Raw genomic sequence first — 56,148 nt, forward strand, 5'->3', positions numbered from 1 at the left:
TCCAGATGCGAAATCAGACGATCCGCCGCCTGCCAGGCTTCGGCGTTGGTTTCTCGTACGATCACATGCAGGCGGATGCCGAAGCGCACGGTGCGACCCAGCCTGGCGGCCTTGGCGCGAACCTGTTCGATCTTCTCGGCCACAGCCGCTGGCGGCTCGCCCCAGGTCAGCACCATTTCCACTTGTTCCGCTGCCAGATCCTGTGCGGCTTCCGAAGAGCCGCCGAAGTACAGCGGCGGACGCGGCTGCTGAAGTGGCGGATAGAGCAATTTGGCGCCCTTCACGCTGATGTGCTTACCGTCGTAATCCACGGTTTCGCCTTCCAGTACGCGGCGCCAGATCCGGGTGAATTCCACCGAAGCCTGATAACGCTCCTCGTGATCGAGGAACAGACCGTCGCCGGCCAGCTCTTCCGGATCGCCGCCGGTCACCAGGTTGAACAGCGCACGACCGCCGGACAGACGATCCAGTGTTGCCGCCTGACGCGCCGCCACCGTCGGGGAAATGATCCCTGGGCGCAAGGCGACAAGGAACTTCAGACGTTGAGTGACCGGGATCAGCGATGCCGCCACCAGCCACGAGTCCTCGCAGGAGCGGCCGGTGGGAATCAGCACGCCGCCAAAGCCCAGTCGATCCGCCGCTTGCGCGACCTGTTGCAGATAGCCGTGGTCAACGGCGCGGGCGCCTTCGGCGGTGCCAAGGTAATGGCCGTCGCCGTGGGTAGGCAGGAACCAGAAGATGTTGAGGCTCATGGAGTGGTCTCCTAGGGGATTCGATTTACCGGGCTTGGGTAACAGCGTTTTGGGCCACAGCGGCCGGTGGGGTCCAGATCACATCCTTGATGCTCAACGGCTTGGGAATCAGCTTGAGCTGGTAGAAGGTGTCGGCGATTTTCTGTTGTGCAGCGACCACTTCAGGGGTGAGGAACAACGCTCCATAGCCCTGGCGTTTCACCGAAGTCAGGGTGATGTCCGCCGGCAAGCCGAGCAGTGGCGCGACCTGTTGGGTGACGTCTTGCGGATTGGCTTTCGACCACTCACCGACGGCGCGCACTTCTTCCACGAGGGTCTTGATCACCTCGGGATGTTTCTGTGCGTAGGGTTTGGTCGCCAGGTAGAACTGGTGGTTGTCGACGATGCCTTTGCCGTCACGCAGGGTGTGTGCTTGCAGTTGTTGCTCGGCGGCGGCCTGGTACGGGTCCCAGATGACCCAGGCGTCGACGCTGCCGCGCTCGAACGCGGCGCGGGCATCGGCCGGTGGCAGGAATACGGTCTGAATGTCGGTGTACTTGAGGCCGGCGTCTTCCAGCGCACGCACCAGCAGGTAGTGGACGTTGGAGCCTTTGTTCAAGGCGACTTTCTTGCCCTTGAGATCCGCCACCGACTTGATCGGCGAATCTTTCGGCACGAGGATCGCCTCACTGTTGGGCGCGGGCGGCTCGTAGGCCACGTAGAGCAGGTCGGCGCCCGCCGCCTGAGCGAAGACCGGCGGGGTTTCGCCGGTGACGCCGAAGTCGATGGAACCGACGTTCAGGCCTTCCAGCAGTTGCGGGCCACCGGGGAATTCAGTCCACTGCACGTCGACGCCTTGGGCGGCGAGGCGTTTTTCCAGTGTGCCCTTGGCCTTGAGCAGCACCAGCGTGCCGTATTTCTGATAACCGATCCGCAGCGTCTCGGCCTGTGCTTGAGTGATGGCGCCGAAGGACACAGCCGCAGCAAACAGAGCGACCAGACCACGACGCAAAAATACAGTGCGCATAGCGCTCTCCTTTTTTGCTGTTGGGTTTTGGCTGCACCTGCTTGCCCGTTGGCGGGCGAGTAAGGCCAGTACTTCAAGTTTCGATGTGGCTCAAATGCTCCAGCGAGCACTCAACAAACGTTCGTTCAACAACCCCGGTTCCAGCGGCTTCGGCCGGCGGGCCATGGCACTGACAAACTGGTCCAGTGCCTCGTGCAGCCGCTGCTCCAGAGCTGGCGCCAACTGCGCCGCCGCACTGCCTTCGCCATAGGCGATCTGGCTGTCCTCGGCAAAAATCCCTTGCAGCATTTCCTGCGCCTTCAACGCCGACAGCACAGGCTTGAGGGCGTAATCGACCACCAGCATGTGGGCGATGCTGCCGCCGGTGGCCATCGGCAAAACGATCTTGTGACTCAAGGCACGTTCCGGCAGCAGATCCAGCAGGGTCTTCAGCGCGCCCGAGAACGACGCCTTGTAGACCGGCGTGGCGATCAGCAAGCCGTCGGCGTTTTCAATCTGTTGCAGCAGGTCGAGCACCTTCGGGCTGTTGAAGCGGGCATGGAGCAGGTCCTCGGCCGGGAAATCCCGTACCTGATAACTCACCACTTCCACCCCTTGCTGCTGTAACCAGCGTTGCGAGCGCTCCAGCAACACCCCGGAACGGGAGCGTTGACTGGGACTGCCACCGAGTGAGACGACCAGCATTCAGACAATTCCTTGCGCGTTACCGGCGATTCGCGGGTTGCGATCTCGCTTCAATGTCAGTGACCTTAACAGCTGATTAATATATCTATAAATCATATTTATTCATTTGGTTATTCTTTATGGAGATATACGTTTCACTTTTCTCCGGGCAAAAAAACAGGCCGTGAAAACGGCCTGAAACCCTGCATCGTGGTTTTTGCTGATCGCCCCCACGCAGAACTTGGGAACGATCCGAGGAAGGTTATTTGTTCGGCTGTGGCGTCAGGCGCAGGTACGGCTTGACCGCGCGGTAGCCCTTCGGAAAGCGCTGCTTGATTTCCTCTTCGTCCTTGAGCGACGGCACGATCACCACTTCTTCACCGTCCTGCCAGTTGGCCGGTGTGGCCACCTTGTAGTTGTCGGTGAGCTGCAGCGAGTCGATCACCCGCAGGATTTCGTGGAAGTTGCGCCCGGTGCTCGCCGGGTAGGTGATGGTCAGGCGGATCTTCTTGTTCGGATCGATCACGAACAGCGAGCGCACGGTCAGAGTGTCGCTGGCATTCGGATGGATCAGATCGTAGAGATCGGACACCTTGCGGTCGGCATCGGCCAGGATCGGGAAGTTGACGATCGTGTTCTGGGTTTCGTTGATGTCCTCGATCCACTTGTGGTGCGAATCCACCGGGTCGACCGACAGCGCGATGGCTTTAACGCCGCGTTTGCTGAACTCATCCTTGAGCTTGGCGGTGAAACCCAGCTCGGTGGTGCACACCGGAGTGAAGTCCGCCGGATGGGAAAACAGCACGCCCCAGCTGCTGCCGAGCCACTCGTGAAAACGAATCTTGCCGGCGCTGGAATCCTGTTCGAAATCGGGGGCGATATCGCCGAGTCTGAGGCTCATGGTGCTGCTCCTGATGAGTGGTTGGAGACCTCAACTGTAGCTCGGGATTTGCCATTCATAAAAAGAATAAATAACTAGATATCTAGATCATTTAAGAATATTAAACTTCTGTTCACTGGACGCTCGCCGGCAACGCACCGAACATCGGCCCCAAGGTTCGAGAAGGCCTTGAGTTGCTGTAAAGAGGGAAATGTCGGGAAAGGTCTACGGGGGTGGGCCGGACCCGAAACGCAAAAGCCCCGTCCGGCGCAATGCCGGACGGGGCTTTTCTACATCAACTGATCGAGCGCGCTATTACAGCAGCGGGATCGAGTAGCTGACGATCAGGCGGTTTTCATCCTGGTCGCGCTGACCCGGGATGTCGTTGCGCCAGGTAGCGTTCTTCCACATGAAGCCCAGGTTCTTGGCCGGACCTTCCGGAATCACGTAACCGATGGTCAGGTCGCGTTCCCACTCGGAAGCACCGTTGCCGTTCTCACGACGGTTGGAGCCCACAGTGTCGATGTCGCTACCACGCAGGTAGACCATACCGGCGGTCAGGCCTGGCAGGCCGACTTTGGCGAAGTCGTAGGAGTAGCGGGCTTGCCAGGTTTTCTCGCCGGCACGACCGAACTTCTGGATCTGCATGTCGGTAATGGTGTAGTTCGACGAGCCGTCGCCCTGGTTCAGCCATGGGAAGTCGGAGCTGCCATTGGAAACCTGGTAGCCGCCACCGAAGGTGTGACCTTCAACGGTGTACAGGAAAAGGCCGCTGTACAGATTGTTGTCGACAGGACCCTTGCCGCTGACGTTGCCGACATAGTTACCGTTGCTGAAGTAGGCAGAGTTGTTGCCGTTGGCGCCGTCGTCGGAGCTGTGGAAGTAACGGAGGTCAGACTTCAGCACGCCCGGGCCGATTGCCCAGTTGTGAACCAGACCCAGGAAATGTTGCTTGTAGAAGTCTTCCAGGTTGCCGTAGTAGTACTGGGCAGTCAGGTCCTTGGTGATCTTGTAGTCACCGCCGGCGTAGTAGAACTTGTTGCTGTTGGCGACACGAGCGTTGGCACCGCCAATGGACAGGTTCTCGTTGTTGCTGGAGTTACGACCTTTCACGGCTTCGATCTGACCGGCAACCAGAGACAGGTCCTTGATTTCGCCGGAAGTGATCTGGCCACCCTGCCAGGTCTGTGGCAACAGACGACCGTCGTTGGTCACGATGACCGGGTTCTTCGGCTGCAGGGTACCCAGCTTCAGTTCGGTCTGGGAGATCTTGGCCTTGGCGGTCAGGCCCAGGCTCGAGAAGTTGTCGACAGCTTCACCGTTGGACTTGCTCGGAAACACGGTGCCGCCGTAGGAAGTCGAGGTTGCACCGTTGGTACCGCCGCCCGAATCAAGACGAATCCCCAGCAGACCGATGGCATCCAGGCCGAAACCTACAGTGCCCTGGGTGTAACCGGAGGTGAAACGCAGGTCGAAGCCCTGGCCCCACTCTTCGTTCTTGCTCTGTACACCGGAAGCCGTTCTGGCAGCGCTGTCACGGTTGTCAGTGTTGATGTAGAAGTTACGCAGGCCCAGGGTGGCCTTGCTGTCTTCGATGAAACCGGCTGCGCCTGCCTGCTGCGCAATAACCCCTACCGCCACGGCCAGAGCCAGGGTGGACTTGTTCATGTATCGCTCCTCTCGTTTCTAATTCTTGTGTTCCTGGTCCGGGGTCTGTCGCCCCTGGATCCTAAGATGCGCGATTAGCGCCAGACCGTGACTGACAAGTCAATCGCAACCTTGTGTGTCTACGACCAAGGTCTAATCGCAGTTATTCGGTCCTTGCAGGGTAGAGACTTCCAGATAAATCCAAAAAGAATTTATTTATACTTTTTAATACCCTTCAGGAATATAGCCAACAGCGGCCATCCGTACCGGGATACAGCGTATCGGCGACTAAGCTCATTCCTAAATGGTATTTGTGAGCCTTTTTTTAGATCGATTAGCTTTGGCGAAACCCCGATTCGTCAAACCCTATCGAAAAGGCGACGCCATCATGGCCAAACGCGCACTATCTAGTCAATTTGTTACAGTTTGTGTGTCAGCGCTGATTTCTTTTTCTGTCCATGCTTCCAGTCTCACTGTTGGCTACCAGACCGGCATCGATCCAAGCAAAGTCCCCCAGGCCGACGGCGTTTACGAAAAGACCATAGGCGAAAAAATCGACTGGCGCCGCTTCAACAGCGGTCCGGAAGTAGTGACAGCCATCGCCTCCGGTGACGTCCAGATCGGCAACCTCGGCTCCAGCCCGCTGGCCGCCGCCGCTTCACGCAATCTGCCGATCGTCGCATTTATCGTTTCGGCGCAGATCAATGCCGCCGAAGCGCTGGTGGTGCGCAATGGCAGTGGCATCGACAAACCGGAAGATCTGGTGGGCAAGGCCATCGCCACACCCTTCGTGTCCACTTCCCACTACAGCCTGCTCGGCGCACTCAAGCACTGGGGCCTGGATGCCTCGAAAGTCAAAGTGGTGAACCTGCAACCTGCAGAAATAGCGGCGGCCTGGAAACGTGGCGACATCGATGGCGCCTTCGTCTGGTCGCCGGCGCTGGGTGAAATCCGCAAGACCGGCAAGACCCTGACCGATGCCGCGCAGGTCGGCCAGTGGGGTGCTCCAACCTTCGAAGTCTGGGTCGCGCGCAAGGACTTTGCCGAGAAGCATCCGGAGGTAGTGGCCAGATTTGCCAAGGTGACCCTGGACTCGTTCGCCGACTATGCCGCTCATAAAGACAGCTGGACGGCCGACTCGGAGCCTGTGCAGAAAATCGCCAAACTGACCGGTGCCAATGCCGCCGACGTCCCGGAATTGCTCGCGGGTTCGGCGTTCCCCGATGCCAGGACACAACGGACCGCAGCGCTCCTGGACGGTGGTACCGCGAAGGCGATTGGCGAGACGGCGAAATTTTTGAAGGAACAAGGCAAGGTCGAAAGCGTATTGCCCGATTACTCGCCGTATGTCAGTGCGAAGTTTGTAACCGAATAAACGCTATCGCGAGCAGGCTCGCTCCCACACAGGCTCAGTGAACCTTGTGGGAGCGAGCCTGCTCGCGATGAGGGCACCACGTTACAGAGATTTTTCGAAAATCTTCGAATTGCGCTGATAGTTGTACAGAGAAGCCCGGGCCGCCGGCAGGCGCTCGACGCTGCTCGGTTCGAAGCCGCGCTCGCGGAACCAGTGAGCGGTGCGGGTGGTGAGGACGAACAGCGTCTTCAGGCCCTGCGCCCGGGCACGGGTCTCGATGCGCTCCAGCAGTTCATCGCCGCGTCCGCCATGGCGATACTCGGGATTCACCGCCAGGCACGCCAGCTCGCCGGCATCGGAGTCGGCAATCTGATAGAGCGCTGCGCACGCGATGATCATCCCTTCGCGCTCGACCACGCTGAACTGCTCGATCTCGCGCTCCAGCACTTCACGGGAGCGGCGTACCAGAATCCCCTGCTCTTCCAGCGGACTGATCAGGTCGAGCAGACCGCCGACGTCTTCAATCGCCGCTTCGCGCACCAGTTCGAATTGCTCCTGGGCCACCAGCGTACCGCCACCGTCGCGGGTGAACAGTTCGGTCAGCAGTGCGCCGTCCTCGGCATAACTGACGATATGGCTGCGCGCCACACCGCCACGACAGGCTTCAGCGGCGGCATCCAGCAGTTCTGCCTGATAGTTGCTGCCCAGACGCTGCAAATGCGCCGGCACTTGTTGCGGGCGCAGTTCGCGCACCAGTTTGCCGTTTTCGTCGATCAGGCCGAGGTCAGCGCCAAACAGCAGCAGTTTGTCGGCTCCCAGATCGATGGCGGCGCGAGTGGCGACGTCCTCGCAGGCCAGGTTGAAGATCTCACCGGTCGGCGAGTACCCCAGCGGCGACAGCAGCACAATGGAACGCTCGTCGAGCAGGCGGTTGATACCCTTGCGATCGACCCGGCGCACTTCGCCGGTGTGGTGATAGTCGACACCTTCCAGCACGCCGATCGGCCTTGCCGTCACGAGATTGCCGCTGGCCACCCGCAGGCGCGAGCCCTGCATCGGCGACGAGGCCATGTCCATCGACAGCCGCGCTTCGATGGCGATGCGCAACTGGCCGACCGCATCGATCACGCACTCCAGCGTGGCAGCATCGGTGATGCGCATGCCGTGGTGGTAATGCGGGGTCAGGCCGCGCGCGGCGAGGCGCGTTTCGATCTGCGGACGGGAACCGTGAACCAGCACCAGCCGCACGCCGAGGCTGTGCAGCAGCACGATGTCATGGACGATGTTGCCGAAATTCGGATGCTCCACGCCGTCGCCGGGCAGCATGACGACGAAGGTGCAGTCGCGGTGGGCATTGATATAAGGAGACGCGTGACGAAGCCAATTGACGTATTCGGGCATGAACCTGGGCCTGTAATAAATAGCAGCCGGAAAAGGGGCGAAACGGAAAACGCACAGCGGGCTGATGGTTATCGTCGGAACAGGCTTGGCGACACGCGCGCTCTCCTCATGAATACGGGTTGGCAGGACGGCAATTTATACAGCTTTGAGACAGTAATGTTCGATCAACCGCCGTAATAGATGCACGGTAGGCTGCAAACGTGACATTTCAAGGTACTCGTCCGGCTGGTGAGCACAGGCGATGTCGCCGGGGCCGAGTACGATGGTTTCGCAACCAAGGCGCTGAAGATAAGGCGCTTCGGTGCCGAACGCTACCGCTTCGGCCGAGTGGCCGGTGAGTTTTTCGGCCATTCGCACCAGTTCGGCGTCCTCGGACTGCTCGAACGGCGGCACTTCAGGGAATAACGGCGCGTAATCGATCTTCACCCGATGCCGTTCGGCGACCGGATTGAGCTTGCGCAGGATCTCGGCCCGCAGCACTTTCGGGTCCATGCCCGGCAGCGGTCGCAGATCGAACTCCAGCGAACACTGGCCGCAGATGCGGTTGGGATTGTCGCCACCATGGATGCAGCCGAAGTTCATGGTCGGCTGCGGCACGCTGAACTGCGGGTTGTTGAATTCCCGCTGCCACAGCAGGCGCAGGCCGCGCAGCTCGCCGATGGCATCGTGCATGGCTTCGAGGGCGCTGTGCCCCAGGCGCGGATCCGACGAATGGCCGCTCTGCCCGAGGATATCGATGCGTTCCATCATGATGCCCTTGTGCATGCGAATCGGCTTGAGCCCGGTCGGCTCACCGATCACCGCTGCCCGACCCAGCGGTTGCCCGGCTTCGGCCAGCGCCCGGGCGCCGGACATCGAACTTTCTTCATCGCAGGTGGCGAGAATCAGCAACGGCTGTTTGAACGGCTGGTCGAGCAACGGCTGCACGGCTTCGATGATCAGGGCGAAGAAGCCTTTCATGTCGCAACTGCCGAGGCCGACCCAGCGGCCGTCGACTTCAGTGAGTTTCAGCGGGTCGGTTTTCCACAGCGCATCGTCGTAAGGCACCGTGTCGCTGTGCCCGGCCAGCACCAGCCCGCCGGGGCCGCTGCCAAAGCTGGCGAGCAGGTTGAACTTGCCGGGGCTGACCTGCCGGATATCGCAGCCAAAACCCAGGTCGCCGAGCCATCCGGCGAGCAGATCGATCACCGGCCGGTTGGATTGATCCAGATTCGGTTGGGTGCAACTGACCGACGGCACGGCGATCAGTGCAGCGAACTGGTCCTGCATGGATGGCAAAGGCATCGCTGACTCCAACTCCCGGATTGAAGTCCATCATAGAACCATCCGGCGACAGGAATAAACCGCCACAAGGCGTAGGAAGGTTCAGTCCTGTACACTGCACGGCCTTGGCAGCCACACATTCCCCGGCTGCGCTCCCGATCCTGGATTTTCCGGCCATGCAGAAAGAAACCGAAATCAAACTCCGCGTCAGCCGCGAAACCCTCGCCGCCCTGCGCGAGCACCCTCTCCTGAAAAAACGCAACAAAAGTGGCTGGGAACGCCGTGAGTTGATGAATCAGTACTTCGACACGCCCGAACGCGACCTGGCCCGAGCCAAAGTCGCCCTGCGCCTGCGCAAGGACGGCGAAGAAGTGATCCAGACCCTCAAGACCCGCGGTCAGAGCGTTGCCGGTCTGTCCGAGCGTAACGAGTACGACTGGCACCTGCCCAAAGCCAAACTCGATGTGAAGAAACTCGACGGCGAATGCTGGCCCGCGTCCCTTGCCGACCTGGACAAGAAAACCCTGAAACCCATCTTCACCACCGACTTCGTCCGCGAGCGTGCCGAAATCGCCTGGGGGCGCGGCAAGACCAAAGTGGTCATCGAAGCTGCGCTGGACCTGGGCCACGTGGTGGTCGGCAAACAGAAAGAAGAAATCTGCGAGCTGGAACTGGAACTGCGCGAGGGCGAACCTGCCGCGCTGCTGGAGCTGGCCGCCGAACTGGCCGAAACCCTGGCCCTGATGCCGTGTGATATCAGCAAGGCCGAGCGCGGCTATCGTCTGTACGACGCCAACAGCTATTCGCTGAGCCTGCCGGCGCCGGCCATCACCGCCGAAACCCCGCTGGACGACGCTTTCGCCGCCCTGAGCTGGCACTTGCTCGGCAGCAGCCAGCGTCTGGCCGAACAGTATCGTTTCAACGGCCACTGGCGCCTGCTGCAGGACTGGGTCGAGAACCTCGCTGAAATGCGCGCCCTGCTCAGCAGCCTCGGCCAGGCCGCACCGCGTCAGTCGACCCACGATCTGCGTGTGGCACTGGATGCGTTGCTGGAAGACTGGCGTCCGCTGGTACAGGTGGGTCTTGAAGACGAAGACGTGCGCAAAGCCGCACCGGAGCAATTTCTCGAAGAACTGGAAGACCCGCGCTGGGGCCTGTTCTCGCTGAACGCGTCTCGCTGGTTGCTGGCCCGCACCTGGGCTGCCGACCGCAACACGCGTGGCAATCGCCAGGGTGCCGCGCAGTTGCAAAGCTGGCTGCCGCGCCTGCTGGGCGAAGAAGCCACTTCGCTGCAATTGCAGCGTTATCAGCAGCAACCGGAAGATCTGGCCGAGCAACTGCCGCGCATCGAACGCATCCAGGTCTGGCTGCACCACGCGCGCAACGTGCTGGAGATCCCGGAAATGGACCGGCTGTACGGTGAGCTGAACAAACTGGCGCAACTGGCCAACGAGCCGACCATCACCGATGAACTGCTCGATGCGCGCAAGCATCAGGCGATTGCGGTTTATCAGAATCGTGCCTGGAAAACGCTGCTGCGCCTGTAATCCCCGACAACAGAAACTGTGGCGAGGGCGCTTGCTCCCTCGCCACAAAGGCATTCAGCGCAATACCGGCAAACTCGTCGTCGACTTGATCTCCGACAACGCCACAATCGAGTTCACTTCCTGAATTCCCGGCACCAGTGACAGCTTTTCGAAGAAGAACCGCTCATACGCCTCGATGTCCGCCGCGACGATGCGCAACATGAAATCCACCGCTCCCATCAGCACATAACACTCCAGCACTTCGGGAAAGCCGCGAATCGCCTCGGTGAATTCGGTGAAGTTCGAACGACCGTGGGCGTTGAGTTTGATTTCGGCGAAGATCTGCGTGTTCAGGCCGATTTTCTTGCGATCGAGCAAGGTCACCTGACCCCGAATGATCCCCTCCTCCTTCATCCGTTGAATCCGTCGCCAACACGGCGACTGCGACAGGCCCACCTGCTCGGCGATCTGTGCGCTGGACAGGGAAGCGTCCTCTTGCAGCAAGGCGAGAATGCGTCGGTCGTAGCTGTCCAGCTCGCTTTGCATAAACAATCCTCAAAAAAAGTATTTGGTGAACTGGCTATTCATTACGGCCGCCAGATCAGCTCATCTTAGACAAGAAATGCCCGGTCTCGAATGTAAAAATTTCTGCACTCATTCCGGAGATCTGTCATGCCGCACCTTGAAGCCGTCAACACCCCGGCGCCCCGTACCGATGTGTGGAACGTCAGCAACGCTCATTGCCTTGCGCAGTACCAGATACTGGCCGAGGCCGAACCGGATTTGCTGGTGCGGGTCCTGAATCTGTTCGCCCTGCAGTTCCTCACCCCGGAACAGGTCAATGTCCAGCGTCTGGACGACCTGCTGTCCATCGACATCATCATGGGTGGCCTGAGCTGGCATCGCGCCGGGGTGATCGCGGAAAAACTTCGTAACCTGATCAGCGTGTGTTCGGTGAATCTGCAAAACCCCGATGCGGCGTGGGGTGCGCCGACTCAGGCGGCCGGCTGAAAAAAGCAGAAACGCCTTCGTCGGGTAGTGGCCCAACGGTCGGCGGGGCCGCGACTATCCTTTGCGGACTGTCGTTCAAAAGGAGCCCGCATGTCCGTTCAACTTGCCACTCAGGACCGCTGGCTGGATCTCAATGATGTATTGCGTGAACTGGTCGCTCAGGGCTTCATCAGCCAGGACTCCGCCGAACACGCGCTGAACGCCCGTCGTCGGCAGGCGACCCTCGGTCAGATGCATCCGCTGGAGTTCATCGCCGGCCAGCAGCTCGACGACCTCAGCCGTCCGGGCAAACACCTGGACCTCGAAAGCCTGACCCTGTGGCTGGCCCAGCAGGCCGGCCAGCCATACCTGCGGATCGATCCGCTGAAGATCAACGTCGCCGCCGTCACGCCGCTGATGTCCTACGCCTTCGCCCAGCGCCACAAGATTCTTGCGGTGTCGGTCGACCGCGATGCGGTGACCGTCGCCAGCGCCCAGCCTTATGTCACGGGCTGGGAAGCCGATCTGACCCACGTCCTGAAACTGCCGGTCAAACGGGTGGTGGCCAACCCGGCGGACATCCAGCGCTTCAGCGTCGAGTTCTTTCGCCTCGCCAAGTCGGTCAGCGGCGCCAGCAACGCTGACCAGCCGGGCAGCAACCTCGGTAACTTCGAACAACTGCTCAACCTCGGCGCCAGCGATCAGGAGCCGGACGCCAACGACGCGCACATCGTCAACATCGTCGACTGGCTGTTCCAGTACGCCTTCCAGCAACGGGCCAGCGATATCCACATCGAGCCACGGCGCGAGCAAGGCACGGTGCGCTTTCGCATCGACGGTGTGCTGCACAACGTCTATCAGTTTCCGCCACAGGTGACGATGGCCATCGTCAGCCGCCTGAAAAGCCTCGGTCGGATGAATGTCGCCGAAAAGCGCAAACCCCAGGACGGCCGGGTCAAGACCAAGACGCCGGACGGCGGTGAAGTGGAACTGCGCCTGTCGACCCTGCCCACCGCCTTCGGCGAAAAAATGGTGATGCGGATCTTCGACCCGGAAGTACTGCTCAAGGATTTCGACCAGCTCGGGTTTTCCGCCGACGACCTGCGCCGCTGGCAGGACATGACCCGCCAGCCCAACGGCATCATTCTGGTGACCGGCCCGACCGGTTCGGGCAAGACCACCACGCTGTACACGACCCTGAAAAAACTGGCGACCGCGGAGGTCAACCTTTGCACCATCGAGGACCCGATCGAGATGGTCGAGCCGGCCTTCAACCAGATGCAGGTCCAGCACAACATCGACCTGACCTTCGCCTCCGGCGTACGGGCACTGATGCGGCAAGACCCGGACATCATCATGATCGGCGAGATCCGTGACCTGGAAACCGCCGAAATGGCGATCCAGGCCGCATTGACCGGACACCTGGTACTCTCGACCCTGCACACCAACGACGCGCCGAGCGCCATCAGCCGCCTGCTGGAACTCGGCGTGCCGCATTACCTGATCAAGGCCACGGTGCTTGGCGTCATGGCCCAGCGCCTGGTGCGCACGCTGTGTCCGCACTGCAAGGCGCCGCTGCCGGTCGCCGAAGAGGACTGGCAAACCCTGACCCGGCCATGGCAGGCACCGCTGCCGGGCAACGCACAACGGGCCATCGGTTGCCTGGAGTGCCGCGATACCGGTTATCACGGGCGCGCCGGCGTCTACGAAATCATGCAACTGACCGACAGCCTCAAGGCGATGATCAGCCCGGATACCGATCTGACCGCGCTTCGGCGTCAGGCCTTCAAGGAAGGCATGCGCAGCCTGCGACTGTCCGGTGCGCAAAAAGTCGCGGCGGGGGTGACGACCATCGAGGAGGTGCTGCGGGTGACACCGCAGAGCGAGCAGAAGTAATCCGGCACGGAACCGGATCGACGAAATGGCGATCCAACCCGTTATTCAACACCAGTGGAGTCACCCCTCATGCGTCTCAAACTTGCTGTCGCCACCCTCGCCCTGCTGTCTCTGCCCGTCGGTTCGGCAATGGCCGACAGCTTTTGGCGTAACGTCATTTCATCCGGCGCCACCACCGGCTCGACGTACCTGACCTTCAAGGATCACAAGCTGATCGTCGCCGCCCAGGACGACGCCGGCAGTTTCGTCGCCAGCGATGGCGGTATCCGTGGCCCGTACCTGGAAGCCGCCATGCAGAAAGTCCGCGCCGACAACCCTGGCTTGCAGGCCACGGACATGGAACTGGCGAACGCGATCCTGGCGAAGAACGCCGTAGCTTCGGAATAAACCTGTCGCCCACAAAAATGCCGCTCACACGAGCGGCATTTTTTTGCCCGCCGATCAGCGGTAATCGTCCACCGGCACACAGGCGCAGAACAGGTTGCGGTCGCCATAGACGTTGTCCACCCGATTCACCGCCGGCCAGTACTTGTGCGCCCTGGTGTGCGCATCCGGCGTGATGCCCTGCTCGATGCTGTAAGGCCGCTCCCAGACGCCGGTGACATCGGCCAGCGTATGGGGCGCCCGCTTGAGCGGGTTGTCCTCGGCCGGCCAGTTGCCGTTCTGCACTTCGGTGATTTCCGCACGGATGCTCAGCATCGCGCCGATGAAGCGGTCAAGTTCAGCCTTGGACTCACTCTCGGTCGGCTCGACCATCAGCGTGCCCGGCACCGGGAACGACATGGTCGGCGCGTGGAAGCCGTAATCCATCAGGCGCTTGGCGACGTCTTCCTCACTGATGCCGGTCTGCGCTTTCAGGGGTCGCAGGTCGAGAATGCATTCATGGGCCACCCGATCATTGCGCCCGGTGTAGAGCACGGGAAAGGCACCGGACAAATGCTGCGCCAGGTAATTCGCCGCGAGAATCGCCACTTCGCTGGCGTCCGCCAGTTGCGGCCCCATCATGGCGATGTACATCCAGCTGATCGGCAAAATGCTCGCACTGCCCCAGGGTGCTGCGCTCACCGCGCTGTTCTGCGGTTGCGGCCCGTCGATCGGCACCACCGGATGATTGGCGACGAATGGCGCCAGATGCGCACGCACGCCAATCGGCCCCATGCCCGGACCGCCGCCACCGTGGGGTATGCAAAAGGTCTTGTGCAGGTTCATGTGCGACACATCGGCGCCGATATCTGCCGGCCGCGCCAGCCCGACCTGGGCATTGAGGTTGGCGCCATCCATGTACACCTGACCGCCGTGCCTGTGGATAACGTCGCAGATTTCGCTGATGCCTTCCTCGTAAACACCGTGGGTCGACGGATAGGTCGCCATCAGGCACGACAATTTGTCACCCGCCTCGGCAGCCTTGGCCTTCAAATCCTCCAGATCGACGTTGCCCGCCTCGTCGCACTCGACGATCACCACCCGCATCCCGGCCATCTGCGCCGAGGCCGGGTTGGTGCCATGGGCCGAGGACGGAATCAGGCAGATGTCGCGCCCGCCCTGCTGACGGCTTTCGTGGTATTTGCGGATGGCCAGCAACCCGGCGTACTCGCCCTGAGCCCCGGAATTGGGCTGCATGCAGATCGCGTCGAACCCGGTGATCGCACACAGCCAGCGCTCCAGCTCTTCGATCATCAGCGTGTAACCGACCGCCTGCTCCCGGGGCACGAACGGGTGCAGATTGGCGAACTGCGGCCAGGTGATCGGGATCATTTCGCTGGTGGCGTTGAGTTTCATGGTGCAGGAGCCCAACGGGATCATCGACTGGTTGAGCGCCAGATCCTTGTTCTCCAACTGCTTCAGGTAACGCAGCATCTCGGTTTCGCTGTGATGGGCGTTGAACACCGGGTGGCGCAGATACGGCGAGTTGCGTTGCAGGTTCTCGGGAATTCCGCAAACCAGCGCTTCGGCATCGAGTTCTTCGACGTTGAGCCCATGATCGACACCCAACAGCACATCGAACAGTTTGCCGACGGTGCGCTCGTCACAGGTTTCATCCAGACTCAGACCCAGGTGACCGCGACCGAGAATGCGCAGGTTGATCTGCGCAGCCTGAGCGCTTTCGATGATCGCGGTCTGCGCGCCGCCGACGTCCAGGGTCAGCGTGTCGAAAAACTGCTGGTTGATGCGTTTGATACCGTGACGCTCGAGGCCGGCAGCGAGGATGCAGGTCAGCCGATGGACTCGCTGGGCAATACGTTTCAGCCCTTCCGGACCGTGATACACCGCGTAGAAACCGGCGATGTTGGCCAACAGCACTTGAGCGGTGCAGATGTTCGAATTGGCCTTCTCCCGGCGAATGTGCTGCTCGCGGGTCTGCAGGGCCATGCGCAACGCCACGTTGCCCCGCGCGTCTTTAGAGACACCGATGATGCGCCCGGGAATCGCCCGTTTGTATTCCTCGCGACTGGCGAAAAACGCCGCATGCGGCCCGCCGTACCCCATCGGCACACCAAAGCGCTGGGATGAGCCGAACACCACATCGGCGCCCAGTTCACCCGGCGGCGTCAGCAACAACAGACTCAGCAGATCGGCTGCCACGCAAGCCAGCGCCTGTTGCGCGTGCAGATGATCGATCAACGGACGCAGATCGCGGACCTCGCCGTGGGTGTCTGGGTATTGCAGCAGTGCGCCGAACACCTGATGTTGCTTCAAGTTATCCACAGCGTCGACGATCAGCTCGAAACCGAAGCCTTCGGCGCGAGTCCGGACTACGGAAAGGGTTTGTGGATGACAGTTTTCATCGACGAAAAACAGATTGCTCTTCGACTTCGCCACACGCTTGGCCAGCGCCATGGCTTCGGCAGCTGCGGTGGCCTCATCGAGCAGCGAAGCATTGGCCAGCTCCAGACCGGTGAGGTCGATGGTCAGTTGCTGGAAATTGAGCAACGCTTCGAGCCGGCCCTGGGCGATCTCCGGTTGATACGGCGTGTAGGCGGTGTACCAGCCGGGATTTTCCAGCACATTGCGCAGAATGACCGTCGGCGTGAGAGTGCCGTGATAGCCCATGCCGATCAGGCTGGTCCAGACCTGATTCTGTTCGGCGTACCCGCGCAGTTTTGCCAGCGCAGCCTGTTCGTCCAGCGCGGGCGGCAGGTCAAGCTCACGATTGAGTCGGATCGCGGGCGGAACGGTCTGCTCGATCAGTTCGATCCGGCTGCCCAGGCCCAGGCTGTCGAGCATGGCCTGCTGTTCGGCGGCATCGGGGCCGAGGTGCCGGCGCAGGAAGGCATGGGGGTCGCGTAACTGGCTCAAGGACGGCAACTGGGACATGACGGGCTCTCTCCTGGCTGGCGCTCGGCGTCAATGCAACACGGTCAAACCAGCATAGCAGTCGATGCCGTCGCGGACGGCTTGGCGGCGGGTGATCGAACGGGGCATGCTGTGGCACCAGCAACACGTGCCCAACCCTTGGATGATCGAGTCCTCATGAGCCAACTGCCGTTTCTGCCGTTTTCCAAACCTGTTATCGACGAAGCCACCATCGCCGCCGTCGGCGACGTCCTGCGTTCCGGCTGGATCACCAGCGGGCCGAAGGTCCAGGCCTTCGAAGCGCAACTGTCGGAGTATTTCGGCGGGCGCCCGGTGCGCACCTTCAACTCCGGCACCTGCACCATGGAAATCGCCCTGCGCATCGCCGGCATCGGACCGGGTGACGAAGTGATCACCACGCCGATCTCCTGGGTCGCCACCGCCAACGTGATTCTTGAAGTGGGCGCCACCCCGGTGTTCGCCGACATCGACCCGGTCACGCGCAACATCGACCTGGATAAACTGGAAGCGGCCATCACGCCGCGCACCAAAGCGGTCATCCCGGTCTACCTCGCCGGGCTGCCGGTGGACATGGAGCGCCTGTACGCCATCGCCAAAAATCACAACCTGCGCATCGTCGAAGACGCCGCCCAGGCCCTCGGTTCGAGCTGGAACGGCCAGCGCATCGGTGCCAGCGGCGACTTCGTGTCGTTCAGCTTCCAGGCCAACAAGAACGTGACCTGCTCCGAAGGTGGTTGCCTGGTGCTGAACACGCCCGAGGAAGCACGTCTGGCGGAGAAATATCGCCTGCAAGGCGTCACCCGCACTGGCTTCGACGGTCTGGATGTCGATGTACTCGGCGGAAAATTCAACATGACCGACGTCGCAGCGACCATCGGCCTCGGCCAGTTCGCCCACATCGAAGCCCTCACTGCCCATCGTCAGGAACTGGCGCGTCATTACTTCAAGTGCTTTGGCGACGACTTCGAAGCCACATACGGCGCGCAACTGCCGCCGGCCGATTTCACCAACAGTAACTGGCACCTGTTCCAGCTGGTATTGCCGGAGCGCAAGGACGGCTTGCCGGCGCGGGCCACGTTCATGGAGCAGATGCAGGCGCTGGGTATCGGCATCGGATATCACTATCCGCCGATCCACTTGCTGAGCCTGTACCGTGAGCGCGGTTTCAAGGAGGGCATGTTGCCGGTGGCCGAGCGGGTCGGACGGCTGATCGTGTCGTTGCCGATGTTCACCGCGATGACCAAAGCCGATGTCGAGCGCTCGGTGGCGGCGGTCAAAGCGGTGCTGGGCAACGCCTGAGCCATCCCCGATAAAAAGGCTGTGTTCAGAAAAAAGCCCCGACGGATCGGGGCTTTGCGGTGCTGCGTGAAACTTATTCGCCGATGGATTTCCTGTAGGCATCGGCGTCGAGCAGCTTGTCCAGCTCGGACTTGTCGCTTGGCTTGAGCTTGAAGATCCACGACTCATACGGTTCTTCGTTCAGCAGTTCCGGTGAATCCGCCAGTTCCTCGTTGACCGCGATCACTTCGCCGCCGACCGGGGCGTAGATGTCGGAAGCGGCCTTGACCGATTCCACAACACCCGCCGCATCACCGGCAGCAAACACCTTGCCGACTTCAGTCAGCTCGACGAACACCACGTCGCCCAGCGCTTGCTGTGCGTGATCGCTGATGCCCACGGTGACGGTGCCGTCGGCTTCCAGGCGCGCCCATTCATGACTTTCGGCAAAACGCAGGTCGGCGGGGATATTGCTCATGCTCGGTGTCCTCAAGAAATTGTCAGCGGTCGTACCCGCCGGGAAAGGTTAGATCAAGGTTTTGCCGTGGCGGACGAAGGTCGGTTTGACCACTCGTACCGGATACCACTTGCCACGGATTTCCACTTCGGCGCGGTCGGCTGTCGCCATCGGTACGCGCGCCAGGGCAATCGACTTGCTAAGCGTAGGAGAGAAACTACCACTGGTGATCTCTCCTTCGCCAACATCAGCGATACGAACCACCTGATGCGCACGCAAAACCCCGCGTTCCTCGAGCACCAGGCCCACCAGTTTGTGCTGCACGCCAGCGGTTTTTTCCGCTTCCAGCGCATCACGACCGATGAACCGGCGCGTGGCCGGCTCCCAGGCGATGCTCCAGGCCATGTTCGAGGCCAGCGGCGAAACGTCTTGATGAATATCCTGACCGTAGAGATTCATGCCGGCTTCCACCCGCAACGTGTCGCGGGCACCAAGACCGATGGGAGAAATGCCGGCGCCTACCAGGTCGTTGAAAAATCCGGGGGCCTGATCGGCCGGCAGGGCGATTTCCAGCCCGTCTTCGCCGGTGTAACCGGTACGGGCAATGAACCAGTCGCCGTCGACCTGGCCTTCGAATGGCTTGAGCATCTGGATCAGACTGGCGCGGGACTGGGTCACCAGTTCGGCAATCTTCTGCCGGGCATGAGGGCCTTGAATGGCGAGCATCGCCAGATCGTTGCGTTCGCGCAGCTGCACATCGAAGCCGACAAGTTGCGCCTGCATCCAGGCCAGATCCTGATCGCGAGTCGAAGCGTTAACCACCAGCCGGTAACCGTCATCGAGGCGATAGACGATCATGTCATCGACAATGCCGCCGCGCTCATTGAGCATCGTGCTGTACAACGCCCGGCCCGGGCTGTGCAGGCGTTCGACGTCGTTGGCCAGCAAGTGCCGGAGCCAGGCCCTGGCCTGTTGGCCCGTGACATCGATCACGGTCATGTGGGAAACATCGAACACCCCGCAATCGCGTCGCACCTCGTGGTGCTCCTCGACCTGCGAGCCGTAATGCAGTGGCATGTCCCAACCGCCAAAATCGACCATCTTCGCGCCAAGGGCGAGATGCAGGTCATACAGAGGCGTACGCTGTCCCATGGGTTTCTCCTTCCGGGCGTGGCGAAGGTGCGGAGCGCTGCTGCACGGTTTGAAAACCCCGCAAGGAAGGCCCTCAGCCGACTTCAGCGACAAGGTCTGTCAGACGGACCGCACCGAATGCCGCGCATTGTAGCCGCATGCTTCGGGTCTCACTACTAAGTGTTTCTGTGGGCCGAACGACGGATCAGTCCAATGACCGGCAACAAACCGACCAGCACCAGCGTCAGCGCCGGCAACGATGCCCGCGCCCATTCGCCTTCGCTGGTCATCTCGAAGATGCGCACCGCCAGCGTGTCCCAGCCAAACGGGCGCATCAGCAGGGTCGCCGGCATTTCCTTGAGCACATCGACGAACACCAGCAGCGCAGCGCTGAGCGTGCCGGGCAACAGCAACGGCAGATACACTTTGAAAAACAGTCGCGGCCCACTGACACCCAGGCTACGTGCCGCTTCGGGCAAAGAGGGCCGTATACGCGCCAGACTGCTTTCCAGCGGCCCGTAAGCCACCGCCACGAAGCGCACCAGATACGCCATCAGCAACGCCGCCAGACTGCCCAGCAGCAGCGGTTTGCCCGCACCGCCGAGCCAGCCTGAAAGCGGAATCACCAGCTCCCGATCCAGATAACTGAACGCCAGCATGATCGACACCGCCAGCACCGAGCCCGGCAACGCGTAGCCGAGATTGGCCAGACTGACGCCGGAGCGGATGGCCGGCGCCGGTGCCAGACGCCGGGCGAACGCCAGCAACATCGCCACGCTGACGGTAATCAGCGCCGCCATGCCGCCCAGATACAAGGTGTGCAGAATCAGCCCGGCGTAACGCTCATCCAGATCGAAACGCCCGCGCTGCCAGAACCACACCAGCAGTTGCAGCACCGGAATGACAAACGCACAGGCGAACACCAGACCGCACCACCCGGTCGCTGCCCAGGCCCTGGCCCCGCGCAGGTGATACAGCGCCTTGACCCGCGGTCGCTCGTTGCTCGCCCGATTGGCGCCACGGGCGCGACGTTCGCCGTACAGCACCAGCATCACCACCAGCAACAACAGGCTGGCCAGTTGCGCAGCGCTCGACAGGCTGAAGAAGCCATACCAGGTCTTGTAGATCGCGGTGGTGAAGGTGTCGAAGTTGAACACCGACACCGCGCCGAAATCCGCCAGGGTTTCCATCAATGCCAGCGCCACGCCAGCGCCGATGGCCGGTCGCGCCATCGGCAATGCCACCCGCCGGAACGCCTGCCACGGTGATTGTCCGAGGACCCGCGCCGCTTCCATCAAGCCTTTGCCCTGAGCAAGAAACGCGGTGCGCGCCAACAGGTAAACATAGGGATAGAACACCAGCACCAACACCAGAATCACCCCGCCGGTGGAGCGCACCCGGGGCAGGCGCAGACCGGTTCCGAACCATTCGCGCAGCAGGCTTTGCACGGGACCGGCGAAGTCCAGCAGACCGACGAAGACGAATGCCAATACATAGGCCGGGATCGCAAACGGCAGCATCAACGCCCAGTCGAGCCAGCGCCGACCGGGGAATTCGCAGAGGCTGGTAAGCCAGGCGAGGCTGACGCCCAGCAGGGTCACGCCGATGCCGACGCCGAGGACCAGCGTCAGGGTGTTGCCCAGCAGGCGTGGCATCTGGGTTTCCCACAGGTGCGACCAGATCTGCTGGTCGATGGTCTGCCACGACAGCAAGAGGACGCTGAGGGGCAGCAGCACCAACGCGGCGATGGCGAAGACAATGGGGTACCAGCGGCGTTGGGCGGGGTGGGACAAGGAAACGCTCTCTAGAAAATGACGAAGCCTGCCATGAATCGGCAGGCTTCAATACGTGGCGTCAGTTCCAGCCCGCCCGATCCATCATCCGGATCGCTTCAGCCTGACGCTTGCCCGCCACTTCGACCGGCAGCGTATCGGCCACGAACTGCCCCCATGCCGCTACTTCTTCCGAAGGCTTGACCGCCGGATTCGCCGGGAATTCCTGGTTCACGTCAGCGAAGATCTTCTGCGCCTCAGGCGTGGTCATCCACTCCACCAGCGCCTTGGCCGCTTCCGGGTGCGGTGCATGTCTGGTCAGGCCGATGCCCGACAGATTGACGTGCACACCGCGATCCGCCTGGTTCGGCCAGAACAGTTTCACCGGCAGATCCGGCTTTTGCTTGTGCAGGCGACCGTAGTAGTAGGTGTTGACGATGCCCACATCACACTGGCCGGCATTGATCGCTTCGAGCACCGCGACGTCGTCGGAGAACACATCGGTGGACAGATTGTTGACCCAGCCCTTGAGGATCTTTTCGGTTTTCTCGGCGCCGTGGACTTCGATCAGGGTGGCGGTCAGCGACTGGTTGTAGACCTTCTTCGCCGTGCGCAGGCACAGGCGACCTTCCCAGTTCTTGTCGGCCAGCGCTTCGTAGGTGGTCAGCTCGCCCGGTTTCACGCGCTCGGTGGAATAGGCGATGGTCCGCGCGCGCAGGCTAAGGCCGGTCCAGGCATGGCTGGAGGAGCGATATTGCAGGGGAATGTTGGCGTCGATGGTTTTCGAGGTGAAGGGTTGGAGAATGCCCATCTGCTCGGCCTGCCACAGGTTGCCGGCATCGACGGTCAGCAACAGGTCGGCGGTGGCGTTCTCGCCTTCGGCCTTGATGCGCTGCATCAGCGGCGCTTCCTTGTCGGTGATGAACCTGATCTTCACGCCGGTCCTGGCGGTGTAGGCATCGAACACGGGTTTGATCAGCTCATCGATGCGCGAGGAGTAGACCACTACCTCGTCGGCGGCCTGGGCGGCGGTGCTGCCGATCAGGGTCAGGGCCAGGGCGGTCAGAAGACGCTTGGATGCCAACATGGAAGTGATCTCTCGGTCGGAAAAAGTGGCCCAAATGATAAGGACTCACATTTACCAGCTCAATCGATCACTTTCCCAAGGAGTTACCAGATGTTGCACGACGTTCGTCAGGCCTTGGCGAGCGCCGGCAAGTCCCCGGTCAACCCCAACGCTTCACGCACGAACAGCGCTTTGGCCTCGGGCATCTGCTCGACGATTTTCAACCCGGTATTGCGCAACCAGCGCAGCGGCAGCGGATCGGCCTGGAACAATCGCTCGAAGCCTTCCATCGCCGCCATGAGCGCCAGGTTGTGCGGCATGCGCCGGCGCTCGTAGCGGCTCAGGACTTTCACGTCCGCCAAGCGTTCGCCGCGTTCGTTGGCTTGCAGCAACACCTCGGCCAGCACCGCGGCATCGAGGAAACCGAGATTCACCCCCTGCCCCGCCAACGGGTGGATGGTGTGCGCCGCGTCGCCGATCAGCGCGAGGCCTTCGGCCACATAGCGCTTGGCATGGCGTTGACGCAGCGGCACACACAGCCGCGGGTCGGCGCTGACGACCTCGCCGAGGCAGCCTTCGAAGGCGCGCTCCAGCTCACGGCAGAAATCCGCTTCATCCAACGCCATCAGCCGTTCGGCCTCACTCGGCGTGGTCGACCAGACGATCGAGCACCAGTCCTGCTGCCCGTCCCGCTCCAGCGGCAAAAACGCCAGCGGCCCGTGATCGGTGAAACGCTGCCATGCGGTCATGCGGTGCGGTTTGCTGCTGCGCACGCTGGTGACGATAGCGTGGTGCAGATAATCCCATTCGCGGGTGGCGACACCGGTCAGACGGCGCACGGCGGAGTTGGCGCCGTCCGCCGCGATCACCAGTGGCGCACGCAAGGTGCGGCCATCGGCCAGGGTCAGCAGCCAGTCGTCACCGGAGCGACGCATCTGCTCCAGCCGCGCATTGGCCAGCAGGCCCAGATCGCAATCGTGCAAACGGTCGAGCAAGGCGTCCTGCACCACGCGGTTTTCGACGATGTGGCCGAGCACCTCGGCGTGCACGCTGCTGGCCGAGAAGTGGATCTGCCCGGTGCCGCTGCCGTCCCAGACGTGCATGTCGGTGTACGGACTGCTGCGCCGGTGGACGATGCCGTCCCACACGCCGAGGCGATCGAGAATCCGCTGGCTGGCTGCCGACAGCGCGCTGACTCGTGGCTCGAACGGCGCATCGCCATTGAAGGGTTTGACGCTCAGCGGGCTGCCATCGAGCAGCAGGACTTCCAGCCCGCTGTCCTGCAACGCCAGCGCCAGGGCGCTGCCGACCATTCCGGCTCCGACAATCAGCACATCCGCGCGCATTTCCATGCTTTAAACCTGTCTCGCTGGCGGCTTGAGCCGCACGTAAAGGGTTTTACCGATTTGCACCATCGGATTACCGACATCGAAATACGGCAAGTAGACACTCATGATCCAGCGCATCGGCCGTGCCTTGCCAGACTGTCCGATCAGCCGCTCACGCATCCGGCCGGGTCCCCAATCCCATGGCCTGACGGGCGAACCAGCGTTTGGCCGGCGGCAGCAGATCGAGACCCAGCAAACCGATGTTGCGCCCCAGCGAAACCAGTGGCTGGGTACTGCCGAACAGCCGCGTGACCTGATCGGAGAAGCCTATGGTGAGGTCCTGATCCAGACGCTGACGCTCGCGATAGGCCTGCAACGTGGCGAAGTCCCCCAGCGGTTTGTCGCTGGCCAGCAGTGCGGCGGCCAGTGCATCGGCATCGCGCAGGGACAGGTTGAAACCCTGCCCGGCGATCGGGTGCAGGCTGTGGGCGGCGTTGCCGAGCACGGCCAGATGCGGGCGCACCTGCTCTTCGGCCTCCACCAGCGACAGCGGATACAGATGCCGCGCGCCGACCTGTTTCAGGGTGCCGAGGCGGTAACCGAACACGCCTTGCAACTCACTGAGGAAGTCGCGTTCATTCAGTTGCGCCAGACGTTGCGCGTCCATGCCCAGACGGGTCCAGACCAGCGCGCAGCGGTTTTCCGGCAGCGGCAACAAAGCCATCGGGCCTTCGTCGGTGAAGCGCTCGAAGGCCATGCCGTTGTGCGCTTCGCTCGGGGTGATGTTGGCGATCAGCGCGCTCTGGTTGTAAGGGCGCTTGCGCACGTTGATGCCCAGTTGCTCGCGCAGACCGGAGCGGCCGCCATCGGCGAGTACCGCCAGATCGCACTCAAGAGTGGTCTCATCGTTGAGGGTCAGGCGATAGCCGTCCGGCAGCGGCTCCATGCGAGTGACTTCCGCCGGGCAACGCCAGCTGATCACGTCCTTGTCGACGTGCTGCCACAGGCAATGACCGAGCCAGGCGTTTTCCACAACATAGCCCAGCGCCGGCACGCCCTCTTCCATCGCCGACAATCGAGCGGTGGAGAAACGGCCACGGTCGGACACGTGAATCTGCTTGATCGGCTCGGCGCGACGGGAAATTTCCTGCCACACACCCAGCCGTTGATAAATCTGTCGGGAACCAAAAGACAGCGCCGAGGAGCGGGCATCGTAACTTGGCTGCCAGCTGTCGCCGGGAGCAAACGGTTCGATCAGCACGATCTTCCAGCCACGCGCCCTGGCCCCGGCCTGCAGCGCCAACGCCAGACTGGCGCCGACCAGGCCACCCCCGATGATTGCCAGATTGACCCGACTCATGCTGCACCGGTCCGTGCCTGCGCCATCAGCGCTTCGATCTCGGCGACGGTTTTCGGCACGCCACCCGTCAGGATTTCACAACCGCTTTTGGTCACTACCACGTCGTCCTCGATGCGCACGCCAATGCCGCGCCATTTCTTCGCTACATTCTGGTTGTCCGGAGCGATGTAAATGCCCGGTTCCACGGTCAGCGCCATGCCGACCTCCAGCACGCGCCATTCGCCACCGACCCTGTACTCACCGACATCATGCACATCCATGCCCAGCCAGTGGCCGGCGCGGTGCATGTAAAACGCCTTGTAGGCCTGCGAAGCGATCAACTCATCCACCTCGCCCTGCAACAATCCCAGTTTCACCAATCCGGCGGTAATGACCCGAACCGTCGCTTCGTGCGCCTGGTTCCAGTGCCTGTTCGGGGCGATTTCGGCGAAGGCGGCTTCCTGCGCGGCCAATACCAGTTCGTAGATCGCCTTCTGCTCGGCCGAGAACTTGCCGTTCACAGGCCAGGTGCGAGTGATGTCGCTGGCATAGCAGTCGATCTCGCAACCGGCGTCGATCAATACCAGATCGCCGTCCTTGAGCTGCGCGTCATTCTGCTGGTAATGCAGGATGCAACTGTTACGCCCCGACGCGACGATCGATCCGTAGGCCGGCATCTTCGCCCCGCCCTTGCGGAATTCGTAATCGAGTTCGGCTTCCAGGCTGTACTCGTACAATCCGACACGACTGGCCTGCATCGCACGGATATGAGCCTGGGCGGAAATCCGCGCCGCTTCGCGCATCACCTTCACTTCTGCCGCCGATTTATACAGGCGCATGTCGTGCAGCAGGTGATCCAGGGCAACGAATTCGTTCGGCGGCTGGGCGCCGAGGTGGGCCTTGGAGCGGATCACGTTGATCCAGTCCATCAGGTGGCGGTCGAATTCCGGGTTGCTGCCCATCGCCGAATACACCCGGTCGCGGCCTTCAATCAGGCCCGGCAGGATGTCGTCGATGTCTGTGATGGGGAAAGCGTCGTCGGCGCCGTAATCACGGATCGCGCCTTCCTGGCCGGCGCGCAGGCCGTCCCAGAGTTCCCGCTCGGCGTTGCGTTCACGGCAGAACAGCACGTACTCGCCGTGCTCGCGACCGGGCATCAGGACAATGACCGCCTGTGGCTCGGGGAAACCGCTGAGGTACTGGAAGTCGCTGTCCTGGCGATAGACATGCTCGACGTCGCGGTTGCGGATGGCGACCGCGGCGGCAGGCAGGATCGCGATGCTGTTGGGTTCCATCTGCGCCATCAGCGCCTTGCGGCGCCGGGCGTATTCCGCTTTCGGGATATGGATCATGGGCAGACGGCTTTCCCTGGCACGGCGATCAGTGCAGCGACGGCTTGGCCGCTGGCGGCACGTCGGCTTTCCTGGTTTCGGAGAACAGCAGCAGCGGCGCTACGCGCAGGTACTCCATGACTTCCATGTAGTCGCTTTCGCCGTCTTCGGATTCTTCCAGTGCATCTTGCACCTGGGAGATCGCTGCCAGATCCTGCAACACCTCGGTGGCCTCGGTGCTCAGCATGCTGCTGTCGCGGCAGTTCAGGCCGAAACCGGTGAGGAAGCCCTGGCACCACTGGCCCAGTGCGGCGGCGCGTTCGGCCAGCGGCACGTCATCGGTCGGCAACAGCAGCACGACGGTCACGTCGTCGCCGGTGAGCTCGCCCTTGACCATCTCCTGCAGGCCGACGAGGGCGTTGCGGACGTTGTCCTGGATGTCGCCATCGAGCACTTCGGCGGCGTCGATCAGCCAGCCTTCATTGTCGAAGCCGGCACCGGCGCAGCTGCGGCCGAGCAGCAGGCCATGCAGTTCGGCAGGCGAGACGTTGTGACCGCTGGCAGTCAGCAGGGTGGCAAAGGCTTGGTACGGGGAATTCTGAATGGGCATGGGCAGCTAGGCGCCAGACGGCGCTATGTCTAGAATGAAGGCCTTGTATCCTACATCGACAGACACGCCAAGACCATTAAAGGCTGCCTCCCGGCCAAACCCATCAGACCGAATCAGTGGACACAATGGAAGACACCGACCTGCAAGCGCTGATGGCCAGACTCGAGCTGCTGATTACTCGGGTCGAGCAACTAAAGAGTCAAAACGCACTCTTACTAGCTCAGGAAAAGACCTGGCGCGAGGAACGCGCTCACCTCATTGAAAAAAACGAAATCGCCCGGCGTAAGGTCGAATCGATGATTTCGCGCCTCAAGGCCCTGGAGCAAGACTCATGAGTTCAAGCAATAGCGTTACCGTGCAGATCCTCGACAAAGAATATTCGATCATCTGCCCCCAGGAAGAACGCAGCAACCTGGTCAGTGCCGCACGCTATCTGGACGGCAAGATGCGCGAGATCCGCAGCAGCGGCAAAGTCATCGGTGCCGACCGCATCGCCGTGATGGCCGCCCTGAACATCACCCACGATCTCTTGCACAAGGAAGAGCGCCCGGACATCCAGACCAGCGGCTCGACCCGTGAACAGGTACGCGACTTGCTCGATCGGGTCGATCTGGCGCTGGCCGACGATCCGGACATCAGCAAGGGCTGATTCACCGGACCGCTTGAGGTATACTCGCCGCACTCCCTGGGGTGCTTGCCAGTTGACGATGTCCCTGAGCCGATTTGCACTACCCTGGGGGTTGCACGTTGGGCTGGTGTGCATGTCCGCCAGACGGAAAGCCTTAAAGCCTACTGCATCCTCCACCTTGAACTCTCGGGTTCAAGGGCTAAGTCGACAGCGGCTCATCCGGGGAGCCTGATTCGAATCCGATGCCGGTGCATGCCGGCATCGGATTTTTTATGCGTACGTTTTCGTCCTCATCCTGCCGAAGCCGACCATGACCGAACCCGCGCTGCTGCCCCGCCCCCAACTGCGCCGCCTGCTGCGCAAGGCTCGCCGCTCCCTGACGCCGAGCCAGCAACGAGCGGCCGCCGAAGGCCTGTATAAACAGCTCGCACAGGACCCGCAGTTTCGCCGGGCGAAGCACATTTCCCTGTACCTGCCCACCGACGGCGAAATCGATCCGCGCCTGCTGTTGCGCGCCGCACAGCGTCGAGGCAAGAAGACCTACCTGCCGGTGCTGAGCGCCTGGCCACGCACCAAAATGGTCTTTCAGCAGATCAGCCCCGGCGAGAAACTGCGGCGCAATCGCTTCCGCATCCTGGAACCACGGATCAATCCGGCCCGTCAGCGCAAGATATGGGCACTGGATCTGGTGTTGTTGCCACTGGTGGGATTCGACGACGTCGGCGGGCGCCTGGGAATGGGCGGCGGTTTCTACGACCGCAGCCTGGCGTATCTGGCCCGCCGCCAAAGCTGGCGCAAGCCGACGCTGCTGGGCCTGGCCCATGAATGTCAGAAAGTCGAACGACTGGCGCAGGCCAGCTGGGATGTACCGTTGCAGGGAACGGTGACCGACAGGGCGCGATATTTCGCAGGGTAGACGCCGCGAGGGAGTCAGCGGCGTCGGAAAGACGGTTTCAGCGTTTGAATGCGGTTGACTGCTGTACCTGTTGCGCTACTTCGATCGGAGCATCGGTCTTGTTGGCCCACAGGCTTTGCGCATAACCGGTGGTCACGACGCCCAAGCCGAACAAAATCACCAAAGTCCACAGCAAATCCGGTTTGCGTTTCATCGATTGCCCCCCTCAAGGCACATCATCACGATGACAGCAGCGGTTTCCATTCGTAGGCCGTGCAGCAGCGTCAAGCTTTAAAGGCCGGCATTTTGCGACAACGTGAACCGCTGCGCAAATGCTGGCGTCAACCGACTGTCGGTTTGTCATAAAATTGCCCGACAACCTGCCCAATGACCCTTTCAGGAGCACACGACATGGCCTTTTGGCTGATGAAATCCGAGCCCGACGAACTCTCGATCAAGGGTCTCGAAAAGCTCGGCAAAGCGCGCTGGGACGGGGTGCGCAACTATCAGGCGCGCAATTTCCTGCGGGCCATGGCGGCAGGAGATGAGTTCTTTTTCTATCACTCCAGCTGCCCTGAGCCCGGGATTGCCGGGATCGGCAAAATCATCCAGGCCGCGTACCCGGATCCCACCGCACTGGAACCGGAAAGCCACTACTTCGACCCGAAAGCCACGCCGGAGAAAAACGCCTGGAGCGCCATCGACGTCGCTCATGTCGAGACGTTTTCCCGGGTGTTGAAACTGGATTACCTGAAGCAGCAGGCCGCGCTGGCCGAGATGCCACTGGTGCAGAAAGGCTCGCGACTGTCGGTGATGCCGGTGACGGCCGAGCAGTGGGCGGCGATACTCGGCTTGCGGTAAAAAACCAGGTTTGCCGCTCATTTGATTGATATCAATCGATAACTGCGCTTGAACCGTCAAACTGGACGCTACAGTCGCAGGATGCCCCCATGTCAGCGCACAGCCGTTCCTCCCTTTTATTTGCCGGCTCTCTCATCGTGTTGCTGGTGGCCGCCGGCGGTTTCGGTTACTGGAAGTCCGTGAGCAGCCGTCTGCCCGAGGGTCTGTCCTCCGGCAACGGGCGCCTGGAAGCCACCGAAGTGCAAATCGCCAGTAAAACGCCCGGACGCCTCGCCGAAGTGCTGGTCGATGAAGGTGACAAAGTCAGCAAAGGTCAGTTACTTGCCCGAATGGATACCCGAACCCTGGAGGCCCAGCGCAACCAGGCCGAGGCCGAGGTCATCCGTACCCAGGAAAACCTGGCTGCCGCCCAGGCCAACGTACAGTTGCGCCAGAGTGAACAACTGCTGGCCCAGCAGGAACTCGGTCGCTCCCAGTCGTTGTTCAAGCATGGTTTTGTCAGCGCACAGGTCATCGATCAACTGCAATCGCGCATCGGCACCGGCAACGCAGCCGTAGCGGCAGCCCGGGCGCAGGTTGCCGCCGTCAGCGCGGCCATCGGCGCAGCTCAGGCCCAGGTAGCGCAATTGACCAGTGAAATCGATGACAGCAGTTTGCGCGCGCCGATCGACGGCGTTATCCAGCTGCGCATGGCCGAACCCGGCGAAGTGCTGGGCGCTGGCGGTCGAGTCCTGTTGTTGATCGATCCCAATGATCAGTACATGAATCTTTATCTGTCGGCGTCCGTGGCCGGACACCTGGCAGTGGGCGATGACGCGCGGGTCGTGCTGGATGCACTGCCCGACCGGCCTTTACCGGCGAAAGTCAGTTTCGTGGCGGCCAAATCGCAGTTCACCCCCAAAGAGGTCGAGACTCGCGACGAGCGGCAGAAACTGGTCTTTCGCGTCAAGCTGCGCCTGACTGAGCCTGGCAACGTACCGCAGGCCAAGCCCGGCATGCCCGGCGTCGGCTACGTGCGCACGGCGCCGATCGGTTGGCCGGCCAATCTGCAATGAACGGCATCGCGGTTCGGGCGAGCGCCATCGCGCACCGCTATGGCCAGCAGCGAGCCCTGGACGCGATTGCATTTGATCTGCCGGCGGGGACCCGCTGCGGTCTGATCGGCCCTGACGGTGCCGGCAAGTCCAGCCTGCTGGGGCTGATCGCCGGTGTAAAAGCCCTGCAGCAGGGACAGCTGGAAGTCCTCGGCGGCCCGATTCAGGATCGCACCCATCGCAACACGCTGTACACGCGCATCGCCTTCATGCCGCAAGGGCTGGGTGGCAATTTGTATCCGGAGCTTTCGATCCGCGAGAACGTACAATTTTTCTCCACGCTGTTCGGTCTGCCCGCCGACGAAAGCGAACAACGACTGCACAACCTGCTGCGCGCCACGGACTTGCTAAGGTTCGCTGACCGCCCGGCCGGCAAATTGTCCGGCGGCATGAAACAGAAACTGGGGCTGTGTTGTGCGCTCATCCATGAGCCGGATCTGTTGATCCTCGACGAGCCCACCACGGGTGTGGACCCGCTCTCCCGGCGACGTTTCTGGGAACTGATCGACGACGTGCGGCGCCAGCGGCCGCAACTGACCTTGCTGGTCGCCACGGCCTATATGGAAGAAGCCGAACAATTCGAGCACTGTCTGATGCTCGACGGTGGCCGGATGATTGCCTCGGGTTTGAGCCGAGATCTGGCAGCCGTCACCCCAAGCGGCAAACTCGATGATGCCTTCACCCACTTTCAGGGTGACAGCCATCACGACCCGCAACCTCTGCAGATACCACCTCGCAACGACACCACCGATATCGCCATCGAAGCCCACGATCTGACATTGCGCTTTGGCGACTTCACCGCGGTGGATCACGTCAGCTTCGCCATCGGGCGCGGTGAAATTTTTGGCTTCCTCGGCTCCAATGGCTGCGGCAAGACCACCACCATGAAAGTCCTGACCGGGCTGATGCCAGCCAGTGAGGGCAGCGCGACGCTACTGGGCAACCCGGTGGACGCAAGGGATCTGGCCACACGCAAGCGTGTCGGCTTCATGTCCCAGAGCTTTTCGTTGTATGGCGAACTCAGCGTCCGGCAGAACCTGGACCTGCATGCACGCCTGTTCGACCTGCCCAAGATCGAGAGCGCCCCACGCATCGACGCCTTGATTCAGCGCTTCAATCTTCAAGGCGTCGCCGATCAACCGTCAGGCGCTTTGCCCTTGGGACTGCGCCAACGCCTCTCATTGGCGGTCGCTGTCTTGCATCGCCCGGAAGTACTGATACTGGATGAACCGACTTCTGGTGTCGATCCGGCAGCACGAGACGATTTCTGGCGACTGTTGATCGAGCTGTCCCGTGATCAGGGCGTGACCATTTTCCTCTCCACCCATTTCATGAACGAAGCGCAGCGATGCGACCGCATCTCCCTGATGCATGCGGGCAGGGTCCTGGCCTGTGACACACCGGCCGCCCTGCAGCAGCAATTCAATGGCGAATCCCTGGAGGCTGCATTCGTGAGCTGCCTTGAGCAAGCCCAGGACAACAGCGAAGCGTCGCCGACACCCGAACCAACGTCCGCCCCGATGGCCCCGGCCATGGCCAACACCGAACCTGGTTTCAGCTTCGGCCGTCTGGCGGCGGTGGCCAGCCGTGAAGGCAAAGAATTGCTGCGCGACAAGGTGCGCCTGGCGTTCGCGCTGCTGGGCGCCATTTTCATGATGGTGATTTTTGGTTACGGGATTTCCCTCGATGTGGAAAATCTTGCTTTCGCCGTGTACGACCAGGACCAGACACCACAAAGTCGTGCCTACCTGGAAGCCTTTCGTGGTTCGCGATATTTCGCCGAGCAGCCCGTCATTCAAGACGCGCAATCCCTGCACCGACGCTTGCAACGTTCGGAAATCAAACTGGCGCTGGAGATCCCGCCCGGATTCGGCCGCGACCTGTACGCCGGACGTCGGCCGGCCGTGGCGGCGTGGCTGGATGGCGGCATGCCGTTTCGCGCAGAAACCAGTCGCAACTACGTCGAGGCCGTCCATCAGGCCAATCTCGAGCAACTGGCCGAACAGAGCAGCCGCGCACTCAACCCACTGACTGCCGCCAGCCTGGAAACCCGCTTTCGCTACAACCAGGATGTGGTCAGCGTCAATGCGATCGGCCCCGGTGTGATGGCATTGATCCTGGCGTTCATTCCGGCGATGCTGACGGCGCTCGGCATCGTGCGCGAGAAGGAACTGGGCTCGATCACCAACTTCTACGCCACCCCCTTGACGCGTCTGGAGTTTCTGCTGGGCAAGCAAACGCCTTATCTGCTGGTCAGCCTGATCAATCTCGCGGTACTGGCAGCCATGAATCGCTGGCTGTTCGGCGTACCGTTCAAGGGCAGCGGTCTGACCCTCGCGTTCGGCGGGCTGCTCTATGTACTGGCCACCACCAGCATGGGGCTGCTGATCTCGGCATTCACCCGAACGCAGATCGCAGCGATCCTGGGCACCATGATCATCACCAGCCTGCCGACCATTCAATTTTCCGGCCTGATCGTGCCGCGCTCGTCGCTGGAAGGCGCCGCTGCCGTGATGGGCACGCTGTTCCCGGCCGGCCACTTCCTCGACATCGCAGTTGGAACGTTCACCAAAGCGCTGGATCTGCGACAACTCTGGCCACAGTGCCTGGCGCTGTTCGGCTTCTTTATCGCATTCACCGGCTTGAGCCTGGTCATGTTGAAAAAGCAGGAGGCCTGATGCACAAGTTCACGCATATCCTGCGACTTGGGCTCAAGGAACTGACAAGTCTGCGTCACGACAGCGTGTTGCTGCTGTTCCTGTTCTACGCCTTTACCGTAGCCATCTACATGCCGGCCGCCGGATCAGTAATCGGCGTGCATAACGCCAGCGTGGCGATTGTCGATGAGGATCACAGCGCCCTTTCACGCCAATTGGCCCAGTCGCTGCAACCTCCGGAGTTCCAGCCCCCCGTCCCGTTGCGCTACGAACGACTGGATGAAGTCATGGACAGCGGCCAGTACACATTCGTCATCAACATTCCGGCCCGTTTCCAGACCGACCTGCTCGCGGGCCGTCAACCGGCCGTGCAAGTCAATGTCGACGCTACCGCCATGAGCCAGGCGTTCATGGGTGCCGGCTACATCGGCCGGATATTCCAGCGCGAGCTGTCGGCTTACGCCGGCCAGGCCAATGCGCAGGCCGTTGCCCCGGTGCAGCTGACGACCCGGGCCCTGTTCAATACCAACCTGGAGGGTGGCTGGTTTCTGGCCGTGATCCAGATCGTCAACAACATCACCATTCTGGCGATCATCCTGACCGGCACGGCGCTGCTGCGGGAACGCGAACATGGCACCCTCGACCATTTGCTGGTGCTGCCGCTGACCGCGCTGGAAATCATGCTGGCGAAAATCTGGAGCAATATGCTGGTGGTGGTGCTGTGCACCTGGTTGTCGCTGGAGGTGATCGTCAAAGGCGCGCTGGGCGTACCGTTGTCCGGCTCTTTGGGCCTGTTTTTGCTGGTCACGGCGGTTTATCTGTTCGCCAGCACCGCGTTGGGAATCTTCCTGGCAACGCTGGCGCGCTCGACACCGCAGTTCGGCCTGCTGGCCATCCCGGTGATTATCCCGATGTTGCTGCTGTCGGGCGGCAGTACGCCGCTGGACAGCATGCCGCAGTGGCTGCAATGGGTCATGCAGGGATCGCCTTCCACCCATTTCGTCAGCCTCGGCGCCGCAATTCTGTTCCGCGACGCCGGGCTGAGTGTGGTCTGGCCGGACTTGCTGGCGCTGACCGTCATCGGATTACTGTTCTTCTGCATCGCCCTGGCGCGCTTTCGCAGGAGCCTGGCGTCCTGATCCGCAGCAACGCCGCTTACTGAATGATCAGGTTATTGAACAACAGATCCTCGACCACCGGCTTGCCGGTTTCGTCATTCATCACTTGCTGGGTCTGCTTCAAGGCTTCCTGACGCAGTTTTTCCTTGCCTTCGATACTGCCCATCGCATCGGTAGTCTGCTGGGTGAACAGCGCCACCAGCTGATTGCGGATCAGCGGCTCGTTGGCCTTGACCAGTTTGGTCGCTTCGTCGCCGGTCACCCGCAACGCCACGTCGGCCTTGTAGACCTTGAGCTTCGGTGTGCCGTCGAGCCCGTAGTTGCCCACGAACGGCGGGCTCAAGGTGATGTAGTTGACCTTCGGCGCCTCGCCTTCTTTGGCTTCTTCGGCCAGCGCTGCCACAGGCAGAGACAGGGCCAGCAACAACATGATCCACGCTTTCACAATTCGCTCCTTATCCGGTTTGCGGCCTAGCATAACGACCCGCCGCGCAAGCACAAGCTTATGGCGGACTATCAGGGCCGGGCATGCTCGTTGACCCGTTGACTGCCACACCTACACTTATCGGCCATCACTCCCAAAGGAATAGCCCTGATGAAAGCCGTGCTGTGCAAAGCCTTCGGCCCTGCCGAATCGCTGGTGCTGGAAGACGTCGCCAGTCCTGTCGCGAAGAAGAATGAAATCCTGCTGGACGTGCACGCCGCCGGGGTCAACTTTCCGGACACGCTGATCATCGAGGGCAAATACCAGTTCAAGCCGCCCTTTCCGTTCTCGCCCGGTGGCGAAGCGTCCGGCGTGGTCAGCGCGGTGGGGGAAAAGGTCAGTCACTTGAGGGTCGGTGATCGGGTCATGGCCCTGACCGGCTGGGGCAGCTTCGCCGAACAGGTCGCGGTACCGGGCTATAACGTACTGCCGATTCCACCGACGATGGATTTCAACACCGCCGCCGCGTTCAGCATGACCTACGGCACCTCGATGCATGCACTCAGGCAGCGCGGCAATCTGCAGCCGGGTGAAACCCTGCTGGTGCTCGGCGCCTCCGGTGGCGTTGGTCTGGCCGCCGTGGAGATCGGCAAGGCCATGGGCGCCCGGGTAATCGCCGCTGCCAGCAGTGCCGAGAAACTCGCCGTGGCCAAGGCTGCCGGTGCTGATGAACTGATCAACTACAGCGAAACCAGTCTCAAGGACGAAATCAAACGCCTGACCGACGGCCAGGGCGCCGACGTAATCTACGACCCGGTCGGCGGCGACCTGTTCGACCAGGCCATTCGCGCCATCGCCTGGAATGGCCGACTGCTGGTGGTCGGTTTCGCCAGCGGGCGCATTCCCGAACTGCCGGTCAACCTCGCGCTGCTCAAGGGCGCGGCGGTACTCGGGGTGTTCTGGGGCTCCTTCGCCCAGCGCCAGCCCCAGGATAACGCGGCGAACTTCCAGCAACTTTTTGGCTGGTATGCAGAGGGCAAGCTGAAGCCGCTGGTGTCGCGAGTGTATCCGTTGAGCGAGGCGGCACAGGCCATCAATGATCTGGGGCAGCGCAAGGCTGTGGGCAAGGTGGTGGTGCAGGTGCGCTGACTCAACTGGCGATTCGTATGCTGTCCGGATCGCCATTCACTGCGTCCGTCACTAAAGCAACTTGCGGACATCTTCCGGCAAAAACCTCGTGAACCTGCTCACCGGCCACTGTCGACAACGCCAGACGACGCCCTCCACGCTTCGGTTCAGTCTGGCAATCAGCGCGAGTCTTTCATCTTTCGACAGTGGTGGCTTGAAAAGAGCGCTCGACAAGTGGTCACGGAGATAGTGAAAAGGCGCCGAGTCGACCCATGAATACTCGGGCATTCGATTGAGCAGTTCGTTGAACTCTCGGCATTTCAACTGCTGAACCCATTGATGGGCACCCTCCGGCGCTTCGAGGAGAAAGACCATGGGCGCCACGATTTCCTGTCTGGCAGGCTTGCCGGCGTCAACCGTCCACGGCTTGAACCTCCACTGAGCTATCGCGTCCCTGGCCGCTTGCGCCAGATCCGGATGATCACTTTGCAGAATGCTGATTTCGCTCACCGAACCATCCGAATTGGCCATGAAACGGACCTTAACGTCACCGGTGATCCCCGCTCTCGATAACGCAGGCGGGTAAACCGGCCTGGGGGTGTTGTCCGGAATCACAAATACTTCTCCCGCCTGAGCAGGGAAAATGACCAACAAAACGACAGCCATGATCCATTGCTTCATTCCCGTACCTTCCGCACTGACGCGCCCTCTCGGCAACATCACAAAGGTTACGGAGCAATGATTTTCAACTGAATAGCGCGGCTTCTGAAGTAAATGCAGGAAATTGCCCAAGCCTTGACGGGAAATTGGGTGCAAGCGTGAAGGAATCCCCCCACAAGTAACTTCTCCGACAGACTATTTCCCTTGGTTTGCATCCGCCTCGTCGCCTGGCAACAAATGCTCCAGAACCTTCCGGCTGTCGGTCCTGATGATCCGGCCCTGATCGTCGAAGCGCAGCACGATCAGCCAGTCGTACACCTCGTCCGGCCATTTTTTTTGCCCCATCAGGGCCGTACTGTCGCCGCCGAACGCCTGAATCAGCTTGTTGATATGGCCATGGTGCCAGGCGATCAGGATCGTCGGCGCCTCATTGCTCTGGCGCAGCAGCCTGACCAGCTCATGCACGTCCCCGTTGATGTAAGGCTGCTCGACCGGCAGGTCCAGGCGTTGGGCCAACGGTGTCAGGGTCAGGCGCGAGCGGGAGCTCACCGGGCTGTCAGCTGCGGCAATCAATCGTTCAGGGGTCAGCGTCTGCCCATCCAGCTTCAACGGATTGAAATAGTCGGCGTAGGCGAGAGCCCGCTGTTCGCCCCGGGCATTGAGTACCGCGCCTTCGGTCGGTTTCTCCGCATGACGGATGATCAGCACCGTGGCATTACGCAAACCGGACTGGGCAGGGTGGTCGGCGTATATCAGTGTGAGCGCCGCGACGGCAATAACCGTCACCACCAATAAGCGGCGCATCATCATGCGAACCTTCAAAGCCATCATTCATCTCTGCAGAACAGTCGGTTGACCGATCGCGAGTCTAAGCCGCCCCACGTTCATAAGTGGTGAAAACGCCCTGTTCTTACAGCTGAGCGACAGGTTCGTAAAAGAACGTGCGACTTCCAACATTTTCCGCTGTTTTGCCGACGGGAACCGGTGCTATTTTCGGTAACGAAACTGTAACATTCGCATCCGCAGTCAAAACAAGAAATCTGGAGCTCTTGAATGTTTGCTTTCTTTCGACCTGCCGCACATCAGGCTCCTTTGCCTGAAGAAAAAATAGACAGTACCTACCGACGCCTGCGCTGGCAGATCTTCGCCGGTATCTTCTTTGGTTATGCGGGTTACTACCTGCTGCGCAAGAACTTCTCCCTGGCCATGCCCTACCTGATCGACGAAGGCTACAGTCGGGGCGATCTGGGTCTGGCAATGTCGGCCATCGCCATTGCCTACGGCCTGTCCAAGTTCCTCATGGGACTGGTGTCCGACCGTTCCAACCCACGCTACTTCCTGCCCTTCGGCCTGCTGGTTTCGGCAGGTGTGATGTTCATTTTCGGTTTCGCGCCCTGGGCAACGTCCAGCGTGACCATGATGTTCATCCTGCTGTTCATCAACGGCTGGGCCCAGGGCATGGGCTGGCCGCCGAGCGGACGGACCATGGTGCACTGGTGGTCGCAGAAAGAACGCGGCGGCGTGGTGTCCGTATGGAACGTGGCGCACAACGTCGGCGGCGGCCTGATCGGCCCGCTGTTCCTGATCGGCATGGGCCTGTTCAATGACTGGCACGCAGCGTTCTACGTGCCGGCAGCGGTGGCCCTGGCGGTGGCGGCATTTGCTTTCATCACCATGCGTGACACCCCGCAATCGGTCGGCCTGCCGCCGATCGAGAAGTACAAGAACGACTACCCGGAAGGCTACGACGCCAGCCACGAAGATGAATTCAGCGCCAAGGAAATCTTCGTCAAATACGTGCTGCGTAACAAAATGCTCTGGTACATCGCCATGGCCAACGTCTTCGTCTACCTGCTGCGCTACGGCGTACTGGACTGGGCACCGACCTACCTCAAGGAAGCCAAGCACTTCGACGTCGACAAGACGTCGTGGGCGTACTTCTTCTATGAGTGGGCGGGCATTCCGGGCACGCTGCTGTGCGGCTGGATGTCGGACAAGATCTTCCGTGGCAACCGCGGCCTGACCGGTATGGTGTTCATGGCCCTGGTGACCGTGGCGACCCTGGTTTACTGGCTGAACCCGGCCGGCAACCCGACCATCGACATGATCGCGCTGTTCTCCATCGGCTTCCTGATCTATGGCCCGGTGATGCTGATCGGCCTGCAGGCCCTGGAACTGGCACCGAAGAAAGCCGCCGGTACGGCTGCAGGCTTTACCGGCCTGTTCGGTTACCTGGGTGGTTCGGTCGCGGCCAGTGCCGCGATGGGCTACACCGTGGACCACTTCGGCTGGGACGGCGGTTTCGTGCTGCTGGTGGGCGCCTGCCTGCTGTCGATGGCCTTCCTGGCCCCGACCTTGATGCACAAGCGAGCCGCCAGTCAGAGTCGCGAGGCAGTGGCCTGATCGGCTTTTGACCGACAGCGCTTGAGCCGCGCCTCCAGATTCCGGTCTGGCATGGCGTGGCTGCGCAGGGCGTGAGCGGTCTGCTCGACATAATCGCGAGTCGTGCCGTAACGCCCGCAAGCGCTTTCGAACACCTGACTCAGCACATGATCCGGCAGATTGCCGGCATAGCTGGGCAGGTGTCGTTCCAATACAAACCCCAGCGCCTGTACCCGGTTGCCATCTTCAAGACGGCAGTTGAGCCAGTGCGGGCGATAGGACGGAAACGGCATCTCGCGTTTCCACAATGCATACAGCGCACTGTCGAGGTTGTCTTCCGGCAACCGATAGGCAAAGCCGCTGCACGAACCGCCACGATCCAGACCGAACACCAGCCCCGGCATTTCCGGCGTACCGCGATGCTCGTGCGACCACAGGTAGAGCCCGCGATGATAGCCATGCACCCGTCCACGAACCCGCTCCACCGCCGAACATTCCGGCCGCCAGATCAGCGAACCATACGCGAACAACCACACCGGCCCGCCCTTGTGGCGCGCCATGGTCGACTGCATGGAGGCGAGGAGTTGTTCGTGAGTCAGCTGCGGCCCCAGATCGAGCCGCGGAGGGTAAGCCAGATTCAGAAAAGCAGATTCAATGGCTGTCATGACGAAAGTATTCGGCCCTGCAAGTATTACAAGATGTAAGCACAATTCAGTTGATAGAACATATAGCAGTAACTGTAAAACGAAAAGTGCTAAAGGATGTATGACACCTTGGATAGCGCTAATTCGGGGTTATCCGCGAGGGCTATCTTGTTTGATATAGCCTAATACCATTGCGCAGATATCTTAAATATCCGAATGAAATATCGTTAGCCCTCTCTTCGTTCAGGTTTCGTTCATGAAATCTCGGGATTCTTCCTACTAAAATTTCGGACTTCCAATATTTACCGTCGCTGATCGCCTGCGTAAAACGGCTTTCCTCTGGCGCAAGCCAACCCGTTCAACCGAGGCTGCACGATGCAAAAACCAGGATTTCTGGCCGCACTGTTGATGATTCAGGCCGCTCCATCGCTGGCCGCGGACGACACGCAAGACAAAGGTTTCTGGTACGCACAGACCAGTGTCTATACCAAACATTACTCACCCGACCCCGAACACAATAATCATCAGGACTTGATCGGCATCGAGCGCAATCAGGCATCCGGCTGGGTATTTGGCGGAGCAACTTTCCGTAACTCGTTCAGTCAGCGCTCCAATTACGCCTACGCAGGCAAACGCTTCGAAAGCGCCGGTTACCCGGTGTACGTGAAACTCACGGGCGGCTTGTTGCAGGGCTATCGAGGTGATTACAAGGACAAGATCCCGCTCAATCACTTCGGCGTTGCACCGGTGATCATTCCGTCGGTCGGCGCCCACTATGGCCCGCTGGGCGCCGAGCTGGTGTTTCTCGGCGCCAACGCGGCCATGGTGACAACGGGTGTGCGGTTCTAGAAAGACTCAGGAGCGCGGCGCATACGCGAATACGTCGGCGCGCATTTGGTGGGCATCCATCCCGGCCTCCACCAGCGCATCCAGGGTGCCATAGACCATCGCCGGCGAGCCGCTGGCGTAGACGTGCAGCGATTTCAGGTCCGGGAAGTCCTCGCACACCGCCTCATGCAACATCCCGCAGCGCCCTTCCCAGCCGCATTGGTCACTGACGACCTTGTGCAGGAACAGATTGGGCAGCTTCAGCCATTCGTCCCAATGCTCGATTTCGTAGAAATCTTCCGGACGACGCACGCCCCAGTACAGGTGCACCGGGTGTTTGAAGCCGCTGGCCCGGCAATGTTCGATCAGGCTGTGGATCTGGCCCATGCCGGTACCGGCGGCGATCAGCACCAGCGGCCCGTCCGGCAGTTCCGCCAGATGGGTGTCGCCGAACGGCAATTCGACCCGCACCATGGCATTGCGCTGCAGTTGTTCGATCAGACTCAGGGCACTGGCTTCACGCGCCAGTACGTGGATTTCCAGGTCACGGCCGCTGTGAGGCGCGGAAGCCATGGAAAAGGCCGATTTCTCGCCACTTTCGCGCTCGATCATCAGGTATTGACCGGCGTGATAGCGCGGCGGCTTGCCGGCCGGCGCACGCAGACGCACGCGCCAGGTGTCGCCACCGACGTCCCGGCACTCAATGACCTGACACGACAGGCTGCGCACCGGCAGTTCTCCCAGCGCGAGCACGCCATCCCACAGCAGGATGCAGTCTTCCAGCGGCTGCGCTATGCAAGTGTAGAACTCGCCGTGGTCATGCACCTTGCCGGCCTGTTCGACCCGGCCTTCCACCAGCAGCGCCGCACACACGTGACAATTGCCGTTGCGGCAGCTTTGCGGGCATTCGTAGCCCAGGCGCCGCGCACCATCGAGAATCCGCTCTCCGGGCCGTATCTCGAGCACCGCTCCGGAGGGCTGCAGGGTTACACGCATCAATCTATTCCTAACTGATTCCAGATGGCATCGATCCGTTGGGTGACGGCATCGTCCTTGACGATGACCCGGCCCCATTCGCGAGTGGTTTCGCCCGGCCACTTGTGGGTGGCATCCAGACCCATCTTCGAGCCGAGCCCCGACACCGGCGAAGCGAAGTCGAGGTAGTCGATCGGCGTGTTGTCGATCATCACCGTGTCGCGCTTGGGGTCCATGCGCGTGGTGATGGCCCAGATCACGTCGTTCCAGTCCCGCGCATTGATGTCGTCGTCGGTGACGATAACGAACTTGGTGTACATGAACTGTCGCAAAAACGACCAGACACCCAGCATCACGCGCTTGGCATGCCCCGGATACGACTTCTTCATCGTCACCACGGCCATGCGGTACGAGCAGCCTTCCGGAGGCAGATAGAAGTCGGTGATCTCCGGGAACTGCTTCTGCAGGATCGGCACGAACACCTCGTTCAGCGCCACGCCGAGAATCGCCGGCTCATCCGGCGGACGGCCGGTGTAGGTGCTGTGGTAGATCGGTTTGATCCGGTGGGTGATGCGCTCGACGGTGAACACCGGGAAGCTGTCGACTTCATTGTAATAACCGGTGTGGTCACCGTACGGGCCTTCGTCGGCCATTTCACCCGGATGGATCACACCTTCGAGGATGATTTCGGCGGTAGCCGGCACTTGCAGGTCGTTGCCGCGGCACTTCACCAGTTCCGTGCGACTGTCGCGCAACAGCCCGGCGAAGGCGTATTCGGAGAGGCTGTCCGGCACCGGAGTGACCGCGCCGAGAATGGTCGCCGGATCCGCGCCGAGGGCCACGGACACCGGGAACGGCTGGCCCGGATGCTTCTCGCACCACTCACGGAAATCCAGCGCGCCACCACGGTGGCTGAGCCAGCGCATGATGACCTTGTTGCGGCCGATCACTTGCTGGCGGTAGATGCCGAGGTTTTGCCGATCCTTGTTCGGCCCCTTGGTGACGGTCAGGCCCCAGGTGATCAGCGGCGCCACGTCGCCCGGCCAGCAGGTCTGTACCGGCAGCATTGCCAGATCGACGTCGTCGCCTTCGATGACCACTTCCTGGCAGGGTGCGTCTTTGACGACTTTCGGCGCCATCGCGATGATCTTGCGGAAGATCGGCAGCTTCGACCATGCGTCCTTCAGGCCCTTCGGCGGCTCCGGCTCCTTGAGGAAGGCCAGCAGCTTGCCGATCTCGCGCAGTTCGCTGATGGACTCGGCGCCCATGCCCATGGCGACCCGTTCGGGCGTGCCGAACAGGTTGCCGAGCACCGGAATGTCATGGCCGGTCGGTTTCTCGAACAGCAGTGCCGGGCCCTTGGCCCGCAGTGTGCGGTCGCACACTTCAGTCATTTCCAGCACCGGCGAGACGGGAATCCGGATGCGTTTCAACTCTCCGCGCTGCTCAAGCTGCTGCACGAAATCCCGAAGATCCTTGAATTTCATTGACGATGGCACCCTCAAAATAGGCGTACATCCTACCTGCTATGCCGGTCGCTGGCAGCCCGTCATGGCTTACTTGGCTGCATTCGCCTGGGCTTTTCCCAGATTTTTCTCCCCCTGCAGAACAAGAAACAGCGGCTCGAGGATCGGCGCCACCCTTCGCGCACCGACTTCCGACAGGTGATTGTCATCCTTGTACAGCGAGTAACCATCACGTTCGGCGCGGCACAGACCGTGCTCGTCACACAGTTGTGGCGCCGGATCGACGATCCGCACCATCGGATCCTGCGCCAGTTCTGCGAACAACCGAGTGATAAAGCCCTGACGCCTTTCATGCTCGTCGACAGCCAGACCGACACCCTCCACCGCGTGGCCCAGCATCGCCAGGCGTGTCAGGCGATAGGGCGGACTGAATGCCTGCAACGGCACTTCCTTGACCAGCCAGACCCGCCGTCCGTCCTCGCGCAGCCGCGCCACACCGGCACGCAGACCGTCGGCCAGGCGTCGTTCAGCGACAGCCCGATCATACTGACCGCCCGGCGTTCTTAACGCATGCTCCAGATCGCCGTTGGCTTCGCCGTACAAATAGAGACTCCAGCGAGCGACCAGCACCACATCACTCACTTGTTTCGCATTCAAGGCCTGCTCGATCCGTTGATTGAAGTGCGCACACGCCCGGTCGCTTTCCAGCCCCTCAACCGGAATGCAACCGGCTGAACTGGCAAGAGTGACACTGACACCGTGGGCTTTCGCCCCGTCTTCCAGCACCGGGATCAGCGCCGTCGCGTGACTGTCCCCCCACACCAGAGCCTGGATCGGCAGACCACGGACACCGTAATGACAGAACAATTTGTCGTCCGCAGCCTTGTCGTCCGTCAGGCACGCCAGCTGCTCCGGTGGCCACTCGCGGCCGTCGGCGTATTGCAGTGCCTGCTCGGACAGACGCGACGGCAAGCCATCGGTCCAGCGCAGGGCTTGCCCGGCGAGCCCCAGGATCAGAATGCCGCAGAACCCGGCCAGCAGGACCTGCCGGCGCCCCGCGAGCAGACGCCGCTCGCGAAATGGCGTCTCGACGAACTTCCACGACAGGTAACCCAGCACCAGCGTCAGCAGAATCAATCCCGCGCTATCCACAGGACCGGCCTCTTCGACGCTGGCATAGCTGGAAAATACAAAGACCGGCCAGTGCCAGAGGTACCAGGAATAAGAAATCAGACCGAGCCCGACCATCACCCGACTGCTCAGAAACCGACCCACTGCCGTTTCGCGATGACCGTTGGCCAGAATCAGCAGCACCACCCCCAGCACCGGCAACAGTGCAGTCGCACCCGGGAACGGCGTGGACTTGTCATAGATGAACACCGCCAGCAGGATCAGCCCCATGCCCGACAGGCTCAACAGCTGCGCGGCCAACGGTTTCAAACGCCATGCGTGTTTCGGTGCCACCGCCAACATCGCACCGGCCAGTAGTTCCCAGGCTCGCATCGGCAGCAGAAAGAACGCCTTCTCCGGGTGGTGATTGATTGCCCACACACTCAGCCCGAAGGACAGCAGCAATACGCCGAACAGCGCCAGTCGCCAATGTTTCAGCCGGCTCGACAACAACGTCAGCAGCAACGGGAAAACAATGTAGAACTGCTCCTCCACCGCCAGCGACCAGGTGTGCAGCAGTGGTTTGAGGTCCGAGGCGACGTCGAAATAGCCGTCCTGGCGCATGAACAGGACGTTCGAGACAAAGGTCACCTGGTAGCGCACCGACCGCCCCAGTTCCTCGTAGTCCTTGGGCGCCAGCAGGAACCAGCCCACCACCAGCACCGCGATGATCATCGCAAACAGCGCCGGCAGGATCCGCCGCGCACGCCGGGCCCAGAACTCGACGAAACTGAAGCGCCCGGCCTGGCGCTGGTTCCAGATGATCGAGGTAATCAGGTAGCCGGAAATCACGAAAAACACGTCCACACCGACGAATCCGCCAGTAAATCCCGGGACGCCAAAGTGGAACAGCACCACGGCCATCACTGCGACTGCGCGCAAGCCGTCGATATCCCTTCGATAAGCCAGTGTGCTCATAAATCCTTGATGCCAATCAGATGGTTGTTTTTTGTACAGCCTCAGAGCTGCCTGTTGTTTTTACCGATTCACTGACCTTAACAGATCAGGAACCTCCCATGACCCGGACAAAAAACAGGCAAAAAAAATGGCGTCCCCCGAGGGACGCCATTCTCCGGACTCGACCGACGATGTTACTTGCGCTTCATCGACAGGAAGAACTCGTCGTTGGTCTTGGTCGTTTTCAGCTTGTCGACCAGGAACTCGATGGCTGCCACTTCGTCCATCGGATGCAGCAGCTTGCGCAGGATCCACATGCGCTGCAGTTCGTCGTCGGCAGTCAGCAACTCTTCACGGCGGGTGCCGGACTTGTTGATGTTGATGGCCGGGAACACGCGCTTCTCGGCGATGCGACGGTCCAGAGGCAGCTCCATGTTGCCGGTGCCCTTGAACTCTTCGTAGATCACTTCGTCCATCTTCGAGCCGGTTTCAACCAGCGCGGTGGCGATAATGGTCAGCGAGCCGCCCTCTTCGATGTTACGCGCGGCACCGAAGAAACGTTTCGGCTTCTCCAGGGCGTGGGCATCGACACCACCGGTCAGCACCTTGCCGGAGCTCGGGATCACGGTGTTGTAGGCACGGGCCAGACGGGTGATGGAGTCGAGCAGGATCACCACGTCCTTCTTGTGTTCGACCAGGCGCTTGGCCTTCTCGATCACCATTTCAGCAACCTGCACGTGACGGGTCGGCGGCTCGTCGAAAGTCGAGGCGACCACTTCGCCGCGCACGGTGCGCTGCATTTCGGTCACCTCTTCCGGACGTTCGTCGATCAACAGCACGATCAGGTGAACTTCAGGGTTGTTACGGGCGATGTTCGCTGCGATGTTCTGCAGCATGATCGTTTTACCGGCTTTCGGCGGAGCAACGATCAGACCGCGCTGGCCTTTGCCGATCGGGGCGCACAGGTCGATCACACGACCGGTCAGGTCTTCGGTGGAACCGTTGCCGGCTTCCATCTTCATGCGCACGTTCGGGAACAGCGGGGTCAGGTTCTCGAAGAGAATCTTGTTCTTGGCGTTTTCCGGACGATCGAAGTTGATCGTGTCGACCTTGAGCAGGGCGAAATAACGCTCGCCTTCCTTCGGCGGCCGGATCTTGCCGACGATGGTGTCACCGGTGCGCAGGTTGAAACGGCGGATCTGGCTCGGCGAGACGTAGATGTCGTCAGGGCCGGCGAGGTAGGAAGCGTCAGCGGAGCGCAGGAAGCCGAAGCCGTCCTGGAGAATCTCCAGCACGCCATCACCGGAGATTTCCTCACCGCTTTTCGCGTGCTTTTTCAGCAGGGAGAAAATCACGTCCTGCTTGCGCGAACGGGCCATATTTTCTATGCCCATCTGTTCGGCCAATTCGAGCAGTTCGGTAATCGGCTTTTGCTTGAGTTCAGTCAGATTCATATAGGAATGACGTAATCATTTATGGAGGGGGGAAATTAAGCTTTTGGCTTAATGAGGCCGCGCCGCGGAGAAGGCGACAGGATCGCGTACTTGTTCGAAAAGGAGTGCGTCGGCGACGGCTAGCAGGGGGCAGTGGAGAAACCAGTGCGGGGCCGAATGTATCACCTGAGTTTCGGAGCGTCTAGCCCTGAATACGCAAAAAGCCCCGCAAATTGCGGGGCTTTTTGAGGACAATCCTTACAGCGACGCTTAGATGTTGGCGTCGAGGAAAGCAGCCAGTTGCGACTTCGACAGCGCGCCGACCTTGGTCGCTTCCACGTTGCCGTTCTTGAACAGCATCAGGGTCGGGATGCCACGTACGCCATGCTTGGCCGGGGTTTCCGAGTTTTCGTCGATGTTCAGCTTGGCAACGGTCAGCTTGCCTTTGTAAGTCTCTGCAATCTCGTCCAGAACCGGAGCGATCATTTTGCAAGGGCCGCACCATTCAGCCCAGTAGTCGACCAGGACAGCGCCTTCGGCCTTGAGTACGTCGGCTTCGAAGCTAGCGTCGCTAACGTGTTTGATCAGATCGCTGCTCATGGAATTCTCCAGGTTGTAAGCAAAAAAACGTGGCCCATCATAGCCGCCCTTCCCTTGTTCAGGAAGCCGCAGATGATTGAGTCTTGCTATGGCACTCGATGAGTTTGGGTATAGCTCAAGTCACGCGCCGGCGGGGGCGATAAACGCAATTCCCGTGCGCAGGGCTGCGTTGCGCACGTGCTCCTGCATGGCCTTCTGGGCGGCAGCAGAGGCCCGGCGCGCCAGAGCGCGGAGGATCTTGCGGTGTTCCTGCCAGGTTTCCATGGCCCGCTCGGCCCGGATGAACGGTAGTTTCTGGCTTTCCAGAAAGATCTCGGCGCTGGCCGTGAGGATGTTCAGCATCGCCTGATTGCCGCTGGCCCGCAGGATTCGCTGATGGAATTCGAAGTCCAGTTTCGCTGCGGCTTCGAAGTCACCGGTGCGCAGCTGTTCGCGCATGGCAGCCACGTTGTCTTCGAGTTCGTCCAGATCGAACGTGCTCAGCGTCACCGCCGCCAGCCCGGCGGCAAACCCTTCCAGCGCATAGCGCAACTGAAAGATCTCCAGCGGCGAAGCCTGGGCCGCAAACGGCCAGACCGGCGCCACCGCTCCACGCGGCAACTCTACCGGCGCCTGTACGAACACGCCCTTGCCCGGCTGGATACTGACTGCCCCCAGCGCACTCAATGACGACAACGCTTCGCGCAAGGAGGCCCGGCTGACGCCCAGCTGCACCGCCAGATCCCGTTGCGAAGGCAGCGCATCGCCGGGGCCGAAGCCCTGTTCGGTAATCAGTTTGCGGATCGCTTGCAGCGCCACTTCGGGTACAGCGCGAGAGATCGAGTTCATGGTTTTCCAGACGGTCCAGGCCAAGGTGCGGCCAGTTGTAAAGCTATTCCAGGCATCAGGCAAGTCGTGCCCCAGCGGGGTTCGACGAGCCACGCCGATGCGCTATCGCAGTGCGTAAATCACCCTGACTGTTCAGACCAGTAAGACCGATGAAACCCGGAAAACCCGTGGCTTTGCGGGCTCAAACCGGTACGTTGGCATGCCCCGTGCTCTGTCCGATCGCAGCATTCACTTCCCGCCGATCCGGAGATTGTCCATGACGAAGCGTTACAGCGCCCTCCTTGCCGCCCTGTTTGCCGGCCTGATGCTCAGCCAGGCCCCCGCCCATGCCGACGGTCTGGACGACGTAGTCAAACGCGGCACCTTGAAAGTCGCCGTGCCCCAGGACTTCCCGCCGTTCGGCTCGGTGGGCCCCGACATGAAGCCGCGCGGCCTCGATATCGACACCGCGAAACTGCTGGCCGACCAGCTCAAGGTCAAACTCGAACTGACGCCGGTGAACAGTACCAACCGCATCCCGTTCCTCACCACCGGCAAGGTCGATCTGGTGATATCCAGCCTCGGCAAGAACCCCGAGCGCGAAAAGGTCATCGACTTCTCCCGCGCCTACGCGCCGTTCTATCTCGCGGTATTCGGTCCGTCAGATGCTGCCGTCAGCACCCTGGACGACCTCAAGGGCAAGACCATCAGCGTCACCCGTGGCGCCATCGAAGACATCGAGCTGACCAAGGTCGTCCCCGAAGGCGTGACCATCAAGCGCTTCGAAGACAACAACTCGACCATCGCCGCCTACCTCGCCGGCCAGGTGGATCTGATTGCCAGCGGCAACGTGGTGATGGTCGCGATCAGCGAAAAGAATCCGAAGCGTGTGCCGACGCTTAAAGTGAAGCTCAAGGATTCGCCGGTCTACGTCGGCGTGAACAAGAACGAGCCGGCGCTGCTGGGCAAGGTCAACGAGATTCTGGCCGGCGCCAAGGCTGACGGCGCGCTGGAAAAGAATGCGCAGACCTGGCTCAAAGAGCCACTGCCGGCCGACCTCTGACCGACGACGCGGGAGACCTTGATGGCCTATCAATTCGATTTCCTGCCGGTGGTGGAAAACACCGGGCTGCTGCTGCGCGGGGCGCTGTTCACCCTTGAGCTGACCGCCATCGGTGCTTTGTTCGGTGTCGGCGTGGGCATCGTCGGGGCGCTGGTACGGGCGTGGAACATCCGTCCGTTCGCGGCGGTTTTCGGTGTCTACGTCGAGTTGATCCGCAACACGCCGTTTCTGGTGCAACTGTTCTTCATCTTTTTCGGCCTGCCGTCCCTCGGCGTGCAGATTTCCGAGTGGCAGGCGGCGGTGCTGGCGATGGTGATCAACCTCGGCGCCTACTCGACGGAAATCATCCGCGCCGGCATCCAGGCGATCCCGCGCGGGCAACTGGAAGCAGCGGCTGCGCTGGCGATGAGCCGTTTCGAAGCGTTTCGCCACGTGGTGCTGCGGCCGGCACTGGGCAAGGTCTGGCCGGCCCTGAGCAGCCAGATCATCATCGTCATGCTCGGTTCGGCCGTGTGTTCACAGATCGCCACCGAGGAGTTGAGCTTCGCCGCCAACTTCATTCAATCGCGCAACTTCCGCGCCTTTGAAACCTACGCCCTGACCACCCTCATTTATCTGTGCATGGCGCTGCTGATCCGTCAGTTATTGAACTGGCTCGGCCGGCGCTACCTGTCGACGAGCAACGCAAGGAGCGGTCAATGAGCGATTTCACGTTCTGGGACATCCTGCGCAATCTGCTGACCGGCCTGCAATGGACACTGGCGTTGTCGCTGGTGGCGTTCATCGGCGGCGGGCTCGTCGGGTTGCTGATCCTGATCATGCGCATCTCGAAAAATCCGCTGCCGAGCAGCATTGCCCGTACCTGGATCGAACTGTTCCAGGGCACGCCGTTGCTGATGCAGCTGTTTCTGGTGTTCTTCGGCGTGGCGCTGGCGGGGGTGGAAATCTCCCCGTGGATGGCGGCGGCGATTGCCCTGACGCTGTTCACCAGCGCCTACCTGGCGGAGATCTGGCGTGGATGCGTCGAGGCGATCCCCAATGGTCAGTGGGAAGCCTCCTCGAGCCTGGCGCTCAATCCGCTGGAGCAACTGCGCTACGTGATCCTGCCGCAGGCACTGCGGATTGCCGTGGCGCCGACCGTGGGTTTCTCGGTGCAGGTGGTCAAGGGCACCGCCGTAACCTCGATCATCGGTTTCACCGAACTGACCAAGACCGGCGGCATGCTCGCCAACGCCACCTTCGAACCATTCATGGTCTACGGCCTCGTCGCCGCTGGCTATTTCCTGCTCTGCTACCCCCTGTCCCTCAGTGCGCGCTACCTGGAAAGGAGACTGCATGCCTCTGCTTAGAATTTCCGCCCTGCATAAATACTACGGCGATCACCACGTGCTCAAAGGCATCGACCTGAGCGTCGAGGAAGGCCAGGTGGTGGCGATCATCGGCCGCAGCGGCTCGGGCAAATCCACCCTGCTGCGCACCCTCAACGGCCTGGAATCGATCAACGACGGCGTGATCGAAGTCGACGGCGAATACCTCGACGCCGCCCGCGCCGACCTGCGCAGCCTGCGGCAGAAAGTCGGGATGGTGTTTCAGCAATTCAACCTGTTCCCGCATCTGACGGTGGGCGAAAACGTGATGCTCGCGCCGCAAGTGGTACAGAAAGTGCCCAAGGCCAAGGCTGCGGAACTGGCGCGGCAGATGCTGGAGCGCGTTGGCCTGGGTGAAAAGTTCGATGCGTTCCCGGATCGGCTTTCCGGGGGACAGCAACAGCGCGTGGCGATTGCCCGGGCGCTGGCGATGTCGCCAAAAGTGCTGTTGTGCGACGAAATCACCTCGGCGCTGGACCCGGAACTGGTTAACGAAGTGCTCAGCGTGGTCCGGCAATTGGCCAGGGAAGGCATGACGTTGATCATGGTCACCCACGAAATGCGCTTCGCCCGGGAAGTCGGGGACAAACTGGTGTTCATGCATCAGGGCAAGGTGCACGAAGTGGGCGATCCGAAAGTGCTGTTTGCCGATCCGCAGACGCCGGAGCTGGCGAATTTCATTGGCACGGTCGAAGTCACTCACTGAACCTGCCCATTCTCTGTGGCGAGGGAGCTTGCTCCCGCCGGGCTGCAAAGCAGCCCCGAGGCCCACAAACTTGTGCTGAATCAAGCCTTTCAGTTCTGCGCGTTGGCGGCAGCCTGTGATCGTGGCACGATGTCAGGGTTATCGACCGAGACCCCTGACCATGCCGCAATCTCAAGCCAAGAATCTGTCCCTGATCGCCGCAATCGACCTGGGCTCCAACAGCTTCCACATGGTCGTGGCCAAGGCCCAGAACGGCGAAATCCGTATTCTCGAACGCCTCGGGGAGAAGGTGCAGCTGGCCGCCGGCATCGACGAAGAGCGCCATCTCAACGAAGAATCCATGCAGCGCGGGCTCGATTGCCTCAAGCGTTTTGCCCAACTGATCAACGGCATGCCGCTGGGCGCCGTGCGGATCGTCGGCACCAACGCCCTGCGTGAAGCCCGCAACCGCCTGGAATTCATCCACCGCGCCGAAGAAATCCTCGGTCACCCGGTGGAAGTCATCTCCGGCCGTGAAGAGGCGCGCCTGATCTATCTCGGCGTGTCCCACACCCTCGCCGACACCCCGGGCAAGCGCCTGGTCGCCGACATCGGCGGCGGCAGTACCGAATTCATCATTGGCCAGCGCTTCGAGCCATTGCTGCGCGAAAGCCTGCAAATGGGCTGTGTGAGCTTCACCCAGCGCTATTTCAAGGACGGCAAGATCACCCCGGCCCGCTACGCCCAGGCCTACACGGCGGCGCGTCTGGAAATCATGAGCATCGAACACGCCCTGCATCGCCTGACCTGGGATGAAGCCATCGGCTCCTCGGGCACCATCCGCGCCATCGGCCTGGCGTTGAAGGCTGGCGGACACGGCGCCGGCGAAGTGAATGCCGAAGGCCTGGCGTGGCTCAAGCGTCGCCTGTTCAAGCTCGGCGACGTCGACAAGATCGACTTCGAAGGCATCAAGCCTGACCGTCGGGCGATCTTCCCGGCGGGCCTGGCGATCCTCGAAGCGATCTTCGACGCCCTTGAACTGCAGCGCATGGATCACTGCGAAGGGGCGCTGCGTGAAGGCGTGCTCTACGACCTGCTTGGCCGCCATCATCACGAAGACGTGCGCGAACGCACCCTGACCTCGCTGATGGAGCGCTACCACGTTGACCTGGAACAGGCCGCACGGGTCGAGCGCAAAGCGCTGCACGCCTTCGATCAGGTGGCCGAGGACTGGCAGCTGGAAGACGGCATCTGGCGCGAACTGCTGGGCTGGGCGGCGAAAGTGCACGAAGTCGGGCTCGACATCGCCCACTACCACTACCACAAGCACGGCGCCTACCTGATCGAGCACTCGGACCTCGCCGGGTTCTCCCGCGAAGACCAGCAAATGCTCGCCCTGCTGGTGCGCGGCCACCGCCGCAACATCCCCAAGGACAAGTTCGCCGAATTCGGCGAGGACGGCGACAAACTGATCCGCCTGTGTGTACTGCTGCGTTTTGCGATCCTGTTCCATCACATTCGCGGCACCCAGACCATGCCGCAGGTGGCGTTGCACGCCAATGGCGACAACCTCGACGTGGAGTTCCCGGAAAACTGGCTGAATGAGAACCAGCTGACTCAGGCCGACTTCGCGCTTGAGGCCGAGTGGCTGACGCGGGTTGGCATTGTCCTGACTGTGCGCTGAGTAACCGGCAGGTAGAAAAAAGGCGATCCGGATGGATCGCCTTTTTTATTGCTTTGAGACCTGCGGTCAACTGCTCACCGGCAGAATCGGGCTGCCCAACCGCTCCAGCAACGTCGCCTGCGCACTGCGCGGGTTCTGGTTGCCGGTCGGCGTGTTGCGGATGTAGCGGCCGTCAGATTGCAGGCTCCAGCTGTGGGTGTTGTCGGTCAGGTACAGCTCCAGCTCCTTCTTGACCCGGGTCAGCAGCTTCTTGCCTTCCACCGGGAAGCAAGTCTCGACGCGCTTGTCGAGGTTGCGCTCCATCCAGTCGGCGCTGGAGAGGAACATCTGCTCCTCGCCACCGTTGAGGAAGTAGAACACCCGGGTGTGCTCGAGGAAGCGGCCGATGATCGAGCGCACGTGAATATTGTGCGAAACCCCGGCGATACCCGGACGCAGGCAGCACATGCCGCGCACCACCAGATCGATGCGCACGCCGGACTGGCTGGCCTTGTACAGCGCGCGGATGATCTTCGGATCGGTCAGCGAGTTGAACTTGGCGATGATGTGCGCCGGCTTGCCGTCGAGGGCGAATTGCGTCTCGCGGGCGATCATGTCGAGCATGCCCTTCTTCAGGGTGAACGGCGCATGCAGCAGCTTCTTCATGCGCAGCGTCTTGCCCATGCCGATCAACTGGCTGAACAGTTTGCCGACGTCTTCGCACAAGGCGTCGTCGGAGGTCAGCAGGCTGTAGTCGGTGTACAGACGGGCGTTGCCGGCGTGGTAGTTACCGGTGCCGAGGTGCGCATAACGCACGATCTCGCCGGCCTCGCGGCGCAGGATCAGCATCATCTTGGCGTGGGTCTTGAAGCCGACCACGCCGTAGATCACCACCGCACCCGCCGCCTGCAGACGGCTGGCCAGTTGCAGGTTGGACTCTTCGTCGAAGCGCGCCCGCAGCTCGATGACCGCCGTCACTTCCTTGCCGTTACGCGCGGCATCCACCAACGCATCGACGATTTCCGAGTTGGCGCCGGAGCGGTACAGCGTCTGGCGCACAGCCAGAACGTGCGGGTCTTTCGCGGCCTGACGCAGCAGGTCGACCACCGGGGTGAACGACTCGAACGGGTGCAGCAGCAGGATGTCCTGTTTGCTGACGACGCTGAAAATGTTCTCGCTGTTCTGCAGCAGCTTCGGGATCTGCGGCGTGAACGGCGTGTATTGCAGCTCCGGATGGCTGTCCAGACCGGTGATGCTGAACAGACGGGTCAGGTTGACCGGACCGTTGACCTGATACAGCTCGGTCTCGCTCAGGCTGAACTGCTTGAGCAGGTAGTCCGACAGGTGTTTCGGGCAAGTGTCGGCGACTTCCAGACGCACGGCGTCACCGTAACGACGGGAGAACAACTCGCCACGCAGGGCGCGGGCGAGGTCTTCGACGTCCTCGGAGTCGAGCGCCAGGTCGGCGTTCCGGGTCAGGCGGAACTGGTAGCAGCCCTTTACCTTCATGCCCTGGAACAGGTCATCGGCGTGAGCGTGGATCATCGACGACAGGAACACATAGTTGTCGCCAGGGCCGCCGACTTCTTCCGGCACCTTGATGATCCGTGGCAGCAGGCGCGGCGCCGGGATGATCGCCAGACCGGAATCGCGACCGAAGGCGTCGATACCTTCGAGCTCGACGATGAAGTTCAGGCTCTTGTTCACCAGCAACGGAAACGGGTGTGTCGGGTCGAGGCCGATCGGAGTGATGATCGGCGCGATCTCGTCGCGGAAGTAGCGACGGACCCAGGTCTTGAGCTTGGTGGTCCAGTAGCGGCGACGGATGAAGCGCACCTGATGCTTTTCCAGCTCCGGCAGCAGGATGTCGTTGAGAATCGCATACTGGCGGTCTACATGACCGTGCACCAGCTCGCTGATGCGGGCCAGGGCCTGATGCGGCTGCAAGCCGTCGGCACCGGCCTGTTCCCGGGCGAAGGTGATCTGCTTCTTGAGGCCGGCGACGCGGATTTCGAAGAATTCGTCGAGGTTGCTGGAGAAGATCAGCAGGAACTTCAGCCGCTCCAGCAACGGGTAGGACTCGTCCAGTGCCTGTTCCAGCACGCGGATGTTGAACTGCAGTTGCGACAATTCCCGGTGGATATACAGGCTGCTGTCATCCAGTCCGGGAATCGCGATCACCGGTGCCGCTGCGGCGGACTCGGTGGCCGGCGCGGGCGGCGCAGGTTCGAGTTCCGGCGGGGTCTCGGTAATCTGCTCGACCACGGGTTGAGCTTCTTTTACGGCAACTTCAGTGAGTCCTTCGGTATTCATCGAATGTTCCTGGGAGGGCTATTTCTGCTCTCGTAACAATTGAGCGGCACGGACAGCAAAGTAAGTCAGGATGCCATCAGCGCCGGCACGTTTAAAGGCGGTCAGGGATTCGAGGATCACGCCTTCGCTCAACCAGCCATTCTGGATCGCCGCCATGTGCATGGCGTATTCGCCGCTGACCTGATAGACGAAGGTCGGCACTTTGAAGGCATCTTTTACCCGGAACAAAATGTCCAGGTAAGGCATGCCGGGCTTGACCATGACCATGTCCGCGCCTTCAGACAAGTCCGCGCCCACTTCGTGCAACGCTTCGTCGCTGTTGGCCGGATCCATCTGATAGGAAGCCTTGTTCGCCTTGCCCAGATTCGCGGCCGATCCCACGGCATCGCGGAACGGCCCGTAATAGGCGCTGGCGTACTTGGCCGAGTAGGCCATGATCCGCACGTTGACGTGACCGGCCAGCTCCAGCGCTTCGCGGATCGCCTGGATGCGGCCGTCCATCATGTCCGACGGAGCCACCACCTGGGCACCTGCAGCGGCGTGGGACAACGCCTGTTTGACCAGTGCATCGACGGTGATGTCGTTCTGCACGTAGCCTTCTTCGTCGAGAATGCCGTCCTGACCGTGAGTGGTGAACGGATCGAGGGCAACGTCGGTGATCACGCCCAGCTCCGGGAAGCGATCACGCAGGGCGCGGGTGGCGCGCTGGGCGATACCTTCGGGATTCCACGCTTCGGCGGCATCGAGGGACTTGAGTTCGGATGGCGTGACAGGGAACAGCGCCAGTGCCGGGATCCCCAGTTCGACCCATTTCGCCGCTTCTTCCAGCAGCAGGTCGATGGTCAGGCGCTCGACACCGGGCATCGAGGCCACGGCTTCGCGGCGGTTTTCACCGTCGAGCACGAACACCGGCAGGATCAGGTCATCGACCGTCAACACGTTCTCACGCACCAGACGCCGGGAAAAGTCATCACGACGATTGCGACGCAGGCGGGTGGCAGGGAACAGACGGTTGGCTGGGGTAAAGCTCACGGCAGACTCCTGAGCCCGCGCAGACGGGCGAGCGTGACAGTTATAAGCGGCCATTATGACGGTCGTATTACAGTTATGTGCACCCCTGTGACACGTAGCCGCAATCCATTGTCGTTGTAGGAAATGTTAACGTCGAGACACATTTCGACACTTTCCTGAATGTGTCCGAAGGGTTAGGCTGCGCGTTCATTTCGCCAGCACCCAGACAATGCTCCAACAATTTCTGCATGACTTCGGCTACTTTGCCTTGTTTCTCGGCACGTTCTTCGAAGGCGAAACCATCCTGGTGCTCGCGGGCTTCCTCGCGTTCCGTGGTTACATGGACATCAACCTGGTGGTGGTCGTGGCGTTCT

General features: G+C 61.3%; 52 protein-coding genes and 1 other RNA gene (2 of these 53 only partly in view). 23 read left to right on the plus strand and 30 right to left on the minus strand.

The window, feature by feature from the left end:
- From ssuD to NWV16_RS27230, 5 genes are all read right to left on the minus strand, one after another.
- Positions 1–752 carry the 5' portion of an FMNH2-dependent alkanesulfonate monooxygenase gene (gene ssuD / locus NWV16_RS27210; RefSeq protein WP_260521433.1) on the minus strand. The gene continues 397 nt to the left of window position 1, outside the view, so the window shows 752 of its 1,149 coding nt (coding positions 1–752); the start codon lies at positions 750–752; its stop codon lies off the left edge, out of view.
- Between the two features lie 25 nt (positions 753–777).
- Positions 778–1,758, minus strand: a complete 981-nt coding sequence (locus NWV16_RS27215; RefSeq protein WP_260521434.1) for a sulfonate ABC transporter substrate-binding protein — start codon at positions 1,756–1,758, stop codon at positions 778–780.
- 90 nt (positions 1,759–1,848) lie between these two features.
- The gene (ssuE, locus tag NWV16_RS27220; RefSeq protein ID WP_065259901.1) at positions 1,849–2,442 is read right to left on the minus strand and encodes an NADPH-dependent FMN reductase; all 594 of its coding nucleotides are present in this window, start codon (positions 2,440–2,442) and stop codon (positions 1,849–1,851) included.
- Positions 2,443–2,683: 241 nt separating this feature from the next.
- A complete protein-coding gene (locus NWV16_RS27225) occupies positions 2,684–3,322 on the minus strand; it encodes a peroxiredoxin (RefSeq protein ID WP_260521435.1) in 639 nt (212 codons plus the stop codon).
- A 294-nt stretch (positions 3,323–3,616) separates the two neighbouring features.
- A complete protein-coding gene (locus NWV16_RS27230) occupies positions 3,617–4,969 on the minus strand; it encodes an OprD family porin (RefSeq protein WP_260521436.1) in 1,353 nt (450 codons plus the stop codon).
- Positions 4,970–5,333: 364 nt separating this feature from the next.
- Here NWV16_RS27230 and tauA point away from each other — a divergent pair, with 364 nt between their 5' ends.
- Positions 5,334–6,323 carry a taurine ABC transporter substrate-binding protein gene (gene tauA / locus NWV16_RS27235; RefSeq protein ID WP_260523591.1) on the plus strand — a complete coding sequence of 330 codons (990 nt, stop codon included), beginning with the start codon at positions 5,334–5,336 and terminating at the stop codon, positions 6,321–6,323.
- Positions 6,324–6,404: 81 nt separating this feature from the next.
- On the opposite strand, the gene argA is transcribed toward tauA, so the two are convergent.
- Positions 6,405–7,703 (minus strand): amino-acid N-acetyltransferase, encoded by a 1,299-nt coding sequence (argA, locus tag NWV16_RS27240; protein ID WP_007951778.1) that lies wholly within the window; start codon positions 7,701–7,703, stop codon positions 6,405–6,407.
- 135 nt (positions 7,704–7,838) lie between these two features.
- Entirely contained in the window at positions 7,839–8,987 is a 1,149-nt protein-coding gene (argE, locus tag NWV16_RS27245; protein WP_260521437.1) for an acetylornithine deacetylase, read from the minus strand.
- Positions 8,988–9,142: 155 nt separating this feature from the next.
- On the opposite strand from argE, the gene NWV16_RS27250 reads away from it, so the two are divergent.
- Positions 9,143–10,513, plus strand: a complete 1,371-nt coding sequence (locus NWV16_RS27250) for an inorganic triphosphatase (RefSeq protein WP_260521438.1) — start codon at positions 9,143–9,145, stop codon at positions 10,511–10,513.
- Between the two features lie 54 nt (positions 10,514–10,567).
- Here NWV16_RS27250 and NWV16_RS27255 read toward each other — a convergent pair whose 3' ends face one another.
- Positions 10,568–11,038 (minus strand): Lrp/AsnC family transcriptional regulator, encoded by a 471-nt coding sequence (locus NWV16_RS27255; protein ID WP_065259907.1) that lies wholly within the window; start codon positions 11,036–11,038, stop codon positions 10,568–10,570.
- 126 nt (positions 11,039–11,164) lie between these two features.
- On the opposite strand from NWV16_RS27255, the gene NWV16_RS27260 reads away from it, so the two are divergent.
- The 3 genes from NWV16_RS27260 to NWV16_RS27270 all read left to right on the plus strand — a co-directional run bounded on the left by NWV16_RS27260 (position 11,165) and on the right by NWV16_RS27270 (position 13,765).
- Positions 11,165–11,503, plus strand: coding sequence for a hypothetical protein (locus tag NWV16_RS27260; protein ID WP_260521439.1), 339 nt, complete (start codon positions 11,165–11,167; stop codon positions 11,501–11,503).
- A 90-nt stretch (positions 11,504–11,593) separates the two neighbouring features.
- Positions 11,594–13,378 carry a GspE/PulE family protein gene (locus tag NWV16_RS27265; protein WP_260521440.1) on the plus strand — a complete coding sequence of 595 codons (1,785 nt, stop codon included), beginning with the start codon at positions 11,594–11,596 and terminating at the stop codon, positions 13,376–13,378.
- A gap of 69 nt (positions 13,379–13,447) precedes the next feature.
- Positions 13,448–13,765: a DUF2388 domain-containing protein gene (locus tag NWV16_RS27270; RefSeq protein ID WP_007951791.1), complete on the plus strand. Its 318-nt coding sequence runs from the start codon at positions 13,448–13,450 to the stop codon at positions 13,763–13,765.
- Between the two features lie 54 nt (positions 13,766–13,819).
- Here the strand turns inward: NWV16_RS27270 and gcvP are convergent, their stop codons facing one another.
- Complete coding sequence (gcvP, locus tag NWV16_RS27275; protein ID WP_260521441.1) at positions 13,820–16,693, minus strand: aminomethyl-transferring glycine dehydrogenase; 2,874 nt, start codon at positions 16,691–16,693, stop codon at positions 13,820–13,822.
- A gap of 156 nt (positions 16,694–16,849) precedes the next feature.
- Between gcvP and NWV16_RS27280 the strand changes: the two genes are divergently transcribed.
- The gene (locus NWV16_RS27280) at positions 16,850–17,992 is read left to right on the plus strand and encodes a DegT/DnrJ/EryC1/StrS aminotransferase family protein (protein WP_260521442.1); all 1,143 of its coding nucleotides are present in this window, start codon (positions 16,850–16,852) and stop codon (positions 17,990–17,992) included.
- A 73-nt stretch (positions 17,993–18,065) separates the two neighbouring features.
- Here NWV16_RS27280 and gcvH read toward each other — a convergent pair whose 3' ends face one another.
- The 8 genes from gcvH to NWV16_RS27320 all read right to left on the minus strand — a co-directional run bounded on the left by gcvH (position 18,066) and on the right by NWV16_RS27320 (position 27,005).
- A complete protein-coding gene (gcvH, locus tag NWV16_RS27285; RefSeq protein ID WP_065259911.1) occupies positions 18,066–18,449 on the minus strand; it encodes a glycine cleavage system protein GcvH in 384 nt (127 codons plus the stop codon).
- A 48-nt stretch (positions 18,450–18,497) separates the two neighbouring features.
- Entirely contained in the window at positions 18,498–19,580 is a 1,083-nt protein-coding gene (gene gcvT, locus NWV16_RS27290) for a glycine cleavage system aminomethyltransferase GcvT (RefSeq protein ID WP_260521443.1), read from the minus strand.
- Positions 19,581–19,735: 155 nt separating this feature from the next.
- The gene (locus NWV16_RS27295) at positions 19,736–21,352 is read right to left on the minus strand and encodes an iron ABC transporter permease (protein ID WP_260521444.1); all 1,617 of its coding nucleotides are present in this window, start codon (positions 21,350–21,352) and stop codon (positions 19,736–19,738) included.
- Between the two features lie 61 nt (positions 21,353–21,413).
- Positions 21,414–22,418: an extracellular solute-binding protein gene (locus NWV16_RS27300; protein WP_260521445.1), complete on the minus strand. Its 1,005-nt coding sequence runs from the start codon at positions 22,416–22,418 to the stop codon at positions 21,414–21,416.
- A gap of 107 nt (positions 22,419–22,525) precedes the next feature.
- Positions 22,526–23,743 carry a 2-octaprenyl-3-methyl-6-methoxy-1,4-benzoquinol hydroxylase gene (locus NWV16_RS27305; RefSeq protein WP_260523592.1) on the minus strand — a complete coding sequence of 406 codons (1,218 nt, stop codon included), beginning with the start codon at positions 23,741–23,743 and terminating at the stop codon, positions 22,526–22,528.
- 154 nt (positions 23,744–23,897) lie between these two features.
- Positions 23,898–25,085 (minus strand): 2-octaprenyl-6-methoxyphenyl hydroxylase, encoded by a 1,188-nt coding sequence (gene ubiH, locus NWV16_RS27310; RefSeq protein WP_260521446.1) that lies wholly within the window; start codon positions 25,083–25,085, stop codon positions 23,898–23,900.
- On the minus strand, positions 25,082–26,416 hold the full coding sequence (pepP, locus tag NWV16_RS27315) for a Xaa-Pro aminopeptidase (protein WP_260521447.1): 1,335 nt from the start codon (positions 26,414–26,416) through the stop codon (positions 25,082–25,084). Before pepP ends, ubiH begins: the two co-directional genes overlap by 4 nt.
- Positions 26,417–26,444: 28 nt before the next feature.
- Positions 26,445–27,005, minus strand: a complete 561-nt coding sequence (locus NWV16_RS27320) for a YecA family protein (protein WP_260521448.1) — start codon at positions 27,003–27,005, stop codon at positions 26,445–26,447.
- Between the two features lie 125 nt (positions 27,006–27,130).
- Between NWV16_RS27320 and NWV16_RS27325 the strand changes: the two genes are divergently transcribed.
- The 4 genes from NWV16_RS27325 to NWV16_RS27340 all read left to right on the plus strand — a co-directional run bounded on the left by NWV16_RS27325 (position 27,131) and on the right by NWV16_RS27340 (position 28,549).
- Positions 27,131–27,340, plus strand: a complete 210-nt coding sequence (locus tag NWV16_RS27325; protein ID WP_007940359.1) for a TIGR02449 family protein — start codon at positions 27,131–27,133, stop codon at positions 27,338–27,340.
- Complete coding sequence (locus NWV16_RS27330; protein ID WP_065259919.1) at positions 27,337–27,654, plus strand: cell division protein ZapA; 318 nt, start codon at positions 27,337–27,339, stop codon at positions 27,652–27,654. Before NWV16_RS27325 ends, NWV16_RS27330 begins: the two co-directional genes overlap by 4 nt.
- 30 nt (positions 27,655–27,684) lie before the next feature.
- Positions 27,685–27,863: non-coding RNA, 6S RNA (gene ssrS, locus NWV16_RS27335), on the plus strand.
- Between the two features lie 80 nt (positions 27,864–27,943).
- Complete coding sequence (locus NWV16_RS27340; protein WP_260521449.1) at positions 27,944–28,549, plus strand: 5-formyltetrahydrofolate cyclo-ligase; 606 nt, start codon at positions 27,944–27,946, stop codon at positions 28,547–28,549.
- Between the two features lie 37 nt (positions 28,550–28,586).
- Here NWV16_RS27340 and NWV16_RS27345 read toward each other — a convergent pair whose 3' ends face one another.
- Positions 28,587–28,742 (minus strand): hypothetical protein, encoded by a 156-nt coding sequence (locus NWV16_RS27345; RefSeq protein WP_024014743.1) that lies wholly within the window; start codon positions 28,740–28,742, stop codon positions 28,587–28,589.
- A gap of 197 nt (positions 28,743–28,939) precedes the next feature.
- Between NWV16_RS27345 and NWV16_RS27350 the strand changes: the two genes are divergently transcribed.
- From NWV16_RS27350 to NWV16_RS27365, 4 genes are all read left to right on the plus strand, one after another.
- Positions 28,940–29,389, plus strand: coding sequence for an EVE domain-containing protein (locus NWV16_RS27350; RefSeq protein ID WP_260521450.1), 450 nt, complete (start codon positions 28,940–28,942; stop codon positions 29,387–29,389).
- An 89-nt stretch (positions 29,390–29,478) separates the two neighbouring features.
- Positions 29,479–30,444, plus strand: a complete 966-nt coding sequence (locus tag NWV16_RS27355) for an HlyD family secretion protein (protein WP_260521451.1) — start codon at positions 29,479–29,481, stop codon at positions 30,442–30,444.
- Positions 30,441–33,161, plus strand: a complete 2,721-nt coding sequence (rbbA, locus tag NWV16_RS27360) for a ribosome-associated ATPase/putative transporter RbbA (RefSeq protein ID WP_260521452.1) — start codon at positions 30,441–30,443, stop codon at positions 33,159–33,161. The genes NWV16_RS27355 and rbbA overlap by 4 nt, the downstream gene beginning before the upstream one ends.
- Positions 33,161–34,279, plus strand: a complete 1,119-nt coding sequence (locus NWV16_RS27365) for an ABC transporter permease (RefSeq protein ID WP_260521453.1) — start codon at positions 33,161–33,163, stop codon at positions 34,277–34,279. The genes rbbA and NWV16_RS27365 overlap by 1 nt, the downstream gene beginning before the upstream one ends.
- Before the next feature lie 16 nt (positions 34,280–34,295).
- On the opposite strand, the gene NWV16_RS27370 is transcribed toward NWV16_RS27365, so the two are convergent.
- A complete protein-coding gene (locus NWV16_RS27370) occupies positions 34,296–34,703 on the minus strand; it encodes a flagellar basal body-associated protein FliL (RefSeq protein ID WP_065259922.1) in 408 nt (135 codons plus the stop codon).
- A gap of 150 nt (positions 34,704–34,853) precedes the next feature.
- On the opposite strand from NWV16_RS27370, the gene NWV16_RS27375 reads away from it, so the two are divergent.
- Positions 34,854–35,831: an NADPH:quinone oxidoreductase family protein gene (locus NWV16_RS27375; protein WP_260521454.1), complete on the plus strand. Its 978-nt coding sequence runs from the start codon at positions 34,854–34,856 to the stop codon at positions 35,829–35,831.
- 51 nt (positions 35,832–35,882) lie between these two features.
- Here the strand turns inward: NWV16_RS27375 and NWV16_RS27380 are convergent, their stop codons facing one another.
- Both NWV16_RS27380 and NWV16_RS27385 read right to left on the minus strand, forming a co-directional pair.
- Positions 35,883–36,491, minus strand: coding sequence for an energy transducer TonB (locus NWV16_RS27380; RefSeq protein ID WP_260521455.1), 609 nt, complete (start codon positions 36,489–36,491; stop codon positions 35,883–35,885).
- A 174-nt stretch (positions 36,492–36,665) separates the two neighbouring features.
- Positions 36,666–37,298 carry a flagellar basal body-associated protein FliL gene (locus NWV16_RS27385; RefSeq protein ID WP_260523593.1) on the minus strand — a complete coding sequence of 211 codons (633 nt, stop codon included), beginning with the start codon at positions 37,296–37,298 and terminating at the stop codon, positions 36,666–36,668.
- A gap of 225 nt (positions 37,299–37,523) precedes the next feature.
- Here NWV16_RS27385 and glpT point away from each other — a divergent pair, with 225 nt between their 5' ends.
- Positions 37,524–38,873, plus strand: a complete 1,350-nt coding sequence (gene glpT, locus NWV16_RS27390) for a glycerol-3-phosphate transporter (protein ID WP_260521456.1) — start codon at positions 37,524–37,526, stop codon at positions 38,871–38,873.
- On the opposite strand, the gene NWV16_RS27395 is transcribed toward glpT, so the two are convergent.
- Positions 38,849–39,517, minus strand: a complete 669-nt coding sequence (locus NWV16_RS27395; RefSeq protein WP_065259927.1) for a gamma-glutamylcyclotransferase — start codon at positions 39,515–39,517, stop codon at positions 38,849–38,851. The genes glpT and NWV16_RS27395 overlap by 25 nt on opposite strands.
- A gap of 354 nt (positions 39,518–39,871) precedes the next feature.
- On the opposite strand from NWV16_RS27395, the gene NWV16_RS27400 reads away from it, so the two are divergent.
- Entirely contained in the window at positions 39,872–40,345 is a 474-nt protein-coding gene (locus NWV16_RS27400; RefSeq protein WP_260521457.1) for a sn-glycerol-3-phosphate transporter, read from the plus strand.
- A 6-nt stretch (positions 40,346–40,351) separates the two neighbouring features.
- Here the strand turns inward: NWV16_RS27400 and NWV16_RS27405 are convergent, their stop codons facing one another.
- From NWV16_RS27405 to NWV16_RS27430, 6 genes are all read right to left on the minus strand, one after another.
- A complete protein-coding gene (locus NWV16_RS27405) occupies positions 40,352–41,320 on the minus strand; it encodes a CDP-6-deoxy-delta-3,4-glucoseen reductase (protein ID WP_260521458.1) in 969 nt (322 codons plus the stop codon).
- Positions 41,320–42,786 carry a 4-hydroxy-3-polyprenylbenzoate decarboxylase gene (gene ubiD / locus NWV16_RS27410; protein ID WP_065259930.1) on the minus strand — a complete coding sequence of 489 codons (1,467 nt, stop codon included), beginning with the start codon at positions 42,784–42,786 and terminating at the stop codon, positions 41,320–41,322. Before ubiD ends, NWV16_RS27405 begins: the two co-directional genes overlap by 1 nt.
- A gap of 69 nt (positions 42,787–42,855) precedes the next feature.
- Positions 42,856–44,853 (minus strand): acyltransferase family protein, encoded by a 1,998-nt coding sequence (locus NWV16_RS27415; RefSeq protein WP_260521459.1) that lies wholly within the window; start codon positions 44,851–44,853, stop codon positions 42,856–42,858.
- A gap of 173 nt (positions 44,854–45,026) precedes the next feature.
- Positions 45,027–46,286 (minus strand): transcription termination factor Rho, encoded by a 1,260-nt coding sequence (rho, locus tag NWV16_RS27420; protein WP_007951825.1) that lies wholly within the window; start codon positions 46,284–46,286, stop codon positions 45,027–45,029.
- A 249-nt stretch (positions 46,287–46,535) separates the two neighbouring features.
- Entirely contained in the window at positions 46,536–46,865 is a 330-nt protein-coding gene (trxA, locus tag NWV16_RS27425) for a thioredoxin TrxA (protein ID WP_016967174.1), read from the minus strand.
- 120 nt (positions 46,866–46,985) lie between these two features.
- Positions 46,986–47,693 carry a FadR/GntR family transcriptional regulator gene (locus NWV16_RS27430; RefSeq protein ID WP_260521460.1) on the minus strand — a complete coding sequence of 236 codons (708 nt, stop codon included), beginning with the start codon at positions 47,691–47,693 and terminating at the stop codon, positions 46,986–46,988.
- A 256-nt stretch (positions 47,694–47,949) separates the two neighbouring features.
- On the opposite strand from NWV16_RS27430, the gene NWV16_RS27435 reads away from it, so the two are divergent.
- The 5 genes from NWV16_RS27435 (at position 47,950) to ppx (ending at position 52,471) form a co-directional block, all read left to right on the plus strand.
- Entirely contained in the window at positions 47,950–48,735 is a 786-nt protein-coding gene (locus tag NWV16_RS27435; protein WP_260521461.1) for a transporter substrate-binding domain-containing protein, read from the plus strand.
- Positions 48,736–48,756: 21 nt separating this feature from the next.
- Positions 48,757–49,437 carry an amino acid ABC transporter permease gene (locus NWV16_RS27440; protein WP_260521462.1) on the plus strand — a complete coding sequence of 227 codons (681 nt, stop codon included), beginning with the start codon at positions 48,757–48,759 and terminating at the stop codon, positions 49,435–49,437.
- Complete coding sequence (locus tag NWV16_RS27445; protein ID WP_260521463.1) at positions 49,434–50,084, plus strand: amino acid ABC transporter permease; 651 nt, start codon at positions 49,434–49,436, stop codon at positions 50,082–50,084. Before NWV16_RS27440 ends, NWV16_RS27445 begins: the two co-directional genes overlap by 4 nt.
- Entirely contained in the window at positions 50,071–50,808 is a 738-nt protein-coding gene (locus NWV16_RS27450) for an amino acid ABC transporter ATP-binding protein (protein ID WP_260521464.1), read from the plus strand. The genes NWV16_RS27445 and NWV16_RS27450 overlap by 14 nt, the downstream gene beginning before the upstream one ends.
- A 160-nt stretch (positions 50,809–50,968) precedes the next feature.
- On the plus strand, positions 50,969–52,471 hold the full coding sequence (gene ppx / locus NWV16_RS27455) for an exopolyphosphatase (protein ID WP_260521465.1): 1,503 nt from the start codon (positions 50,969–50,971) through the stop codon (positions 52,469–52,471).
- A gap of 66 nt (positions 52,472–52,537) precedes the next feature.
- Here ppx and ppk1 read toward each other — a convergent pair whose 3' ends face one another.
- Both ppk1 and hemB read right to left on the minus strand, forming a co-directional pair.
- On the minus strand, positions 52,538–54,763 hold the full coding sequence (ppk1, locus tag NWV16_RS27460; protein ID WP_065258113.1) for a polyphosphate kinase 1: 2,226 nt from the start codon (positions 54,761–54,763) through the stop codon (positions 52,538–52,540).
- 18 nt (positions 54,764–54,781) lie between these two features.
- Positions 54,782–55,795 (minus strand): porphobilinogen synthase, encoded by a 1,014-nt coding sequence (hemB, locus tag NWV16_RS27465; protein WP_260521466.1) that lies wholly within the window; start codon positions 55,793–55,795, stop codon positions 54,782–54,784.
- 208 nt (positions 55,796–56,003) lie between these two features.
- On the opposite strand from hemB, the gene NWV16_RS27470 reads away from it, so the two are divergent.
- Positions 56,004–56,148, plus strand: partial view of a DedA family protein gene (locus tag NWV16_RS27470; protein WP_260521467.1) — the beginning only. It continues 512 nt past the right edge of the window; the window shows 145 of its 657 coding nt (coding positions 1–145); its start codon is at positions 56,004–56,006; the stop codon falls past the right edge of the window.

Origin of the sequence: Pseudomonas sp. BW7P1 (assembly GCF_024981055.1) — a bacterium.
Lineage (GTDB): Bacteria > Pseudomonadota > Gammaproteobacteria > Pseudomonadales > Pseudomonadaceae > Aquipseudomonas > Aquipseudomonas bananamidigenes.

What these genes read in the sequence shown, in the direction of transcription:
- NWV16_RS27215 (WP_260521434.1), bottom strand. Translation starts at nt 1,758, where the DNA reads ATGCGCACTGTATTTTTGCGTCGTGGTCTGGTCGCTCTGTTTGCTGCG.
- ssuE (WP_065259901.1), bottom strand. Translation starts at nt 2,442, where the DNA reads ATGCTGGTCGTCTCACTCGGTGGCAGTCCCAGTCAACGCTCCCGTTCC.
- NWV16_RS27225 (WP_260521435.1), bottom strand. Translation starts at nt 3,322, where the DNA reads ATGAGCCTCAGACTCGGCGATATCGCCCCCGATTTCGAACAGGATTCC.
- NWV16_RS27230 (WP_260521436.1), bottom strand. Translation starts at nt 4,969, where the DNA reads ATGAACAAGTCCACCCTGGCTCTGGCCGTGGCGGTAGGGGTTATTGCG.
- argA (WP_007951778.1), bottom strand. Translation starts at nt 7,703, where the DNA reads ATGCCCGAATACGTCAATTGGCTTCGTCACGCGTCTCCTTATATCAAT.
- argE (WP_260521437.1), bottom strand. Translation starts at nt 8,987, where the DNA reads ATGCCTTTGCCATCCATGCAGGACCAGTTCGCTGCACTGATCGCCGTG.
- NWV16_RS27250 (WP_260521438.1), top strand. Translation starts at nt 9,143, where the DNA reads ATGCAGAAAGAAACCGAAATCAAACTCCGCGTCAGCCGCGAAACCCTC.
- NWV16_RS27255 (WP_065259907.1), bottom strand. Translation starts at nt 11,038, where the DNA reads ATGCAAAGCGAGCTGGACAGCTACGACCGACGCATTCTCGCCTTGCTG.
- NWV16_RS27260 (WP_260521439.1), top strand. Translation starts at nt 11,165, where the DNA reads ATGCCGCACCTTGAAGCCGTCAACACCCCGGCGCCCCGTACCGATGTG.
- NWV16_RS27265 (WP_260521440.1), top strand. Translation starts at nt 11,594, where the DNA reads ATGTCCGTTCAACTTGCCACTCAGGACCGCTGGCTGGATCTCAATGAT.
- NWV16_RS27270 (WP_007951791.1), top strand. Translation starts at nt 13,448, where the DNA reads ATGCGTCTCAAACTTGCTGTCGCCACCCTCGCCCTGCTGTCTCTGCCC.
- gcvP (WP_260521441.1), bottom strand. Translation starts at nt 16,693, where the DNA reads ATGTCCCAGTTGCCGTCCTTGAGCCAGTTACGCGACCCCCATGCCTTC.
- NWV16_RS27280 (WP_260521442.1), top strand. Translation starts at nt 16,850, where the DNA reads ATGAGCCAACTGCCGTTTCTGCCGTTTTCCAAACCTGTTATCGACGAA.
- gcvH (WP_065259911.1), bottom strand. Translation starts at nt 18,449, where the DNA reads ATGAGCAATATCCCCGCCGACCTGCGTTTTGCCGAAAGTCATGAATGG.
- gcvT (WP_260521443.1), bottom strand. Translation starts at nt 19,580, where the DNA reads ATGGGACAGCGTACGCCTCTGTATGACCTGCATCTCGCCCTTGGCGCG.
- NWV16_RS27300 (WP_260521445.1), bottom strand. Translation starts at nt 22,418, where the DNA reads ATGTTGGCATCCAAGCGTCTTCTGACCGCCCTGGCCCTGACCCTGATC.
- NWV16_RS27305 (WP_260523592.1), bottom strand. Translation starts at nt 23,743, where the DNA reads ATGCGCGCGGATGTGCTGATTGTCGGAGCCGGAATGGTCGGCAGCGCC.
- ubiH (WP_260521446.1), bottom strand. Translation starts at nt 25,085, where the DNA reads ATGAGTCGGGTCAATCTGGCAATCATCGGGGGTGGCCTGGTCGGCGCC.
- pepP (WP_260521447.1), bottom strand. Translation starts at nt 26,416, where the DNA reads ATGATCCATATCCCGAAAGCGGAATACGCCCGGCGCCGCAAGGCGCTG.
- NWV16_RS27320 (WP_260521448.1), bottom strand. Translation starts at nt 27,005, where the DNA reads ATGCCCATTCAGAATTCCCCGTACCAAGCCTTTGCCACCCTGCTGACT.
- NWV16_RS27325 (WP_007940359.1), top strand. Translation starts at nt 27,131, where the DNA reads ATGGAAGACACCGACCTGCAAGCGCTGATGGCCAGACTCGAGCTGCTG.
- NWV16_RS27330 (WP_065259919.1), top strand. Translation starts at nt 27,337, where the DNA reads ATGAGTTCAAGCAATAGCGTTACCGTGCAGATCCTCGACAAAGAATAT.
- NWV16_RS27340 (WP_260521449.1), top strand. Translation starts at nt 27,944, where the DNA reads ATGACCGAACCCGCGCTGCTGCCCCGCCCCCAACTGCGCCGCCTGCTG.
- NWV16_RS27345 (WP_024014743.1), bottom strand. Translation starts at nt 28,742, where the DNA reads ATGAAACGCAAACCGGATTTGCTGTGGACTTTGGTGATTTTGTTCGGC.
- NWV16_RS27350 (WP_260521450.1), top strand. Translation starts at nt 28,940, where the DNA reads ATGGCCTTTTGGCTGATGAAATCCGAGCCCGACGAACTCTCGATCAAG.
- NWV16_RS27355 (WP_260521451.1), top strand. Translation starts at nt 29,479, where the DNA reads ATGTCAGCGCACAGCCGTTCCTCCCTTTTATTTGCCGGCTCTCTCATC.
- rbbA (WP_260521452.1), top strand. Translation starts at nt 30,441, where the DNA reads ATGAACGGCATCGCGGTTCGGGCGAGCGCCATCGCGCACCGCTATGGC.
- NWV16_RS27365 (WP_260521453.1), top strand. Translation starts at nt 33,161, where the DNA reads ATGCACAAGTTCACGCATATCCTGCGACTTGGGCTCAAGGAACTGACA.
- NWV16_RS27375 (WP_260521454.1), top strand. Translation starts at nt 34,854, where the DNA reads ATGAAAGCCGTGCTGTGCAAAGCCTTCGGCCCTGCCGAATCGCTGGTG.
- NWV16_RS27380 (WP_260521455.1), bottom strand. Translation starts at nt 36,491, where the DNA reads ATGAAGCAATGGATCATGGCTGTCGTTTTGTTGGTCATTTTCCCTGCT.
- NWV16_RS27385 (WP_260523593.1), bottom strand. Translation starts at nt 37,298, where the DNA reads ATGGCTTTGAAGGTTCGCATGATGATGCGCCGCTTATTGGTGGTGACG.
- glpT (WP_260521456.1), top strand. Translation starts at nt 37,524, where the DNA reads ATGTTTGCTTTCTTTCGACCTGCCGCACATCAGGCTCCTTTGCCTGAA.
- NWV16_RS27395 (WP_065259927.1), bottom strand. Translation starts at nt 39,517, where the DNA reads ATGACAGCCATTGAATCTGCTTTTCTGAATCTGGCTTACCCTCCGCGG.
- NWV16_RS27400 (WP_260521457.1), top strand. Translation starts at nt 39,872, where the DNA reads ATGCAAAAACCAGGATTTCTGGCCGCACTGTTGATGATTCAGGCCGCT.
- NWV16_RS27405 (WP_260521458.1), bottom strand. Translation starts at nt 41,320, where the DNA reads ATGCGTGTAACCCTGCAGCCCTCCGGAGCGGTGCTCGAGATACGGCCC.
- ubiD (WP_065259930.1), bottom strand. Translation starts at nt 42,786, where the DNA reads ATGAAATTCAAGGATCTTCGGGATTTCGTGCAGCAGCTTGAGCAGCGC.
- NWV16_RS27415 (WP_260521459.1), bottom strand. Translation starts at nt 44,853, where the DNA reads ATGAGCACACTGGCTTATCGAAGGGATATCGACGGCTTGCGCGCAGTC.
- rho (WP_007951825.1), bottom strand. Translation starts at nt 46,286, where the DNA reads ATGAATCTGACTGAACTCAAGCAAAAGCCGATTACCGAACTGCTCGAA.
- trxA (WP_016967174.1), bottom strand. Translation starts at nt 46,865, where the DNA reads ATGAGCAGCGATCTGATCAAACACGTTAGCGACGCTAGCTTCGAAGCC.
- NWV16_RS27430 (WP_260521460.1), bottom strand. Translation starts at nt 47,693, where the DNA reads ATGAACTCGATCTCTCGCGCTGTACCCGAAGTGGCGCTGCAAGCGATC.
- NWV16_RS27435 (WP_260521461.1), top strand. Translation starts at nt 47,950, where the DNA reads ATGACGAAGCGTTACAGCGCCCTCCTTGCCGCCCTGTTTGCCGGCCTG.
- NWV16_RS27440 (WP_260521462.1), top strand. Translation starts at nt 48,757, where the DNA reads ATGGCCTATCAATTCGATTTCCTGCCGGTGGTGGAAAACACCGGGCTG.
- NWV16_RS27445 (WP_260521463.1), top strand. Translation starts at nt 49,434, where the DNA reads ATGAGCGATTTCACGTTCTGGGACATCCTGCGCAATCTGCTGACCGGC.
- NWV16_RS27450 (WP_260521464.1), top strand. Translation starts at nt 50,071, where the DNA reads ATGCCTCTGCTTAGAATTTCCGCCCTGCATAAATACTACGGCGATCAC.
- ppx (WP_260521465.1), top strand. Translation starts at nt 50,969, where the DNA reads ATGCCGCAATCTCAAGCCAAGAATCTGTCCCTGATCGCCGCAATCGAC.
- ppk1 (WP_065258113.1), bottom strand. Translation starts at nt 54,763, where the DNA reads ATGAATACCGAAGGACTCACTGAAGTTGCCGTAAAAGAAGCTCAACCC.